This is a genomic window from Streptomyces mayteni (assembly GCF_054783955.1).
Genome location: NZ_BAAGPR010000003.1, coordinates 1 through 57,671, shown reverse-complemented (window position 1 = coordinate 57,671; position 57,671 = coordinate 1). Strand labels below are relative to the sequence as shown.

Genomic DNA, 57,671 nt, shown 5'->3' with positions numbered 1-57,671 from the left:
ACCAGCGCCTCGAACACGTCCGCCGGCTGCTCGCCGCCGGGGAGGAGACACCGGCCGAGCGAGTCGCACGCGAGCTGTCGATCTCTCACCGGCACGCCGAGCGGCTGATCGCCCAGGTCAGCACCGAAGGCTGAGGTCGTCAGGTGGTCGCCGCGGCCGCCGAAGTGGCTTCGCCACAAGCCTGCGCCGGCACCTGCTCGACGGTCGGCGACGAACGCCGAACCTCCTGCTGGACACGTCGGTGCTCGCGTTGCAGGGCGCGAATGTCGCGCGCGTCGAACGTGACGACCTCGGCCAGAGCCTCGACCGACGGGAACATCTCGACGGCGTTCGCCACCGCGGCTGCCACCGCCGCTCTGGCCGTCTCGAATTTCGCCACCGCGCCGTCGATCTCGTTCAGCGCCGTCGTCTGCGCCTGCTGACGCCGCCGCACCTCGACTCGTTCCTTCTCCTGCCGTTCCCGAAGCCGGCGCCGCCTTTCCTGCATTGCCCTGTCACGTTGTGAGGCCATACCCGGCATGCTCTTGGCATTCCCGTTGTTGTCGCAACGCGCCGCGCCCTCGCGGGCGCGGCGGCCCGCCCGAATGGGCGGCCCACAGCAGGTGGAACGCCATCATCGCAGAGAGAATCGACGAGACCAGAAGCAGGCAGAGCCAAGGAGCTCACCACAGCCCAGCGAATAGCACATGCAGTCAGCTGCACAGGCAGCGAAATTCGAAGAGAAACGACGGCACACCGTTTGCACTCCGGCCATGAACTCGAATTTCAGCCTATGCTGCCGCCATGATCCGGCACTTTCCCAGCACCGTGGAAAGTGTTGGATCGGGCGGTGGAACATGATTACCCTGCACCCGATCAGCGCCGGGTCGGGCATCGACTACCTGCTGCGCACCGTCGCCTCCGGCGACGTGACGATCGGTCGGAGCAAGGCCGCCGAGTACTGGGCCTCCGGCGGCGACACCCCGGGTGAATGGTGGGGGAGCCAGGCCGCCGCGCTGGGGCTGCGCGGGCCGGTCGGCCAAGGCGCCGCCGACGCGGTGTTCAAGGACGGCGTCGACCCCACCACAGGTCGCCCCCTGGGACGGGCCTGGCCGAGGTATCCGTCAACGGACGAGCACCTGGAGACGCTGCTCGCCGCCGAACCGAACGCCTCCGCCGCACGGCGCGAGCAGCTTGCCGAGCAGGCCGAGAAGCTGGGGAACCGCGCTGCGCGCTCCGGGTGGGAGATGGTGTTCTCACCGGTCAAGAGCTTCGCCGTGCTCTGGGGATGCGCGAGCGACACCACGCGCAGCCGGCTTGAGGAGGTCGAGAGGACCGCGTTCCGGAAGGTCTTCAACCGTCTGGAGCGGGAGGCGTGCTGGACCAGAAGCGGCCCCGGCGGAGTCGTGCAGCTACGTGGCCAAGGGCTGATCGCCGCCGGGTTCGAGCACCGCTCCAGCCGGGCCGGCGACCCCGACTGGCACCGGCACGTGGCGATCTCGACGAAGGTCCGCACGCCGGACGGCCGCTGGCTGGCGCTGGATGCCAGGCACCTGCACCGGCTCGTCGTCTCGTTCTCCGCCCAGTACACCGCCGAGGTCGAGCGCGGCATGTTCGAGAAGTTCGGGGTGGTCGCCGCCCCGCGAACCGACACCATTCGGCAGGACAAGCGGCCGGTGCGCGAGTTCCTGGGCGTCTCGGACGCGGTGGTCAGAGCGTTCTCCGCGCGGCGCGTGCAGACGGAGCGTGCCTTGACGGCGTTGCTGCGCGAGTTCCGGCAGCTGCACGGAAGGGAGCCGGCCAGGGCCGAGGAGTACGAGCTGGCCCAGCGCGCGGCGCTGACCGCACGCCCGGACAAGCAGGCCCACAGCCGTGAGGAGGAACGTCTTCAATGGCGCGCCCGCGCCCGGAAGCTCGGTGTTCGTCGACCACGTCGCTGGCTCGCCCGAGCTCGCCGGGCGTCCCGTCCGGCCACGGTTCGACGGCACGAGGGCGTGCCGCTGCCCGAAGTCGTGGAGCGGGTCCTGGCGACGCTGGAAAGTGATCGGGAGTCCTGGACACGGGCGAACGTGGAGGCGGAGGCCCACCGGCAGCTGGTCGCCGCCGGTTGGCACCTGCGGCCGGAATGGGACGGGCTGGTCGATCGGGTCGTGGAGCACGTGCTGCACCCCGGCCGGTGCGAGCTGATCTCGCCGCCGGAGCCGGTGCCCGTCCCCGCGTCCTACCGGCATCCGGACGGTACGCCGGTCTTCGTCCAGCACGGCGCCGCCCGCTACACCAGCCACACGCTCAAGGCCAAGGAAGGCGACCTGGTGGACGCCGCCCGGCGCCCCGCGCCGGTGCGGGGCCTGACGCCCGATCAGGTGGACGCGGCGCTCGCGGCCGGCCGCCGGACGCGGGGGTTCATGCCGTCCGCCGAGCAGCAGCGCGTCGTCCGCGCGGTCTTCGTCGGCGATGCCCGCCTGCAGGCCATCACGGGAGGCGCCGGCACGGGCAAGACCAGCATCATGGCCCTGGTCCGCGAGGTCGCCGACGCGCACGGCATCCCCGTCCTCGGGCTGGCCCGCGGCCAGGCGCAGGCCGACAATCTCGCCGAACGAGCGGGCATCCGTGCCGAGAACCTCGCCCGTTGGCGCTTCATGTCCGAGAAGTTCGCCCCGGGCAGCGCGGAGTGGACGCTGCCGGCCGGCGCGGTGGTCATCGTGGACGAGGCCGGCCAGGCCGACACCCATGACCTGCACGCCATGCTGGGCCAGGTCGAGAACGCCGGCGGCAGGTTGTTGCCGATCGGCGACCCGCGCCAGCTCGGCGCCCCGGGCGCCGGCGGCGCGCTGGACATCATCGCCAGCGACGCCGGTGCGTTGCGGCTCACCGAGGTCCGCCGGTTCCGCAACGCCGACGGCACGCTTCGGCAGTGGGAGATCGACGCAGCCGCGGCGCTCTCCGAGGGGGACGGCGACGCCGCGTGGATCGCCTACTCCTCACGCGGGCGCCTCCGCGAAGGCGCCCTGGACGTCTTGCTGGAGGAGGCCCACGCCGCCTGGCGCGCGGACACCGCAGAAGGGTTGAGTAGCGTGCTGCTCGTCCCCATCAACGCGCTCGCCGCCAAGCTCTCCCATGTCGCCCGCACCGCCCGCGTCGCGGACGGAACCGTCGACGACACGGTCACCATCGAGCTCGCCGACGGCAACCGCGCCGGAGCCGGCGACCAGATCGTCACCCGCGCCAACGACCGCCGTCTCACCTGCTGGAACCGAGCCCGCCAGTACGTGCGCAACGGCGACGTCTGGACGGTCGTCGCCGTCACCGAGGACGGCGACCTCGACGTCCGTCACGCCCGCACCGGCGGCCGGCTCACGCTCCCGAGCCACTACTGCGCCGCCGGCGCCGAGCTGGGCTATGCCATCACCCACGACCGCGCCCAGGGCGTCACCGTGCACACCGGCCACGCCCTGATCGTGCAGGGCATGAACCGCAACAGCGTCTACCCCGCGCTCACGCGCGGGGCGTTGGAGAACCACGGCTACCTCGTCTGCCGCGACACGATTGACCTTGAGAGCGGTGAGCCGGCCCCCGACCGCACCGGTCGGCAGCTGTGGGCCGGGGTCGTCGCCGCTGACGGCACCCAGCTCTCCGCCACGGCGTGGCAGCGCGCCGCGCTCGAGGAGTCCGAAGCTCTGCGCACCCATGAGCCCCGTCTTCGGCAGGTGCTGCGCGACATCGCCGAGGCCGAGATCATCGACGCCATCGCCCGCCTCCTCAGCCCGGAAGCGGCGCGCCAGCTTTCCACCGCGCCGGCCTGGCCCGCCCTCCTCGCCCAGCTGCTCCAGCTCGCCGAGGCCGGGATCGACACCGACCGACTATTGAAGCAGACTTACTACTCCCGCGACTTCCTCACCCCCGAGGGCACACCGGTCGATGACGCCGCGGCCATCGTCCATGCACGCAACCGCCGAGCCCTCGAAGACGCCGGCCCTGGCGCCTTCCTCCGCGAGCCGGAGGCGGCCGCGCCTGCCACCGCGGTCAGCTACGAGGCGGACCCGGTCGCCGATCCCACCGACGTGCTCAAGGCCATCGGTCTGCGTCTCCCCGACGACGACCGCCAGGACGACCGTCGGGAGTACGCGCACGCCCTCGCCCGGCAACTGCGCGAACGCGCAACGGCGCTCGCCGACCGGGCCCAGCAAGACGCCGGTGCCGGCCTCGGTTGGGCCGCCGCCTACGGCCCCGAGCCGGAGTCCGTCCCCGACGCCGTCGCATGGCGCGACCGCCTCGCGGCGGCGGCCGCCTACCGCGACCTCGCCGACTACCGAGGGGCCGATCCGACCGGCCCTACTCCGCTCGCCGAGGACGGCCACCAACGGGGCCTCTGGCGCGCCGGCCAACTCCCCACCCCCGAACCGGTGCCCGTCTACGCCGCCCAGTTGGCCGGTCGGGCACCGACGTGGCTCGACGCCCTCGGCCCCCGCCCAGGACCTGGTGATCGGCTGCGCCCCGTGTGGGACGAGGCCGCGCACGCCATCGGCGTCTACCGCGCCCTGTGGGAGCACCAGGCCGAGCACGCCGCGCTCGGCGGGCACCCGACCGACCCCGTCCAGGCCGCCGACTACCGCACCGCCGCCCAGGCCGTCGCTCGCTGGCGCCTCGCCACCCCACCGCCCGCCGCCCTGCGCCCCGACATCATCGCCGCGCGCGGGCAGGCCGGCGACTCTCACGCGACCGCGGCCCAGGAGGCCGCGGACCGCTGGCACGCCGCCGACCAGGCGGCCACCCGCGCCGCGCAACAGGCCGAGGACGCCACCAACCGGGCCGCCGCCGCGGCAGCTTCCGCCGACTCGGCCACCGCCCACGCCCAGGCCGACCAACTGCTCCGGCAGGTGGCCCGAGCACGAAGCGAGGCCGACCTGGCCGTGGCCGAGCGGGACTCCGCCGCACGGCGGCTCGAACAACTCGCTCCCGATCTCCTCAAGGCCCGCGCCGACGCCCGCCGCGCCGCCGATCTCCGCCGCCGCCAGGCCCAACGCACCCTCGCCGACGCTCGCCTCCGTGACGCCTACCGCAACACCAGTCGGCCCACGTCGAGCAGCCCGGGACCCCAACAGCCCGACATCCCCGGGCTCTGATCCGAGGGGAAGATTTCACCCTTATCGGCGACGTGCCGATCACCCCCACCTCGCCATTCACAGACGAAAATGGATGGTCAACATTGCCACCTCACACACCGGGAGACGTTTATGGCGGCGACCACTTCGATGACCGAGTTGCACGAGGCGCTGCGCAGCGACGAGCCGAAGGACGTTCTCGACGCCAGTTGGGAAGCCTTCGACCTCGGCGTGCAAGCCGCTGATGCGGTCGCGTGGACCGACGGGTTCGACGAACTACAGGCCCTGGCCGCCGGACAGGTCTGCCTCGCCGGCCGGGCCATGTTCTTCCCTCCCCAAGCTGGCAGCCCTCCGTCCCTCCCGGGGTCACGAGCAGAGGCGTTGTCCCGGTGCGCGGCCTTGCTGAGGCACGTCCACGAGGCACTTATCGCGCTCACCGACTGCCCTCAGGTGCCCACCGAGTCGGTGCTCACGGCGGCTGACCTGGCCCAGCAGGCCGCGCAATCGCTTGAGTCGATCCGGGAGATCTAGCCGTGCCGGCCACCCTCGGCGCCGCGTTCGACGCCTCCGTCGAGGCGCTGCGCGCGGCCACGCGCGCCCTCCCGGCCATCCCCGCCGCGGGACAGACGCGCAGCCTGCTCTTCCAGACGCAGGAGGTGTTCGCCGCCCTCCGCGCCTACCCCGACACCTTCGCCCGTGACGCCGCCCAAGCCCCCGGCCGCGGCACGGTGATGGGCCAGGCCCTGGCCGACATCCGCGCCCACTTCGCCGTCGCGGACCGGCACCTAGCCCAAGCGCTGCGACGCTCGGTGGTCATCAGCGGGCCGGGCGGCGAGCCCGCCGACCACCTCCAGGCCGCCGCGACCCAACTCGCCATCTCACGCGACCTGATCAGAACCCACCGAGGCCCCGACGGCGATCCCGTCAGCCCCTACCTCTCCCTCCTGGCCGCCGCCGGCGCCCAGCGGTACGTCTTCTACCGCGTCACCGACCTGGCCTGGGAACTCGGCCACTTCGTGGAACGCCTGGGCCGGGTCAGCTTCAGCCCGAGCACGCGAGTCGCCCTCCAACATGCCCGAGCGGCGTTGCACCGGGCCGTCGTGCTGGGCCGGGAGGCCAACGCCGACCGGATGCTGGAGTTCGGCCAACTCACCCCCGCCCCGGCACTCGTCGTCGACCACGCCTTCCGGCCAGACCTCCCCGCCACGCTGGATCGCGTCGGCGAGGAGTGCGACCGGGTGAACCGCGCCGTCTTCGAAGCCAGCCGCGCCGCCGGCAGACCACTGAGCGGTTCGGACCTCCAGGAGATCACCCGAAGCCTCGCCCTCGGACACCTCCTGACCGGCCGCCTCCTGCTCCACCTCGCCGAACACCAACCTCAGGAGATCGCCGACCAGCTTCGCGCCACGGCCGACGGCCTGCGCACGGCAGCGCAGAACTGGCGCTCCGTGGACGGGGCCTTCCGCAGGATCGTCGACCTCACCGACCCCCGCGAGCACCCGACCCTGCCCCGCTACAACTACGTCCAGGTCCAGACCCGCCAGGTCGCCCTGATGCCCCGAACCGGACCACACCCGGCCGTCATCAGCGCCCAAGCCATCAGCGTCCGCATCGGCCAACTCCTCTACGGCGGGCAGTGGACCCCCACCACCCCGCGCCCCCAACCTCGCCACGCGCCCGACATCCTCCGCGACACCGACGGAATCGGCCCGCTGCTCCGCGATCTGCACCGCCTGCCGGCCCTCGGCCAACACCTCTCCCAAGCCGGCCCCCACCTGCTCGACCGCATCAAGCGCAACCTCGTGACCGACTCCGTCGAACACCGCCCCCTCCGCGCCGACCGGAGAACCCGCTGGTTCACAGCGCCCGCCCGGCAACTCGACCGCGTCCTCGGTGCCATCCACACCGCGGCCGAGAGCGCGAAGAAGGCCACCCGGATGATGGTCGCCAGCGCAGCCGTCGCCGGCACCGACACACCACGAGCGCGCCTCGACAGCCACGCCCGCCGGCTCGGCACACCTGGGCCGCCCGCCCCGCCCAAGGTTCCCGGGATCAACGCCCCCGCCGTCGAGCCGGCCCAGGAGCGCTGGCTACCGACCCACCGAATGCCCGCACGACGCCAGGACATCGAGCGCAGCCTCCGGCTCGCCTACGAACGCCCCGGAGAGCCGCTGCCGCGTTCCCCACGCCCGGCTCGTCCTTCAACGCCGTCGATCTGACCCACAGGAGGACCCGCTGCGTCCGACGACACGACCGCCATCCACATTCATCCGGCTCACCGACCGCTCACTCCCCCTCGCTGCGGTAAGGGACGCCCCCGAGCGGCACAGTCGGCTGTTCAGCAGGGCCAAGTCCGAGGTCGGGTACGCCGAATGCCTCTGCCGGCCAGGCCGGCTCAAGCTGGTGATCCGCGTCCGAGCCGGCCGCTACCACCTCGCCGGCTGGCCGGGCGACGGCGAACAGCACGCGTCACACTGCCCGTTCCACAAGATCCCGCCGAGCCTGTCCGGTCGATCTCACTACACCAACGAGGCCATCCACGACGACGAGGCCGGAACCTCCATCCGCCTCGCCCATCCCCTGACGACGCGGATGACACCATCGCGCCGGCACACCACCAGCCGTCCGTCAGGAGGAGAACCAGGTACAGCCCGACGAGCCGTCGGCCTCCTCGGGCTTCTCCACTTCCTGTGGGAACAGACACAGCTCAACCAATGGCACCCGTTCTGGCACCGGAGTTGGTCCACATGCCGTTCCCGCCTCCACCAGGCAGCGGACGACTGCGTGATCAACGGCCAGCGACTGCGCGAAGCGCTCCACGTGATTCCGCCGTACCAGCCCGCGAACGCCAGGGCCAACGCAGCAGAGTTCGCGAACTTCCGGGCCCGCCTCGGCGAGCGACGCGGCATCGAGCAACGCGGGCTACTCCTCGGAGAGCTCAAGGAAGCGACTGAGACCCCACACGGCGTGCGGTACCGACTCCGCCACCTGCCCCGTCCGATGTTCGCCTCCACCACGCTGGCCGAGCGCGCACAACGCTCCTACCGCGCAGCCCTCTCCGCCGCGGCCGCAGACGTGCCCTGCCGGCGCATGGTCCTGCTGCTCGTCCGCACCAGCGCCAAGGGCTACCTCGTCGCCGACGACCTGGCAGCCATGCTCACCACCAACACCTACGTACCGGCGGACTCCTCCCACGAGATCCACATGGCCGACGCCCTGACCGCGGCCGAGCGCAGCTTCGTGAAGCCTCTCCGGTACGACGCGAGTGACGCCGTCTTCCCCGACTTCGTCCTTACCGACGACCCCGCAGGACCGATGCACGTCGAGGTCTACGGCATGTCCAACCTGGATTCGTACCGACAGCGGAAGCGTGTCAAGCAGGCTCACTACAGGGCGCGGAGAATCCCCGTGATCGAGTGGGACGTTGCAAACCCACTGCCGAGCCTGGCCAGGAGGACGCGTCTGACGACGTGACAGGTCGACTACAGCCAGACACACTCAAGCTCCAAGACTCGGCATCGGGGCCCTCCGCATGGCCGGAGTGAAGAACATCGTGGCCGGCCTGCGCCCCAGTACCTGCAGCCCCCGCTTCCCTCCCGCGCTCCTCGGCCTCGGCCTCGGATGAATGCGAACCGGACATCACGCGACGACATTGATGCCCTGGCTGCCAGGCCAGCGACGACAAACACCCGCGGCTGTGGTGTCAGTCTGCTGAAGTATCCTTCCGCGCACACCGACTGGGAGGATCAAGAGAATTGACTGGCATGTCCACTTTCCCGCTGCCCTTTCGCGCTTCCCGCTCCATATCGTTCGCGACACTCCGAACGCTGCGGGAACTTCAGATGATGCAGTGCAGCGCACTCATTCGGGCGAAGCCGGGGTGGTTCGACAAGATGAACGACCCCGGTATCGTCGCCAGATGGACGCAAGAAGCGGCCGCCCAGGGCCTCACCGAAGCACAGATTCGTTACGTGCTTGCCGAACTCGCGCATTACGCCGCGCTGCGAGACGGGCAAACCGGCGTCGAGATGTCCGCCGTTGACGGGGTATGGCAGTCGGACACACTGGTCGACGACAAGCTCAGGTCCCGACTGCGCGAGGCGGTTCGGGTTCTGGAGCAGGTCCCCGCAGCGGAACTGGACTGGCATCCCGGATCCGACGGCCAGGTACTGGATCTGGTTCATCCCTCACTTTTCTGCTTGGTAAGAGGGGCGAGCGGGGCGCCCGAGATGGCTTGGCAGAACCCGACAGACATCTACATGAGGCACGAATTCTCGGAGAAGTTCCAGTGGCTCCCCACGGACGTCGACGTCAGTGACGACGGCGATGTCACCTTCCGTTCTTATGTCAACAACGTCCACCCCGAGGATCATCGCGAACTCGCCTCCGTTCTACCTGACTTGTTCGCGCGCTTGCGCCCACTGCTGGAGAACGTGCTCACCGATCTGCGTCATCCGCGGCCCCTGCGAATCGAGGCCGATCCATTCGGGTGGTACGACTCGGAGCCGGAGTACCCGGATAAAACCTCCTACAGTGATGACGGGGCCTACACAGAAGCCCTCCACGCATGGGAAGAGGCCCAGGACAACTGGTGGGAAAACCGCCACCCGGCCGTCCCGGACGCGCCGGCCTTCACTCCGCCCGAGTTGCCCGATGAATCCGCCCGAGTCGACCTCCGCGGCAGCCGTCTCCAGGTCATCGTCAAGCTCGCCACCATTCATCTCACCCCGGACAAGCCCGAGTACCCCGGCGGTTCTTGGCATGTCGAGGGGATGATGAACGAGCGGATCGTCTCGACCGGCATCTACTACTGGGACAGCGAGAACATCACCGAAAGCCAGTTGAGCTTCCGGGCGGCACTCGACGACCCGTCCTACGAACAGAACGACGACGACGGCCTGCGTGAGGTCTACGGCCTGGAGGACGAAGACGCGCTGAACCAGGTGCTGGGATCGACACTGACCCCAGCGGGCCGCTGCTTGGCGTTCCCGAACATCCTGCAACACCGCGTCGGCTCATTCCGCCTCACGGACCCCACCCGCCCGGGATATCGAAAAATTCTCGCATTCTTCTTGGTCGACCCGTCGAAAAGGATCACCTCGACATCCGATGTGCCACCGCAACAGCCATGGTCCGACACCTCGACCATGACGCTTGAGCAGGCCAAGAACTACCGTGAACAACTCATGCAGGAACGCAAGTTCTTCGTCGACGAACACAACGAGCAGCTCTATGAACGAGAATTCTCCCTCTGCGAGCACTGAACCTCTTCTCTCCTAATACGTGCCCGTCAGGAGAGTGTGGACGGCCTGGACGATGGAGCCGATGCGGCGGGTGGAGCACCTGGCCCGCCAGAGCAGTCGCCAGGTTTCAGCTGTGCGAAGGCACGTTCTCCTGGAGCCCGCAGCCGGGCGTTACCCCCTGAGCTCTGTGGCGGAACGAAGAAAATCCTGGTGCATGGGAGTCCGGTGGCGTTCGTATACTCGTGCGACACTCGCGGCGGAGGAGAGGGGGAGACGATGAAGCTTGCTGAGGCACTGGCGGAGCGTGCGGCGGCGACGCGGCGGGTGGAGCAACTGCGAGCACGCGTGGTCAGCAGTGCGCGGTATCAGGAAGGTGAGACGCCTGCCGAGGACGCGGCCCAGCTGTTGGCCGAGGCCGGTGAGGTGCTGGGTGCCCTTGAGACACTGATTCGGCGGATCAACCGGACCAACGCGGCGGTGGACATGGGGCCGGACGGCACGCTGACCGACGCGCTCGCCCGCCGAGACGTGCTGCGGCTGCGTCACTCGGTGGTTACCGCCGCAGCGGATGCCGCGGCAGGTGCGGGCGAGCGAGGACACGGTCGGCAGCTTCGATCCGAGTTGGTCATGCTCGCCGCCCTTCCGGTCGCGGAACTGCGTGCTCAGGCGGACGCACTCGCGCAAGAGATCCGCGAGATCGATGTGCGCATCCAGCGCACGAACTGGGAGGTCGACCTGCTCGACTGAGCAGGTCGAGCAGCGGCACAAACGATGTGGAGCGGGTAGCCGCTCCGGAGGCGTGCACACACCGCGGCCGGCGGTTTCCGGCCCTGGCGCGTGAAGAGCAACGCAGGGGTTCGATTCCCCACAAAACAGCGCAGCTCAGCACCGCGCACAGGTGACAGTGCACATCGCACAGCACATCACCACGTGCAGATCCAAGGCGGTGAGGGCGGGTTCGGGGTTCCCACATCAGAGGGAGAGGTATTCACCACCTCCTCATGCCGTTCCATGCGGACCACCAGCCTCGCCACCACCAGAGATCCGCCGAACCGGCCATCCTCAGGACGATGACCGAGTGGATGCTCGGTCTGTTCGCACGACACTTTCCTGCGGGGGACCTACTCGACGGGACTGCGTGCCGTCCTCGTGTGAGCTATCTCGGCCGCGAGTTCTTCAGCCGCTCCCCGATGATGAAGTTCGCGGAGATGGCGGCGTAACGCTCGGGCAGTTCGTCGTGTCTCACGCGACCGCAAGGTGAGTTCGGGCCGAGGCTGGTGTCCATGCGGCGGTGGAAGTCGTCGAGGTCGGCGTGCCAACGGGGGATGTAGGCGGCGGTAGAGGCGCTGTAGACCTCGATGCGAGTGAAGGCGATGGCGGCCAGCTCGTGGGCGATGGCGGGGTGGTGGGGCCAGCAGCCGGGGATGACGTGGCCGTCGGTGTGGCCGTAGGTGGTGTTGAGCCAGTGGGCTACGTGGTCGAGCCAGGTCCAGACGGCGGTTTCGAGGTCGCCGGTGAGGGCGCAGAGGTCCCAGGGGTTGGGTGCCGGTTCGTCAGGCGGCGGGTTGTCCGGGTCGGGTCCGAGGATGCGCCGGACGATGCCGGGTGGTGGTGGCCATGCGGGGAGGCGGGTCATGGGGTGCCGAGCTTTCGGGCCTGCCATGTGTCCTGGTGGCGTTGTTGGGCGTGGGTGCGGTCGGCACGGCGTTGGGCGCGGGTCGTGTCGGCGTGGGCGCGGATCTCGTCGATCTCCTGCTCGATGGTGGGCCAGTCAGGGTGCCGGGTGAGGGGTGGGAGTTCGGTGAGGACGGGTGGGAGGTTGCCGGCGAGGAGGAGCGCTTGGCCGGCGGCGACGTCGAGGTACTGGATTTCGTGGGCGCGGAGGACGGGTTCGCGGTCGTGGTTGAGGGAGCGGCTGCTGCCAGTGGGGGTGCCTTTGCGGGAGTCGCGGTTGAGGGTGGCGGAGGTCTTGTGGACCTCGGTGGTGCCGCAGAGCGCTTCGAGGTCTTTGAGGAAGGGGACGTCGTGGGAGCCGCCGAGGACGAGGGTGTTGTTGGTGATGGCGGCGAGTTCCTTGGCGGTGTCGCGGCCGAAGCGGGATTCGGCTGAGGCCCAGCCCTGGACGAGGTAGATGACGCACAGGCCGCGGCCTCGGCCGTCGGCGACGCGTTGGCGGAGGGAGGGGAGCGGGGCGATGTTGGGGGCTTCGTCGAGGGCGACGACCAGGGGCGGGTCGAGGCGGCGGTGCGGCTTGGTGACGGCCAGCTGCTCGGCGCGGTCGAGGACGTCCTCGGTGATGGCGGTGACGAGCGGCGCGATGGTGGAGTGGGCGGAGTCCTTGCCGAGGAGGTAGAGGGTGCCGTCGGCGTCGAGGAGGTTCTCGATGTCGGTGGCGTGTTCGGGGGCGATGTCGACGGCGTCGATGACGGGTTGGTGGGCGAAGGCGGCGAGGGCGTTGGCGAGGGTGGAGCGGGTGTTGCCGACGGCGCGTTCGTCGCCGGTGGTGGCGTCGAGGAGGCTTTCGGCCCAGTCGGGGCCGGCGCCGGGGTGGTGGTGGAGGATCTGGCGGGGTGCGGGGGCGTCGGGGCGTTTGGACCAGCGCAGGACGTCGCGCCAGGAGGCTCCGTCGAGGGCGGCGGCGTGGATGAGGCAGGAGAGCCAGGTGCCGGCGAGGTGGCGGTAGTGGGCGGCGCCTTCGTCCTGGGCGCCGGAGGCGCGGGTGCGGGTGCCGGCGATGAAGGCGCGGCCGCGGAGTTCGGCGGTGAGGGTGTCCTGGGCGCCGTGGATCGGTGACCAGCGCAGGGGTTCCTGCGCGGGGACGAGGTCCTGCGGATCGAGTGTGACGACCGGGCCGCGCCGGAGGCGGGCGCCGAGGGTGAGTTCGAGCAGGTCCGGCTTTGTGGAGGTCGCCAGGGTGGGGCCGGGGACGTCGCGGAGGAGTCGTGCGAGGAAGCGGAAGGTCTTGCCGGATCCCATCGGGCCGATGACGCGCAGTGCCTGGTCGTAGGGCGAGTAGAGCGGCATCCGGTCGCACGCGGGCCGGGTGGCGTGGCCGAGGAAGTAGCCGTACTCGGTCACCGGGGTGGACGTCACTCGGCTGTCCGCTGGGACGGTAGGACAAGGCCGGGGCGGACCTGGCCGCCGGCTCGACGGACGGCGGCCTCGGAGAGGTGAGCGTGGAGTTGTTCGGGGGTGGCGAATCCAGCGTGCGGGGTGGTCGGGCAGACGTCGGCGGTGAGGTGGCGGGCGAGTCGGCCGCGGAGGTAGCCGGTGCCGCAGACGGCAGTCAGGGCCAGGAGGGTGGCGGCGATGAGGACGGGGGTGTTCACGTGGCCTCCGTGGGGTGGGGGCGGCCGGTCATGGCCTGGTCGGTGTCGGTGATCTCGATCTCCAGGGGTGTGCGGAGGTGTTGGACCATGCGGGCGGGCTCGTGTCCGATGCGCAGCACGTGAACACCCTGGGCGAGGGCGCCGAGTTGGGTGCTGAGGCTGGCCGGGAGTCGGAACTGGCGCAGGGCCTGGGCGGCGTCGTCCTCGCGGGACTGGCGGTAGACGTGAACGATTCCGGCCTCGCGGACCAGCGACATCGCGTCGGAACACTCGGGGATGTCGCTGAGGTGGTGGACGACGGTGACGAAGGACAGGCCGATGCCCCTCCCCCGCTTCGCGAGCGAGCGCAGTACGGCGGCGACCTTGTCGAGGCGGGCGGTGTGGTAGCCCTCCTCCAGGATGATCAGGCGTTGGCCGTCGCGGTGTGCCCAGACCGCGGAGAGGAAGGTCGCCACCAGGGCCATCACGAGGGAGAGGGCGGGTGAGTCCTCGGGGAGGGCGGAGGTGTCGAAGACGATGAGGGGCGCGGTGAGGTCGAGGTCGTCGCTGGTGGCCCGGTCGATGAGGCCGGAGAGGTCGCCGGTGATGAAGCGTTCGAGATCCAGGGCGAGGTCCAGGCCCCAGGAGATGACGTCGGGCCGGGTGACCAGGCCCTCGTCCCGCAGATGCGGCCGAGGGACGTCGTCGGATGCCGGGTCGTAGAGGGCGGTGACGACGTCGTGCAGGGTGGCGATCCGGCCGGCGGCGCGGGCGCGGTGGAGTGCGGTGGCGTGGGCGGTGCGGAGAGCGTAGCGCTGGCGTGAGGTGAGTGTGCGCTCGTGGGCGTGCTCGGCGACCATCAGCAGGAGTCGGTCCTGGCCGACGCGTCCGTCGCCGCCGGACTCCGAGGTGGTGGAGATGCGGGGGTCGAGGAGGTTGATGGCGGTGCCGCCGGTCCTGGCGAAGCGGACCGGGGTGACGCCGCATTCGGTCGCTGCTCGTTCGTATTCGCCGTGGCCCTGTTGGTTCTTGCGGTCCAGGACGACAACCTGTTTGCCGCAGGCGACCTGGCGGACGCAGTACTGGGTCTTGACCAGCGAGGACTTCCCCGAGGAGATGTCGCCCAGGACCAGGACGTTGGGGCTGGTGATCCGCCCCTGGTCGTAGAGAGCGTGGGGGTCGGTGCTGATCGGCTGGCCGGTGGCGAGGTCGATGCCGGTGATGGGACCGGCGAGCGCGGGGTGGGTGGCGACCACGGCGGGGTTCAGCGCGGCGGCCTGCCGGGTGGAGGTGAAGATGGTCTCCTGCTCCAGCTCGGCGTGGCCGAGGAGCTGCCGCAGCCGGCCCCGAGAGCGCGGTGGTGTTGGCGTGGTCGCCGTCATACGGTGATGCCTCTCGTCAGCGGCAGCGTGGTCAGGAGCGCCTGGTGGTGTCGGTAGGTGTGCCAGCGCAGCCGGGTCACCCCGCCGTTCTCGGCGGCGGCCGTCACCCGGAGGCGTGCGGCGGCGAGTTCTTCGGGGCTGGGTGCGGAGACATGGACGCGGACGGCCGGGTGGACGCCGCCGACCACCGGGGTGAGGAGGTCGTCGAGGACGCGGCGGGAGGAGGACATGGACGCCTCGCTCACGCCGGTCGAGACCTGGCCACGGCGGCGCTCACCGTGTCGGTCGGCGGTGTCGTAGGTCAGGGCCAGCCGGGCCTTCTCGCGGGCGGACACCTTCGGCACCAGCCGCCACTGCGCCTGGACGGTCCGGATCGTGGCGGGGTGGACGCCGGTGACCAGGTGCTCCATCCATCGGGCGTTGACCGGCTGGAGCGGCCAGGCGTCGCGCGGCACGGAGGCGACCGCGTGGTACCAGGGGCGGGACACGCCGCCGGTGCGCGCCCAGTCGCGGCCGGGGGCGCGGGTGTGGGACCAGCCGTCGGCGACGGAGTCGATGCCGTCCAGGTCGTCGATGTCCTGGTCGGGGTCGTGCAGGTGTCGGATCAGCGCCCCGAGCCGGCGGGGACCGAGGACGCTGCGCAGCGGGTGGCCGGCGCGCCCCACCCGGCTGACGACATCGCCCAGCACGGTGAACGCCTCGGCGCACAACATCTCGAGGTCGGCCGGCTTCGGCAGCCGGCCGGCGAGCTGGTCCAGCGGCATGCGGATGGTGGCGAAGCTGCGATAGGCCTCCGTGCTGCCGGCGGCGTAGCCGGCGAGCTGGCGCATGGACTTCCGCAGACGCGGTGGAACGTCGCCGGTGAGGAGGCCGTCCAGGTGCGCACGGTAGGTATCCGGGTGCACGGGCAACACCCGGGTACAGAGGTCGAGCTGGTCGACAGGGACGTTCGCCCCCGACAGCCCGCCCAGCAGCCGTTCGAAGAGATAGCCCGTGTTGTTGACGGAGCGGGTGGGCAGCAGGCCGTCCCCGCCACCGGCGATCTCGAAGGTCGCGGTCAAGTGGCCGCCGGCCCACGTCCGGTGCCGCCTGTCCTGGTGGTGGACGAGCGCCATCGGAGACTCCGGGGCACCGGGCGGAGCGTAGGCCATCACCCGCACCTCGCCCACCTCAGCAGGTAGCGAGAGCCCAGGCACGAAGTCCGGACGCTCCTGCCGGCCGCCGGCCCATCGCCATGCCAGCCGGTCCAGCAGGCTCGCGGCCCACGAGTCGCCCTCCGTGGTCCGGCGGCGGACCGTCAGCCAGCCCGCGGCGCCGCCGGCCAGGCCGAGGACCAGTACGGCAGGGGATCGGGTGGCGACGAGTGACAGCAGCCAGACCAGGAGGTAGAGCGCGAGGACCGTGAGCTGGAGCGGGGTGACGGCGCCGAAGAGCGACCGGCGCCGCGTCTCGCCGCCCAGGATGTAGGTGCGCTCAGCGCTGCTCACGAATCTTCCTTCTCTCGTTCTTGAGGTTCCGGGCCGTCGTCAGCCTCGGGCTGGCGAGCCGGTGGTGCTTCGGGGCCGGTGCTGCCCGACGTGCCGGGGTCGCCGCCGCTCGGGCCGGGCTTGTCCGGGGTGTCGTCGTCGCCGTCCTGCTCGGTCGCTGAGTGCGCTGCGGCGGCGGTGGCGGTCGCTCCGCCGCTCGCTCCTGCGGCCGCCGCAGTTTGCGCGGAGTCGGCGACCCCACGACCCGCCTGCGAGGAGGCATCGTCCGCGTCAGCCTGGTCGTCGTCGGGCGAGCCACCGTCCGGCGGGGAACCACCGCTCCCGCTCGACTTCGAGGATCCGAGCTTGCTCATGCGCGCCTCGAACCGGTCCGTGACGCCGGCCATCATTTCCCCGCCGGAGGGGTGGTCGACGGCTCCGCGCACCTGCGGGTCCATGCCCGTGGTGGCAGAGGCGCCCATCGACATCAGCCACATGGCGACGGCCGGGAAGCTGTCGATCATGAACAGCCCCACGAGCAGGAACAAGAGGATGGCCAGGCCGTCGTCCTCGGGGCGATCGCGCATCAGCCCGTCGAAGGCTGTCCACAGGGTGTTGAAGAAGAAGTAGATGAAGGCGGGCAGCAGCATCAGGCCGCCGAGGAGCCCCGCCAGGCGCCGTAGCGCGCTCGACCATGGCGGGTAGACCCAGGCGACCAGCACGAGCGGGACCAGCAGCGCGCCCAGGTGCAGGCCCCACTGGGCGATGGCCATCTCGATCAGCGTCACGACCCCCAGGCACAAGATGGCGAGGAACAGTAGGAGGGCGAGCACGCTGCCGCCGAAGACACCCCAGTCACCGGCGGTGTCAATGAGCAGCTGCATCAGTTGCTCGACCGCGCTCCCCGCGTGCGCCGTGCCCTCGTCGGCGAAGACACGCGCCAACTCGTTGGCCATCAGTTGCAGTTCCAGCAGGACAACGGGCCCTGCGGAGATGAGCGGCACGACGAAGACCAGACGCCAGCCCGACTGCCGGAGCAGGTCGACGCCGGTGGCCGAGGCGCCGGCCGCGGCGCACTGGGCGGTGAGCCAGACGAGCAGGAGCGTGAGGAGCATCAGCGAGAGGCCGAAGCTGCTGGCGTACTGGGAAGCCCACCAGTCCTGGTCGAAGGCCGGACTGGTCACCCGTTCGCCAAGTTCCTGGATGTAGGTGAGCAGGGTGACCGTGGACTCTGCCATGCCCGTGACCCATTCCTCGATGAAGTCGTCGGGCACGATGTCGTCGAGGCTGCCCGTGACCTGCTCGACCTTGTCCCGGTGCACGTCGCCGAGGTACTCGTAGACGCTGTTCACGCCGGGGATGTCGTTCAGCGTCGAGCAGGCCCACTCCCCCAGGAGCGCGTCCTCGCACTCGTTGTCCTCGGCGGCGGCCGTCCCGGCGAGGCACAGGGATAGCAGCAGCGACAGCAGGAGACCGATGGCCATCCGCAGCCGCAGACGCCCGGCCGGCGGGTCGCTCACTGACCGGCTTCCGGCTGGGCTCCGTCTGGGCGGTTCTCGCGGGCGTCGGCGAAGGCCAGCCAGTCAGCGCCCAGGAGCGCGGCCCGTTGGGACAGGGAGGTGACGAACTCGCCTTCGTCGGGGGGCGTGACGAGTTCGTCGAACGGCCCTCGTGTCAGCGCGTCGACGCGCCAGTCGCCGTCGTCCCAGCGAAGGGCCATGCGGCCCATCTGCCATCTGGCTCGCAGCTCGATGGCTCGCCCGTCTTGATCTACCGTGCCGAGCAGGCACGGCAGCCAGAAGTCCACCTCGACCCGGTCCTCGACGGAGTCCGCCACGCGGTAGGCACCGAGCGCGGGGTGGCACTCGGAGACGAACCTCGTCCCTTGGACGATGCCGCCGTCCCCGTTCACGACGTGCCCCGACTCCGACAGCCCGTGGTTGGCACGGAACGCGACGGCCTCCGTGTCCAGCAGTTGCTTCGACGGCGGATCCGTCATGGTGTCCTGGGCATACGCCCAGCGGTCGCCGGACGACATGCGGTGCAGCACGAAGACCGAGGAGGCGAAGGAGGCTCCGGCCTCCACGGCGCCTTCCTCGCTGTGCGGGAAGCCGCGCGGCAGTCCCGAGACGCTGCGGGTGGCCAGTGCGGCGGCGGCCGTCGCGCCGCCACGCGCCATCTCGGGCGCGGCGGCCGGCCGCTCTGCCTCAGCAGCTGGAGAGTTCGAGGTCGGTGTAGAGCCGCACTTCAGGACGCCGAACATCACCGCGGCGCTACAACCAGCTGCCAGAGCCAGGGCCCGGCGACGTTGTCTTGGCCGCTTCCTCCTTCGGCCGCGTCCTTCGTTGGGTTGGTAGTCGATGCGCACGTTCACGGATGTCGCTCCCGGTGCTCAGGCGCTGGTGAGGATGGCGTAGAGGACGGGGAGGCTGGCCATGCCGATCGTCGCGGCGCCCACGCGGACGAGTTCGCCCCTGGTCTCGTCCAGGTCGCCGCCGATGCCCTGCCGCTTGGCCTTCGCGGCCCGGGCGATGGCCTCGACGAGGAAGTAGGCGCAGACGAAGAAGCCGATCAGCCAGGCGAGCCCCAGGAACATGCCGAACTTGGACTCCAGCAACGGAGCAAACGGGCCGAAGCTCGGGCTCACGCCGTCGAACGGGTTGAACTCCTCTGCCAGAGGCAACACAGCTCAGCCCTCCCGCGCCGCGGACAGGGTGGTCGCCATCGCGGCGCAGGCATACAGCCAAGCCGTGTGCGTCGCGGGGGACAGGCGTGAGTAGTCGATCTGCCCGCCGTCGACGAGGGCCGGCTCGGACGGGATCGGCATCGCGATGCCGCACCGCTCCGAGAAGGTCTCCATGAGGAACCGCTGCAGGCCGACGTCGACGGTCGGCGCGGGCGAGCAGACCAGAGCCACGCTCCGCTTCTTCAGCTCGCCGGGCTCCAGGACATGTCGCTCCAAGGCATCGGCCATCCAGAGGGCGGAGGAGGCGGTGTCCTCCCGCACGGTGGTGGTGATCACCAGGAGGTCCGCCTGCCGCGCGGCCGCCAGCCAGTTCGGCGCCCGCAGGTTGTTCCCGGAGTCGACCAGGACCAGGCTGTAGTAGTGGCTGAACAGCTCGTGAAGCTGGTCGAAGGACCCGGCGTCGAGTTGGCCGGTGACCTCGGGACGCTCGTCGCTCGCCAGCACGTCGAAGCGGGCCGGGCCTTGGCCGCGCAGGAAGAGACCGAGGTCACCGGGCCCGGTCACCGGCGCGTCGAACGCGTCGAGTTGGTCCAGGAGGTCGCGCGCCGTGTTGGCGTGGGCTGCGGGAAGCGACCGCTGCCCCAGCGTTCCCCGACCCTCGTTGATGTCGATCGCCGCCACGCCACCAGCCCGGTGGACGCCGAATGTCCTGGCCGCCAACAACGTGGCCGTCGTCTTGCCCGACCCGCCCTTCGGGTTGACGAACACGATCGTGCGCGGCCCGCCGAAGGTCATCTGCACCGCCCGCAACGCCGCGTGCCACCCCTGCTCGGCGGCACTCACCGCCGGCGAGATACGACCCCCGCTCCAGCGATGGACCCGCCCGCGCCATCCCCAGCTCGGCGCTGCCGGCCTGGCGTGCTGGCGCAGTGAGGCCGTGAAGCCGGCGTACGTGAGCGGCAACTCGCCGCGCTCGTCGGCCGACGGCGGCGGCACCGGTGCCGCCGGCTCGACGGCGGGTTCGGAGATGGGAGCGGACTTCGATGCCGGCTGGCGGGCGGAGGGCCCCACCCGGTTCGCCGCAGAGGGTCGGAACGAATCCGCCGTCAACGGCTCCTCGGTGCTGTCGCTCATGCGCTCGCCCCCGGTGCCCCCGTGACCGCGCCCTTCGACGCCGAACTGTCCCAACTCACGAAGGGAGGCACGCGGAACATCCGGTCGGCCATGCCCAGTTCCTCGTCTGTGCTGGGGATGGTGCCGCGGTTCTCCAGCGCCGTCGGGCCGTTCACCGAGCTGACCCCGGCGAGCTTCCAGTCATCGGACTGCCACCGCAGCGCGACCGTGTACGTGGTCCACGTGGCGGCCACCGAAGACCCTTCACCCGCGTCCGGCGCCCCGACGAGTCCCGTCATCCACAGCTGGACCTTCGCCACCTCATCCGTGTAACCCACCGTCCTGGTGCCCAAGACGGCGGCGCGCGCCACCAGCGAGTCCGCCGTGTCCTGCGTGAGGTCGTGAGATTCGAGCAGCCGACGGATCGCCAGCTCCTCCTTCAGGAAGAACGTCTCGACCACCTCGGAAGCCACGATCACGTCCAACACCCCAAGGCGCGCCCGGGTGTCGGTGAGGTAGGACTTCGATGAGCGAGCCAGCTGATAGGTGACCGCGGCGCGAACCGCGCCGGCCTCCGACCGGGGAAATCCGATCGGAACGCCGTTGACCGACTGGACGACGTCCAGTGCACGCTCCTCCGTCTCGGGCCCCCGTGCCGCCTCCTCCCGAAGACCAGGAAACGGGCTGAACGCCACGATCAACCCCAGCACCGTGGCCAAGCCGGCACCGCAGGCCACGACGCGGAACCGCGGTCGCCGTCCCTTGAGTCGAGCCATCTCAGATCGCCTTCCTCTGCGAAGGCGCAGCCGTCCCGAGCTCGGCGACCTGGCCCCGGCCGGAGGCCAGCACCACGAGTTGGCATGACACCAACATTCCACTCCCTTTCTCTCAAGCGTGGAGCTGGCCGAACGCCGGCTCGAGCAGCCCGCAACCTACAGAGAACGATCACTGACAACAACTGTTTACGACATTGGCGCGTCGCCGAACAGGCAGCCTCCACTTGCCGAGAACGGGCACAGGGCAGGCAACTATGCAGTTCAGAGGCAGCACGATGCGGATCGCCGCACTGCTGACTCAGCTTGCGAGTTCAGCCGATCGGCCCAACGGCGCCTGACGTCATCACGTCGGGAGTGATGTTCTACTACCTCCGACTATTCACATCCGTTTGCATCTCTGGAGACGGGAGACAACTTGATCAGAGCCGTCATGGCACCCGCCGGCATGCTCTTGACGCTCCTGGCCCTCTGCCTGCTCCTGATCGCCGGAAGCCCCGGCGCATCCAGTTCGGCGACGTCGTGCGCGCCTGGCCCGCAGTCGACGGCCAGGGATGCCTCGGCACGATGGAGCCAGGCGCAGACGCGCAACGCCGCGACGATCGTGGAGACCGCTCAATCGCGTTCCCTGCCACCGCGAGCCGCCGTGATCGCCGTGGCCACGGCCATGCAGGAGTCCAGCCTCGCCAACCTCAGAGGCGGCGACCGCGACTCCGTCGGCCTGTTCCAGCAACGTCCCAGTCAGGGCTGGGGAACCAGAGAACAGTTGATGGATCCGGTCTACGCCGCCAACGCCTTCTACGACGCGCTGCTCGGCGTCGCGGACTGGGAGGTCCGGCCGCTCGCCGAGGTCGCGCAGAACGTTCAACGCAGCGCATACCCCGACGCCTACGCGCGCTGGGAGGAGCCGGCCAGCGCGCTGGTGGCAAGCTTGTGGGAGGGCGATCCCACGATCGCCCTCGCGACGGGATGCGTCGGCTCCGGCACGGAAGGCACCGCCGCCTTCGGCGTCAACAACCCCCGTACCCCCGCCCAGGCAATCGCAGCGGCTCGACGTGCCGTCGGCCAGACGGGCTGGTATCGCATGTGCGATGCCTTCGTGGCCTACGTGTACGGATACCTCAACAGCGGCTCACACACAGCCAACGAGCACTGGACCAGGTTGCTCAGCGTCGGACTCGCCCATCCCGACGACCACTCCCCGCCGCCCGGCGCTCTCCTGTTCTACGACACCGGCCAGGACGCCGGCCACGTCGCGCTCTACCTCGGCAACGACCAGGTAGCCAGCAACGACATCCTCGACAGCTTCCGTGGTGAGGGCCGCATCGCCATCGTCGACCGCGATGACCTCACCGCCGGCCACTGGCGCCTGCGTTACCGCGGCTGGGCGGCCCCGAGTTTCCCCGGTGCCACCGGTCGAAGCACCATCTGACGCGCCACAGCCCCGATCACCGCCCCGGCGACACACGGTCGATGAGGAAGACGGCCAGCCTTTCGGGCACGGCGGGTCCCGATAGGCTGCGCTCCGTACCGGACCCCGAGCACGGCGAGAGGGGAGGGTTCGACAATGCGGAGCAAGGAGCGCGGCACAACGCGCAGCACCTCACGCACACTGGCGGAGAAGCTGCGGTGGCTCCGGGACATGAGGATGCCCCGGGGGGAACAGCCGCCGTCCTACGACGCGACGGCACGGCAGATCAGCGAACTTACGGGGGTCTCGATCTCGGGCCCCTATTTCTGGGAGCTCGTCACCGGCCGGACGACCAACCCGAAGCTCCATCACCTCCAGGCGCTCGCGCAGTATTTCCATGTCCCTGTCGGGTATCTCGCCGACCCGAAAGCCGATTTCGATCGGTTCGAGTCTGAACTGGAACTTCTCCACACCTTGAAAAGCGGGGGCGTCCGCGACATCAGGCTACCGGGCGCCGTCGAAACCAGCGCGGATATCTCCACGATTCAGGGACTACTCGGCAGACTCCACCTGTTGGAGACTTTCGGCGGCGAAGAGGTCCGCGAGACAGCGCTACGGCTGCATGGTCTGGATTCCGAGCAGCGAAAAGCCCTCAACGAGGCGGCCACCGACAGCGGATTCCTCAAGGCTCTACAGACTGATTGGGTACGCGAGATCGCTGTTCTCGCTTCCCAGTTGTCTGACGGCAGCCAGCAGGCAGTCCTCGACCTCATCAAGCACCTGCACAGCGTGGAGCATCCTGATGCAGGACAGCCTTAACTCACCCCGGCTCCGATGACTCTGAGCCGAGCCCCAGCACTTCTGCAACGAGTTCAGGTGAGAGGCTCGGCATCAACCAGCGGGCGGCCTCCCACGTGGCGCGACGCATCTCTGCTTCGCTGGATCCGCACGGCACGGAGTCGTTGTCGCTGAGCACCGCCACCACTCCACGGTCCGAGTGGAGGGGAATGACCAGAACCACGCCTCCGTGCGTCCTCAAACGAATAAACGCGTTCCCTTCAGGCTTGACGCTCGCCTGGGCCGCGCTTTCCGCCATGCCCTCCCGTTCGACCACTCGATTCCCGGATGCCGACGCTACTCCCTGCGCCACGAAAGACATTTCACCGCCCTGTATTCACCCGGAACCTCGCTGACCCGGAGCCGCCGGCCCGCCTCAACACGAACCTCTTGACTCAGTTATTACCGACTCGATAGCCGCATGTCAACGCGCGTTCGCTGGAGTCCGCCCCTAGAATCCCCGTCTCTCACCTGGCGAGAAACAACACCCCACCTACCAGTCGGCTTTCTCGCGTGACGAGAAAGCGCGTCAACCTCACGAAGAGCGTGGCGACATATCCCGCAGGGGTGCCTAACCTGTTGGTGCGGAACCAATCCATCCACACCCCAGGGAGAAGCATGCGCGCGATCGTCATGAAGGAGTTCGGCGGCCCCGAGGTGCTGCAGTGCACCGACGTGCCGGACCTGGAGCCGCGTGGCGCCCACCATCTGCTCACCGTGACCCGGGCGGGGGTGAACTTCGCGGACGTCCACGTGCGGAACAACACGTACCTCGCGCCGGTGACGTTGCCCTACACCCCAGGCAACGAGGTCGTCGGCGCCACCGCGGACGGGAAGCGGTTCCTGAGCCTCACGCGTGGCGGCGGGTATGCCGAGCAGGCCCTCGTGCACCGCCGCGTCGCCTGGCCGGTGCCCGACGACATCACCGACGACCAGGCCGTCTGCCTCGGTCTCCAGGGGCAGTCCGCCTGGCACCTGCTCTTCACCACCGCCCAGCTCGCCGTCGGCGAGACCGTCGTCATCCCGGCCGCCGGTGGCGGACTGGGCACGCTCGCCGTCCAGTTGGCGAAGCGAGCGGGCGCCAAGGTCGTCGCCCTGGCCAGCACGGCGGGGAAGCGTCAACTCGCCCTCGACCTCGGTGCCGACGCCGTCGTGGACTCGACTGCGGACGATCTCACCGAGCGGATCGTCGAGGCGGCCGGCGGCCCGGTCCAGGTCGCCCTGGAGATGACCGGTGGCCCCGTCCTGCACGCGATCCTCGCGGCCCTCGCGCCGCGCGGCCGTCTCGCCCTCTACGGCTACGCGTCGGGCGACATGACCGACCTCCCAGGGCGCCTGCTGATGGAGAAGTCCCTGACCGTCTCGGGATTCTGGCTCCCCAATCTCTACAGCGACCGCAACGCCCTGCCGTCGAGCATGGAGTCGCTGTTCGAGGCCGTGCGCGCCGGCGAGTTGAAGCCAGTCCTGGGCGCCACGTTCCCGCTGGCCGACGCCGCAGCGGCCCACGAGGCTTTGGCCGCCCGGACCCACACGGGCAAGCTCTGCCTGGACACCACACGGTGACGTGAGGTTACATAGTGATGACGCTATGAGGTTGCGGGGTCGTGTCGACGTGCCCGGCACGACCCCCGCCCCGGAGGGAGGGCCAGCGTGCGAAGCCCCAGCGGACCAGCGGCATCACCCACCACCCGTTCCGGCGGCAGCGAACACGCCGAGCGTGTCTTCCGCGTGCAGCAGGCGTTCACCAGCCTCGGCGGCGACATCCACGGCCCCGGCGAACTCGCCAGGGAGTCCGGCCTCGACGACTCCGCCGTCTTCCGGATCCTGCAGTCCGGGATCTACCAGGGCGTCTTCGAACGGGTGGGCCGCGGCCGCTACCGACTGGGACGCGGCACCGCACACCTCGCCATCCACGCGCTCGCCCACGTCCCCGACAACGCCTCCCACGAGATCCTCGAAGAACTGCACGACGCCACTCGGGGCGGTCTGGTCATGCTCTACATGCTCGCCCCGTTCAGCGGCGCGAAACGACAGTGCGTCGACATGGCCGTCGGCGACTCCGACCTCTCCGAGTACGGCCTCACACCCCGGGAAGTCCTCTGCGTCACCCGCTCCCTGCGTACTGGCGCGAGCGGCCGAACCATCCTCGCCTATCTCCAAGAACCCATCCAGCAACGCGTCCTGGCCGAGCCGGTCCCGGAGGGAGCGGGCCCTGGAGCCATCCACGACAACGCCGCCCTGCTCGCCTCCCTCGCCGACATCCGCGACCAGGGATACGCCATCGGCCTCCAGGAGTGCATGGCAGGCTGGAACAGCTGCGCCGCCCCCATCGTGTGGGACGACTCGATCATGGGCGCCCTGCTGATGCTGAAACCCGCGGCCGTCATGCCCGAGCCCCCGAGCGCGGCCATCGAAGCGACCAAGGCCGCAGCCGCACGTCTCAGCCGGATCTCCGCGGCGCCGTGGGCAGCGATGCGATGAGCCTCTGAACGCCTACGTATTGGTAGCGCGAGCACCGCCGTTGCGGCCCATGCTTGATGCGCCTTGGTCAGCTCTGGCCAAGCGATAACGACGACCTGCGCAGCATGCGGGCTACGGCCAGCATGGCCAGATTCGGCGTGCAGTGCCCCGGCAGCCGGGTCACCTCATCTCCTCCGACTCTGTCGCGGCGGCCGAGAGGGAACGGCAAGGTCAATCGGCCATGAGCGCGGCCGTAACGAAGCTCTGGGCCTTGTCGTCAGTCCACTCCTCGCTGTTGCCCTGGGTCAGGGAGTGGCGCAGACACTCCGCCGCGGCGCGCAAAGGCACTCCTTCGCCGGTAACCACACTCGGTGTGGAAACGTTCCGCAGGGCGTGGCCTGCGAGAAAAACGGAGGTCTGCGGGTTCACCTCGTAGACGCTCTTGAGCGCCTGGATGATGTCCACGTAGAGGTCACACGAAGGTAGATCATCCTTGTAGTGCTCGTGGTAGAAGAGGATGTTGAACTCCAGGGCAATGCGGATGGCGCCGGTCACACCGGCTGGGAGAGCGCTCACGTACCCCTCCTCGGGGGCTGTTCGTCTTGTCGCCGATCTCATCAGTCCTTCCCATCCACCGACGGTCATTCAGCTGGACAGGGGGGCGCGCGGATGCTTGAAAGCGCATCACCGATCGCGGCCACGTACCGTTCTGTCGAACATCGGGCAGTTACAACGTAGGGGACGCAGAACTTTCCACCCCTCAAGGGGTGATGTGCCTCACACTGCCGCCTCTTGTTACGCGACCGTCACCCGTGTATTTGCACTGACCAGACACCCTGCGGGAGCTCAATCTCGTACGGTGCGCTACGCATCTTTCACTCTGCGTTGGATCGATTTTGATCTTGCAAGCGTGCAAGATGGTGGGCGCGGGAAATAGCGAGAGCCCCATCCCCGTCGCCTGCCAGGACATTGAGGATGAGGCTCTCTGACACTGCCTGCGACGGCTGCCCCGACCTCGTGGTCGGGGCCTTGTCGTTACAGCCCGCTGAGGTCCCGGATGAACCGGTAGACCGCATACAGCGGGCCGACCCAGCGTGCCCGGTTGTACCACCGGTTTTGCTGGTCGCGGCGGTGCCCCTCCGGCTGGCTTGCCATCGGGGTCAACACCCCCTTCCTGGGCCTACGATCGCTCGTGGACTCCATGGACACCCGCGAGCGCGTGACCTCGGGGAGGACGTGTTGGCGCACCACACTAGCCGGTTCGCGTCGAGCGGCCATTCCACCGCAACTGCCCCACACGATTAGTCAAATCGGACATACTCATCCCGCCTGAGGGCGCGTCACCCCCTGTGACCAGCGAAATTTCACGCGTGAAAGGAGGTTAGGCCTTACTCGCAAGGCGGCCGCCTAGTGTCCTACGTCACATTCCAGGGCAGGTGTCCCACTGTGTGGCTAGCGGCAGATGGTCCTCTCCAACCACGTGAGAGCCCGCTTGAGCCCGCTTCTCACCACTGCCGCCTCCTGGCCGTCGTCGGAGCTCAAGACAGCGCAGCTCGAGTCGTTCACCCGAAGGTTCTGCCGCCTGAAAGCTCGATACGCACGTCCCGCACCAACACCATCACGCCGCAAACTGACTGCGCCTCAGCTGGCGGGACAACGAAGCGCGCCGGCCGATGGCCGGCGCGCAACATCACGCTGGAAACAGGGAGAGAACCCCGTCTCTACGACAACGTCTTGAGGTAGTCGCCGAGGGTCTGTGCGAGGAAGCGCGCGTTGGTCTCGACGTCGCGGGTGAGGATGAGCCCCTGGTGGAGGAGAGCGCGGATCTCGGCGGTGGCGAGGTCGCGGGCGAGGTCGGTGCCGCCGAGGGGGACGCCGGCGAGTTCGAGGTGGTCGGGGTAGCGGTCCTCGGACGCACCGGCGAGCCAGTCGGCCTCTTCGACGGCCCTGACGGCGGCGGGGTTCGAGCGCGGCGGTCCCTCGTGGGCGAGGGTGGGGAAGAGCAGTGCGGCGACGTCGCCGCGCCTGGACAGGTCCACGCCGAACCAGTCGACCAGCTGGTGGGGCCAGATCTGTGCCTTCAGCTCCCGGTGGCCGTCCCAGAGCGGTTCGTCGCTGCCGGAGAGGAGAGCCTGCGTGATCCGGGGGTCCTGGGTGGGGTGCAGTTGGTCGCCGGCGTCGAGACGACCGCGCACGATGTCCGTCCAACCGAGCGCGTCGAGCAGGCCGAGGCCCACGGCGACCGCGGCGGGCCAGGGCAGCACCTGGAGAGCGCCAATGTGCCGGTCGGGGCGGAGGAACACCCGGTCGTTGGCCAGCAGTTGCCAGTCCGGCTGGCGGACGAGGGTCATCGCGGTGGTGGTCTTGCCCGCGCCCTTGCCGCCGAGGGTGAGGACGGCACGACCGTCGCGGGTGACGGCGGAGGCGTGCAGGAGGCACCATCCGGCGCGCAGCAGCGCACCGCGGACGGTTTCGCGGGTGAGGCGGGCCGTGGCAGTCGCCACCGGCTCGGTTTCGCAGCCGATGATGTCCAGTGTCCGCCCCTGGTCGGACAAGCGGTACGCGCGGTAGGCAAGGCGCTGGCTGGGTGAGACGGCGAGGATCGTGCCGTCCGAGCGGTGGGTGACGAGCATGGGCTCTCGCGCGTACGAGGTGGTCTGGTGGGGTTCGAGGCCGACGCGATCGGCGAGCTCCTGGTACTGGGCGGAGTCGATGGTGGCGGTGACGAGCAGTTCGCTCTCGTTGTGGCTGTCGACCGGGACCTGGGTGGTGGGCCACCAGGGGCCGAAGTACCGGGCCGTCCACGAGGTGACGGGCTGGGGGCCGAGGACGGTCACGGTGGCCTCGGCGACCTGAGTGCGAATCGCGGCGGGCTGGGTGGGAAGGGTCGTCACAGGGGTTCTCCGATCTGGTGGTGCCGGGTGAGTGGCTGGTAGGCGGCGGCGAGCTTGGCCGCCGCGGCGTCGAGTTGGAGTGCCTCGGCGGCGGACAGCCGGGGCATGCGAACGGTGGGCTCGTTCTTGGTGAAGCTGATGGGGAGGCCGAGCCAGACGCCGTCGGCCCAGGGGCGGGAGAGCTCGATCACGCCGCCGTCGGCCTGGCCGAGGACGTGCAGGAGAGCGGCGAGTACGGCGCCTGCGGGGCCGGTGCGAGTTCGACCGATGCCGGCGCGGATCCGGCCGGGGCGGCGTACCAGCGCGGCGCGGATGTCGGCGAGCGGCAGCCTGGTCGGCAACGGTGCGCCCGTGACCATGGTCGTGGTCGCGCACATCACCGCGGCGTCTCCGTGCTCGCCGATGACGTGACCGACGATCTGGTCGGCTGCCACGCCGAGGCGTTCGGCCAGCAGCAGTCGGTAGCGGGCGGTGTCCAGGCTGGAGCCGATCCCGTAGACGCGGGGGTGGCCGGAGGACTCCGCCAGCAGCCGGGCCATCAGGTCGACCGGGTTGGTGACGACGAGCACCGAGCCGGCGAAGCCGGCCACGAAGTTCTCGCCGAGGGCCCGGATGAGAGGGCCGTTGGCCACGGCCCCGCCCAGCCGGACATCGGTCCGGTGATGGTTGGTGAAGCGGGCGCGCACGGCTACGACGAGGGCGTGGCAGATGGCCAGGTCGTCGGGCCGGCAGGCCCGTGGGCGAGCCGGTGAACCGAGCGCCGTCCGCATGTCGTCGAGGTCCATGGCCAGTGCGGCGGCTTGGTCCATGGTGCGGGAGGCGATCAGCAGTTCTCCGCAGGACCGCGAGGCGACCAGGGCGCCGGCGACCGCTCGGCCGACGGCGCCCGCGCCGAGCACGCCGATGGCGGGTAGATCCGTCATGGCCGGGCCATCTCCGCCACCCGGTCCAGCGCTCGTTCCCAGACTCCGAGCGGCGGACTGCCAGTGGCCAGGTCGCCAGCAACGCGTTGTACGAGGGCGGCGAGTTGCACACCGCGGCCGATCGCGGCGACGGCCGGCTCGGGCAGCGGTAGGGCGGCGGCGGCGGTCAGGTAGGTGGAGGTGATGTTGAGGGTGTCCATCAGCCACAGCGCCACCAGGTCCCGCAGCCACTGGTCGACTTCCGGCCGGCCCATGGGCCGCATCCGATGTGCGACCAGGGTGTCGACACCGTCAACGACGCGGCGGGCCGCGAACGGATCGAGCTCAGTCCCGGCCAGCAGCAGGGTCCGGCTGATCAGCCGCGCGAAGTCCTCCAGCTCGCTGGCACGCCGCAGGGCCGGATCCACCAGGACCGGGTTGCCCGAGGTGTTCGGCCAGAGGGCGTGTTCGGGCTTGAGATCGCCGTAGACCAACACGGACAGTGCCCGGTAGCGCCACGAGTGCCCGAGCAGATCCCGTACCGCGAGTGCGAGCAGCTTGCCGATGACGCGGTGCTGGGCCGGGGAACACCGTGCTTCCCCGATCGCCTGGACATAGGCATCGCGGCCCGGCCCGCCGAACTTCCTCGCGAACGTGCCGGTGATGCCCCGCTCCGGCGTGACAACGTCGCCCAGAGAGGCCGGATCCTGACGCCTCAGCGGCTCGAGCTCCTCCATCACCGCCGCCAGCAGGCCAACCGTCTGCGCCGGTTGCCTGGCCAACAGCTCGGCCAGGGACGGGCCGTGGACCGGCTCGGTAAAAAGGACTGCCCCATGCGCGCCGGCCAACCGGCACACCCTGGGCCGGCCCAGGGAGGTCAGCCAGCGGAGCTGCGCCGCCTCCCGATGCGTCAGCCCGTCGTTACGGGCCGCGTGGACGCGTTGGGCCTGGCGGATCCAACTCAGGTCGCCGAGCCCGCCACGCAGGACGGACACCAGCGAGGCGCCCAGCACGGAGGTCTTGGCGTACATGCGCTGCCCGCCGACCTCCACCACACGGACGTAGCCGGTGACCGAGGGACGGCATTCCAGCAGCTTCAGCTGCCGGCCGGGCCAGAGTTCGAGGGCGGCGTCGAGGATCTGCTCGGCCGCGTCGTCGAGCAGGTCGTCGACCATCGGGCCGCCGAGGGCTGGTGGGGGGTGGTGGGACATGACACCTCCGGTTCGGAAGTCGGGACATAGGCCGCCTCGAGTCGGCGGACGAAGTGGAAGACGAAGCACAGGGAGACGGCCGGAACAACGACCGCGGCCAACAGGACGGCCAGGAGCGGGGCGGCGATCACTGCGGCGCCTCCACGGTGGTCTGGCCGAACGCCGCCCGATACAGCTGCTCCAGCACCCGTGCACAGCCGGCGCAGCAGAACAGTGGAACCGGGCCGAGCTGGCCGACGACCTCGCCGCTGTTGGCCAGGGGCTGCTCTCGCTCGCCGCAGCGCCAGCACTGGAGACTGGCCCGTAGGCCGACGCCGACCCGGCGCACGGTGTCGGGGCTGTCATCGGCCGTCGTCACCGTGCGCCCCCGTACGGAGTTCGGCCAGCAGGCACTTCAGCAGCCCTCCGGCATGCGTCGTCGGGGTGCGGTGGGGTTCGACGCGGGTGAGCCAGCGGCGACCGCAGCGAGCCCGCCGTCCATCGGCCAGCGTGAGAGCGGGTGCTGGGAACCGGCTGGTTCCGCCGAGGCCGACGCAGATGGCGTCGCGTAGCACCGGCCGGGACGGCCAGGTCGCGGCTGTGCCCGGCGGGACCAGGAACTCCACCGCGTCCCGCGCCGGCACCTCCAACACGGGGCCGATCGCCCCTACGTGCCACGGAAGTCGCGCGAGAACCGCCAGGCCGACCGAGCGCGAGACGCGCAGGACGTCCCACGCTCGCCCCACCGGCACTGACACCGCCTGGTGCCACCGCCACCCCGTGAGCACGTCCGCCTCGACCGCTCCGGCCGCCATCATCCAGGCGACGCCCGAGGCCATGTCGCTGCCGATCGGAGCCGCGGGCGGGCACGTGTGACAGACCCGTACCGCCCAGCCGAGACATCCACCCTGGATACGGGTGTAGGCATAGCCGCCGGGCCGCAGGCCCGTCGTCGAACCACAGCGGGCACAGGTGAGGCCGTCGAGCCGCCACTTCATCGCGTCCGTGGCGTCCCCGAGGTCGAGGAAGAACGACAGCAGGTCGGGCGCGTCCGCAGTGTCTCGCCAGGCGCGGGCCTGCGCAGTGAGAGGTGGCGAGCGGTCAAGCACGGCGGGCTCCCTTCCGTCCCAACGCCGCCGAGCGGCTCACGAGACCGAACTGCCGGAGGGAGCGACCTGCCCCTCGTCCATGCCGGTCGCCGCCCCCTATGGCACGGGAGGTTCGTTCGACAGCGGACGTCCAGGACGGAAGTGGGGCGGGTGTCATCCCTGACCTCCTCGCTCGTGGTGTCATCTGCGACACAGAGCGTGGCCGTCAATCGCCGAACACGGCCATGCCACGAGAGGTCTCACCTCGTCCGTCCTTCGGTGATACGGCCTCTCACCGGGGCATCACCTTGATGTCGCCTCGGTCGGTTGCCCGGCGCCCGACCGGACCGCGACCGCACACTGACGATTGGCAGAGACGCGCACCCCGGCTCGTCACGCACTCGCTCACAGGGGGCAGGAACTTGGAAGCGAAGACGCTCCTCCAACTGCTTGTTCGCCAACTCCGGTGGTCCTACGACCGGTTCCGGCGGGCGTACGAGAAGGGTGCTCACGAGGTCGCTGAGTTGCAGGGCGACCGTCGCATCGCCAACGCGACGGTCTCCGAGCCGACCTTCCGACGGTGGACGTCCGGCTCGATCCGGACGCTGCCCAACGAGCCGGCTCCGACGATCCTGGAGCACATCTTCCGAAGGCCGGCGAACGAGCTGCTGGCCGCGCCGAAGGAGGGCGCCGTGTCGCTGCCGAGTGCACCCGCCATCGATGAGAGTGAGATCAGGATGACCGCACGGGATGCAGCCGACCACGCCGGTGAGGCCGCTGCCTGGGCCCTGCCGGACCTGACCATCGACCAGGTCGAGGACGACGTCCGGAAGCTGGCCAGGAGCTACCTCGAGACCGCCCCGGTCGAGTCCTACCGACGCGGGGCGGAACTGCTCCAGCTGACCAGGACCATGCTCGACCGCACCCAGCGCCCGCGACAGCGCCACCGGCTCTACCTCCAGGCCGGCTCCACCGCGGCCGTGTTGGCCAGCGCCTCGTTCGACCTGGGCAGCCTGCCGGCGGCGGTTCAACTCGCGCGCACGGCGGCCCTCTACGGCGAGGTCATCGACCACGGCCCACTTCAGGCGTACGCGCACGGCGCCCTGGCCTACCTCGCCTACTGGGACAGTCGACCGGCCGACGCTCTCCGGCTGGTCACGACCGGCCAGAACTTCGGCGGAGTCGGCGACACCGCGGCCACCCGGCTGGCCACCATCCGCGCCCGCGCGCACGCCCACCTCGGCGACCAGGAGTCCGCCGAGCGTGTCATCCGGTCACTCGACGACCTGGCGACCGGCCGCCGGGACGAGCTGCACGACGATGTCGGCGGCGAGTTCGGCATGCCGCCCGCCCGCGCGGCCATGTCCAACGCCACGACGATGCTCCTGCTGCGCGACGCCAGCGGCGCGGAAGCCGCCGCCGAACGGGCGCTGGACTTCATCAATGAGCGGCCGCCGGCGGAACAGCCCGCACTCCGCGGGAAGGCCGCGGTCGACCTCGCCCGCGCCCGGATGCTCCGGCGCGACCTGGACGGCGCCGCCGAAGCCGTCGAGCCGGTCTTCGCGCTGGAGACGGGTTGGCGCACGTTGGGCGTTCTGGAACGGATGACCGGGCTACGACACGACCTGATCCGCAGTCCCATGGCCACCGCCACGGCAGCGCGGGCCCTCGGCGAGCGCGTCGAGGAGTTCACCGCGAACGGCGCGGCCACCCATCTCCTCGGGCCGGCCGGCCCGCTGGCCCTCGAAGCCTGACCGCCTCACCCGCCGAGCGAGGCGAGGATCGCGGCTTCCCGCTCCGGGGCGATGCCGTGTTCACCCCACCGAGGGTGCTCCACCGGCAGGCCGCCGTCCTGAAGCCAGGCCCAGGTGTCGGCCACGGTCTCGGCCAGTGGCCGACACACCAGCCCCGCCGCGGCCGCGCGGCTGGCGTCCACCCGCCACGAACCGGGCGCGGCGCGCCACAGCGGCAGTTCGGTCCACTGCCGCACCCCGGCGGCGAGCAGCACCTCGTCCGGCACCCAGCGCAACTCGCCGCCGCTGCCGGTGGCGTCAACGCAGGCAGCGAGGAAATCCTCCATCGTCTCCCGCCCGATCGGCGCCGCGATGTTGAAGGCACCAGCCGCACCGGCGGCCGCCTGGTCCAGGGCGAACGCCGCGACGTCGCGCACGTCGGCCGGCTGGATCGTCTGGCCAGGCTCCCCCGGGGAGAGGATCGGCCCGCCGCGTTCCGCGCGGCGCAGCCACCACGGCAGCCGGCCGACGTACTCCCCCGGGCCGAGAATGACGCCCGGCCGCAGGATCAGCGCGCGCTCCTCGCCGAACGCCTCGACGACGGCCCGCTCCGAACCGGCCTTCTGGATCCCGTAGTACGCCGCCGACGACGCCCCGTCCCGCCCGAACTCCTCCCCGGCGTCCGGCGGCGCCTCGAGCAACGGCGAGTCCTCGCTCAGCGGCTCGTACGGCCATCCCTGGTACGCGTTGACCGTCGACACGTACACGTAGCGCCCGACCGCCGGCGCCAGCGCACGGGCGCCCGCCAGGATCCGCCGCGGGGCGAAGTCCGCCGACGACGTGTCGATGACGGCGTCCCACGGACCCGCGTCGGCCAGCCGCTTCAGGTCCTCGTCCCTCGTACGGTCGCCGCGAATCGGCCGCACACCCGGAACGTCCTGGCCCGACAGACCCCGGCTGAACGTGCTGACGTCCCAACCTCGGTCAAGAGCCTGCTGAGAGATGAAGCGGCCGAGGAACCACCCGCCGCCGAGTACGAGAATCCGCATGCACCGATCCTGCCCCACGCGGGCCCCGGTACCGCCACGGCTTGGCACGGTGGAGTGCCGGTCTCACTTCGCACCTCGCTTACGGCGACTGGTCACCGTCGGTTCTTTCAGGGGAGGCACGCCGGCCTTGCGGGCGATCCTGGCCACGTAGTTGCGATCCCACGGCACGTGAGCGTCGACCTGGGTGGGCCGCAGGGTGCGGGCGCGCAGGTGGCGAACCACCCCTTCGCTCAGGCGGTCACGGGCGGTTTCGAGGCGTTCGAGCGCTGCGGCGTAATCCGCCGAGAGCTGGTCCAGCTCGTCCATCGCGGCCCGCTGCTCTGGGGTCGGCTCATCGGTCACCCCGACATCGTGCCAGCGGCTCCGCCGACTGAGGACCGAGTACCCCGTAGGTGTGATCTCCACGAGAAGCACTTGGCGAGATGCGATCTCTGTTTGCATCCTTGATATGCAATCTGAGATTGCATATCAAGGGTCGTCTGCCCCGTGAAACGGAGCAGCCCCTCGGCCAGCGTCGCGACCGCCGGCCAAGGAGCACGGCCCGCTACCTCACCCAATGCTGAGGAGACGTGCCATGCGCGAGACTAGCGCCGCTAATCACCTACCACCCGACAACCGCCCGCCGGGCGAAGAGGAGTCGGCTGCCGCGCCGACCGAGCAACCGCCGACCGGGACGAAGAGCACGGCGACGACAGCGATGTCCCGTCGCTCCAAGAAGGCCGTGCGCACGGTCCCCACGAGCGATCACGGAAGGGCCGCCTGCTCGGAGCACAGGGAGCTCTTCGAACTCGTGGAAGACGCCCACAGCAGCGTCGTCACGTACGAGGACCGCCTGGACGCCGCCGCGGTCTGCGACGGCTGTCCGCTGCGTTCGCGCTGCGGGTTCCGCATCTGGCCTTCTGGCAGTCGCCCCAAGGGGGACGAGTGACATCGCGGCACGGACACCGCTCGGGAGGCGCTGTCCCGCCCGCCCAGGCGGCGACGGCTCTGCCCGTGGAGGAACGCGTTCGAGCGCAGATCGCCGGCATCGCTGCCTACGCGTTCACGATCTTCCTGCCACTCATCCTCGTCGCCCTGACCCTCACTTCGGCCTGGACGGGCTGGGTGAACGTCATGGCGATGCACACCTACCTCGAGCGTCCCCACGCGTTGCCCGGAGCGACATGGGCCGTGCCCATTGCCGTCCAGACCTTCGTCATCGTGGGCGAGGCGACCATGGTGCTGAACTCGGTTCTGCGCCGGCGGTGGATCGTCCTCAGCGGCGCCGCCGCCACGGTCTCCGGTTACGGCGTCGAGATCGCGGCCCACATCTACTACGGCGAAGGCACCGACACCATCGTCGTCATGATCGTCGCCGCCGTCGCGTGCGGAGGCGGCTGGGCACTGATGGCCGGTTTGATGGACCGAGGAGTCGAGATCGCCAACGGCGAGACCTTGGACCACGAGCTGCCGGCCAAAGCCGGACCGCCCGCCACCCCGACGGACGACGATGGCGTCGGGCACCCAAATCAGGCCCGACCTGCCACCAACCGTGGCACCCCGACGGGCGGTCCTCCCAGAGGCAGGCGGGTAGCTCCTCTCGACCACGCCACCGAGTCGCCCCCGACCTTGGAAGCCGGTGGCGCTGATTCCGCATCCGCGTCTCTAGTCCCCGCTCCCCAGCCCGAAAGGATCACGAAGGGACGGCGTTCTCGCACGGTGCTACTCAGAGAAGTCCGTGAACTGGCACCCGACCACACCAAGCTGAGCCCCAACTTCGTGGCCGAGCGAATCGGCGTCTCCTGGTCCACCGCCAAGGCCTTGCTCAACGAGACTGGCCGCCTTCTCAACGGGGAGCCCACGTCGACCGTGTCCGAGTCATCGGGTGACCTGAGGCCGCCGCCGTCTCCGTCAGTCTGATCAGCTCGAAGATCATCGCGGACGAGGTGCCACCCTCAACACATCGTGGGCGGCACCCTGAAAAAAGGCCGTCTGAACAGGGCGGCGGTTACCGTCACGATCCGGCACCAGAACCACCCGTCCGGCGACCTCGTACGTGGAACGCCCGAGAGCTTCTTCCACCGCACGAAATCCGGTGGAGGTCAGTTGCCGGCCCCCTCCCTCCGTATCACCGAGACTGCCCTGCCTCAAGCGCCTGCAGTCGAGCGAGAGAAGAGGCCACGGCCCAGGCAGGTGCTCCCGCCTGCCTCAGATGGCGCGGAACATGGCGAATAGGACCGTCAGCACCATGACGTGCAGCGGCGAGTCGCCGTCGGGAAGCCAGTCCTGCCGTTCGACGACCCACAAGGAGGACAGCAGGAAACAGGGCCAAGAGGTACAGCGTCGGGGAACATCCGGCTCGCTCGAATGGGCGGAGTTGGGCATGTACATTCCTTGTCGGTCGGGCCCATCATGGGCTGGATCTCTTCTCCCGACACTCCAACGTCGCGGTTTGTCCAGCCAGCCGCAGCGGCGATTCCGCAGGTGAAGCCCGGACAACAGCTCACTTGTCCAGGACAATGGGGCCGTGGTGAAGCGGAAATCTCCCGGCCGCCCCTGGGCCCCGGTGCGCGCCGAAACAGCAGAGGCGAAGCGCCTTGCACTGTTCCTACGCGAGCTGATAGAGGACTCGGGCCAAGCGCTGGATGAGCTGGCAGGGCCGATGAAGTACTCGAAGTCCACGCTGGCCTTGAATGTGTCCGGCCGCGTGCCTGAACGGCGTTTCGTCGAGGCGCTGGTGGAGCATACGGTTCCACCGAGCCTGCGGGGTCGTCGGCTGGCCGAGGCCCAAGGCCTTTGGCATGCCGCCCGAACGCCGGGGCCACAGCCTCCGACGCAGCCTCCGGCGACAGCGCCGATGGAGGACGAACTGGTCACCGTGCCACGGCGGTTGCTCTTGCTCCAGGATCGGCTGAACGAAGAGGCACGCCGTGCCAGCGCGCTGCAGGAGGCTCGCGACCAGGCCCAGCTTCAGGCCATCTTCCTGCTCACCATGGTTGGAGAGTTGGAACGGCGCAACGCTGAACTGGAGACGGAGCGTGACCAACTGGCCGACGCATCGCCACCACAACCCGATGAACTTGCGCAGGCGCAGTCGCGGCTGGCCCGCAGTGAGGAGCAACGCCACTCCGCCGAGGTGCAGTTGGAACAGGCGCGAGCCGGTCAACGAGCGGCCGCACGGCTGGCCGCCCGGGCCATGGCTCGAGTCCGTTCCCTCGCCGATGCACTTCGTGCGAAGGATGCGATGTTGTCGCGGATGCGCGCTGCGGACGCTAGTTCCGAGACTTGGCGAACCGAACACGCTGCCGATGCTCTTAAGAGGGACATCGACTCTGCACTACGCACGTCCAGTGATGCGCTTGCCGACCGCGCCGCGTTCCTGACGCAGGAGGCCGAGGAACTGAGTGCTGCTCCGCCTCTTCCCGCACTCATGGCAGCAACTGTGGCTAGCGGAGATCACATCACCATCTGCTTCGCCCCTGCCGACCGGTCCTGGGCCAACTGGATCCGGGACCGTCTGGAGAGCCATGGCTGGCCGGTCACGATGCTGAGCTGGGCCCTGCCAACCGGCGTCCCACTCGGCGCAGCCCTCGGTGACGTGTTGGTGGCCGATGGCCGCCTCCTCTTCGTGCTCAGCGAGCACTACCTCCGATTGGGCGGGCACTCGGCAGTGGCCTGGAATGCCGCGCTGCGTTCCGTCGCCAAGGCCCGGGCCGAAGACCTTGTTGCAGTGTCGATCGCTCAGGACCCGCTGCCTGATACCACCGGGTTCAGGAACGTCGTTAAGCTGGGGCACGCACGGAACCTGAAGGCGGAACGCCGACTCCTTGACCTGCTGGGAACACCACCGAGCCGGCCACAATCGGCCGAAGTCAAAGTCTCACACATGCCAAAGCGGAACGTCGGGATTATTGATGTGACCGTTCCGCACTCGGCTCGGATCTGGAACTTCTGGCTGGGGGGCACGGACAACTACAAGGCGGACCGCGTCGTTGGCGATGCGTATGAGCAAGCCTATCCGCAGATCAGTGCGATCGCGCAGGCTTCCCGAGAGGTACTGGTCCGTGCCGTCCGCCACGGCGCCGGACTCGGAGTACGACAATTTCTGGACATCGGTGTCGGGCTACCGACGCAGGTCAACACCCACGACATCGCCCAGCGGATCCTTCCCGAAGCTCGGGTCATCTACGTAGACAACGATCCGCTGGTGCTAGCGCATTCCAGGGCGTTGCTGGTCTCCGCCCCTGAGGGCCACGTCGCATGCCTGGACGCTGACCTCACCGAGCCCCGGCCACTGCTGGATCAAGCAGCCGAGCACCTGGACCTAGACTGGCCGGTAATGCTGCTGCTGAGCGAGATAGTCGGGCATCTGCCCGACCATGAGGAGGCTCGAGCAACGGTGCGTACCCTGACGTCCAGGTTGGCTCCGGGCAGCCTGATGCTGATCAGCCACCGTACATCGGAAGACACCCCAGTGGCGGCGCTGAAAGCTCAGGAGGACTACAACACCTCGGGGGCCATGCCCTACGTCTTGCGCTCTCGCGAAGAGATTTCCGGTTTCTTCGATGGGATGGCGCTTTTGGATCCAGGGCTGGTGCGAGCCGATCGCTGGCGACCCGACGGCTCGACGCAAAGCATCGCCGGAGCTGCTCTGACCGGACTGGCCAAGGTCCCCTGACACCCGGCAGTAATTTCTATCGGCCGTAGCACCGAAGCATCATGCGCTTGGAGCCCTTGCGTACCTGGAGGCAGGACGATACCGCATCACCGTGCAATGCCCGACGGCGTAGATCAAGGCAGATAGTTACCTCGGCCACACCAAATCTGTCGCGGCCCAATGATTACCTCACTTGCTTCTGGAGAGCTCCACGCTGGATTCAACGCAGGTGCGATGGGTCGAGCCCGTTGACGCGTCTGGCCCCTGCGAACTGTGCAGCGTCCGTGCCACTGGGGCGGGCGTCCTCGACGCGCAGGGAAGGGTGTGTGCGATGGCCACGTAGTTGGCGTCACGTGCCGCGGTGACCTCGTCGACGGCCCGCTGGGCCAGTGCGAGAGAGGCGAAGGCGATGTCTGGCTCGGCCAGTCGTCGAGGCTGGTCGGCTGCATGTACTACGCCGCCAAACGCCCCGCCGAACTCCTGAAACTCCGCCCCGGCCAGTGCTGCCCCGTCGAGGGTTCGGCTCCTTGCGACTCCAGAAGACTCGTCCGCGCTCTGGGAAGAGCTAGACGGACTGTGGTGAGGCACACGACCAGCGGGGCCAGAGCGCTCCCTCGCTGCCACCCCGACCACGACCCGGGACGGCAGGCACTCCAATCGGCGCCGACCAGGCACCGACCAAGGCGCCCCGTATGGCTACCCGTTGCCAAACGAGAGGCGCCCCACCCTCGACTCCGTACCCGAGTCGGCCCCGACCACGTCGGCCCCGACGTCAGAACCCGACGCCACCGACCAGGGAACTTCCTCCACGGAGGAGGCCCCCGACCCGGTTGAGCACAACGCCAGGGGACGCCGCTCTCGCGCGGAACTACTCGCAGAAGTCCGTGTTCTGGACCCGAACCGCACCACGCTCAGCCCCAACTACGTCGCCGAACGAATCGGTGTCTCCTGGACCAGCGCCAAGTCGCTGCTCAACGAGGTGGGACGCCTCGCCGCCGGGAAACGAACTGCGAGGGATTTCTAGCCGGCTGGTGGGCAGAAGCCGTCTCCAACCGCCTCGACGTGGTCGTCCTCCCGAGCTTCGTGGCCTGTGGGCCAACGTCATCGCTAGCTGGGAGGAACACTCCGGAGCGCCGTCCGCATCAACGCGATGCGGACGGCGCCACGGCCTGGGCAGCCCGGGGCGTGGAGACCTGAGCGATCTCGTCGTCGTCTTCGCGTTGGCGAATCACGGCTGCATCGGGCCCCTCGACCGCCCGCGCTTCTCCTGCACGCCGCGCTGGATACGGCGGAGATGCGACGGGTCGAGGCCGGTGATCGACCGCACCTCGGCGAACCGGGTAGCGTCCGGTCCGCTGGGGCGAGCACCTTCTACATGAGGTGGGAGAGCGTCGGCGATGGCGTCGTAGTAGGCGTCGCGGGCGGCTATGACCTCGTCGACCCCCTGTTGCGCCTCGGGCAGCAGCGCGAAGGCGGTGTCCGGGTCCGCGAGCCGGCGGGGCCGGTCGGCGGCCTCTCGGTAGGCCAGCTCCGCCTCGTGGAGGTTGCGGACGTTCTGTTCCGTCTGGCCGATGAGCCGGGCGATCGCGGCCCGACGACCACGGCCGGGCACCGGCGGGTTCTTCCCCCCGCGAGCCTTGCGCGCCGCGCGCTCTCGCTTCTCTTCCTCAGTCAGCGGGTCGGCATGGGAGTCGGCCAACAGGTTGTTGCGGCGAGCCTCGCGCCTGGGAAGCTCCGGCTGGAGGCGGTCGACCCGGCGCTTGGCCGCCTTGAGGACGGCGATGGGGTCGGCGGCGTTCACCCGGACATGCTGACGAAGCAGACCGGCTTCCCGCAACTGCTGCTCCGGTACGGCGAGCGTGGTGTCGGCCATCAGGAGATCTGAGCGTCGACGCCCAGGGCCGTCCGCACGGCCTGCTGCTCGCGGTCCTCCTCGCCGCACGTCCGACACAGGCCGGCGTCCTCGGGATCGCCGCGGCGACGTTGGCAGCCTGAGCACGGCGGCCAGCCCAGGCACTCCGCGCAGCGATCACGGCCGGGCACGGGAGGTCGGCCGCAGTCCTCGCACTCAGGCAGGGCCGGGGTTCGAACGTGTTCTCCGAAGCGCGGCGGGGTGTACGTCGCCCGGCGCTCCGGTCCGGCGTCCTGCGTGGGCAGCCTCACCGGCGCGGGCGGGATGTGGGCGATGCGGCGGGCGAGGAAGCCCGCTGGGTGAGTGACCCGGGCTGGCAGCCCGCCAGTCAGCGCGGCACGCAGGGCGTCGATGTCCCAGCCAGCGGCCAGGAGAACGTCGAGCCGCTGCCCCTCGCGGATGAGGGCCTGTCCGCCGACGCGGAGGCGCGGTTCGTGCGCGCCGACGTCCAGCAGGAGGGACACGCCAGCGCTCGGGACCTCCGGGCCGGAAGGAGGGGAGGGGGCGGTCTTCTGGCGGTTGGTCTTCTTGATCTTGGTCTTCTTAGGGTGCGGTTCATCCGATGTCGGGTCATCCGTCGTCGGGTTTTCCGACATCGGCGCCGACCTGGGCCGTTTCCCGTCATTGACCTCCGGAAGCACGGAACGCTGAGGCGAGTCGGTGATGCGATAGACCGCGGCGCCGAGCCGGCCACGTTCATCGCGCTCTTGGTGGCGCTCCAAGTAGCCGAACCTCTCCAGTTCCTGGAGCCCGGTCATGATGGCCCCACGCCCTTCCGGGCCGGAGCGAACGAGTGCTTCCACCGTCAGCCCGTAGCCGTCACGGTGCGAGGCGATCTCCAGGAACAACCCCCGCGCCTTGCGAGTCAACCGCCGGTCACGGGCCAGCGCATTCGAGACCTGGGTGAAACGGTCGCTCGCCATGTGGCCGCGCTCGATCCGGCCGTAACGGTTCATGCGCTCAGCGGTTTCGACGACCTGTCGCACAACGGCGAGCGGAAAGTGGGGGCCGCAGGCACGCCGCTCGGAAGTAGCGCATGGTCCAGCCTCCTTGGGTAGACCGGTCGGAGCCGGCGCCCCCCACGTTAGTGGACTTGATTTTAGAAAAACAAGTCCACATAATGGGTGAGGTCGCCCGGTTTCCACGACGGGAGGCCGGGCGTCCGACCGCGAGCCACACCCGGACAAATGACCAACCGTCACCGACTCGCGCACGCTCCATAAACATGAGTTAACGCGCCATCACCAGATTCCCCACGACAGACACGCACACCAGTCAGCAATACCGACTACCACCAGCCTTGCGGCCTTACCCTCTGTAAACGAACGTGAATCACCAGATCGCGGGTTGGAACGAGGAAAAGCGCCGTTGGCTGGAACAGATCTGCTCAAGCTCTCCGAAGTCCTCAACACCGTCGGCATGAGCCGAGCGGCCTTCTACCGAATGCGCACGCGAGGGCAGGCACCCCGCATTCATCGCCTGCCGAACGGCCACATCCGGGTCCGCCGCAGCGACCTTGACGCCTGGCTCGAGGACCTCGTCATCAACTCCGACTGACAAAGCACTTCAATCGGCGCCGCCCAGCTGGTTCGGGCGCCGCCGCCCCCGAGAGGAGCACGAAATCTTGGGGCACACGTTCACCATCAAGATCTGGGGCATCCGTCAGCGGACGGACCGCGGACAGACATCAGCCGAGCTGCGCTGGAAGGTTGGCAACGAGCCCCATTCGCTGACTTTCCGCAACGTCACGCTCGCCGACAACCGGCGAGCTCAGCTGCTCGTCGCAGCGCAACGCGGGGAAGCTTTCGACGAGGCCACCGGACTCCCCGTCTCCGAACTGCGCCAGCAGCAGGACGTCAGCTGGTACCAGCACGCGCGCAACTACATCCAGATGAAGTGGCAGGACGCTCCCGCGTCCACCCGGAGAACCCTGGCCGACGCGATGGCGACCGTGACGCCAGCCCTCGTGACGGACAACCGCGGCACGGCTGATCGGCACACCGTGCGGCGGGCACTCTACAGCTGGGCGTTCAACGTGCACCGCTGGGAGGAGGAGCACCCGGAGGAAGTCCTGAAGGTGCTGAACTGGTTCGAGCGGAAATCCCTGCCGACGTCGGCCCTCAACGACCGCATGGTCGTCCGTCGGGCACTCGACGGACTCAAAAGGAACCTGGACGGCAGCACAGCCGCGGCCTCGTGCATCACCCGCAAACGGGCCATCTTCCACAACGCGGTCGTCTACGCCCTGGACGCCGACCTGATCACCGAAAACCTGATCCCCCGCATCAGCTGGTCACTCCCCGAACCCGTCGAAGAGGAAGTCGACCCCGCGAGCGTCCCCAACCCCGAGCTGGCCACCGCCCTCTTGAAAGCGGTCGGCGAACAGGGCAAGCGCGGACGCATGCTGGTCGCGTTCTTCGGCTGCATGTACTACGCCGCCGCCCGCCCCGCCGAACTCCTGGAACTCCGCCCCAGCCAGTGCCACCTGCCCCACCGAGGGTTCGGCTCCCTGCGCCTCCAGAAGACCCGGCCACGGTCCGGGAAGAGCTGGACGGACAACGGCGAGGCACACGACCAGCGGGGCCTCAAGAAGCGGTCGCGCAAGGCCGTGCGCATCGTGCCCATCCCTCCCGTGCTCGTGGCCATGCTGCGCTGGCACATCGAGGCGTACGGCACCACACCGGACGGCCGGATCTTCCGCACTCTGCGCGGCGGCCTGCTCCACGAGAGCGGCTACGGCGAGGTGTGGGCCCGGGCTCGCCAAGAGGTACTGCCGCCGCACGAGTTCGACTCCGACCTGGCCAAGCGGGCCTACGACCTCCGCAAGGCAGCCCTGTCCCTGTGGCTCAGCGGCGGCATGGCCCCCCAGACCGCCGCCAAGCGAGCCGGCCACAGCGTCGCCGTCCTGCTCCGCGTCTACGCGAGGTTCGTCAAGGACACCGACGACGCCGAGAACGCCAAGATCACGGCCCGACTCGCGGCCGGAAACGGCACCCTGAGACCCGTGGCCACGCCCCACTCTGCCCCACACATGCCCCACACGCGCTGGTCAGCACGCGAAATCGAGTGAGACAAACCGGGGCAAGTGACACAATCCTCCGAGCGGAGTGCCAGCGAAAGAGGAACGACCCCTGACCGCGTAGCCGCAGGTCAGAGGCCGTATCGCTAGGGTGGCGGCGCCAGGGTTCGAACCTGGGTAGGCTGAGCCGGCAGATTTACAGTCTGCTCCCTTTGGCCACTCGGGCACACCGCCTTGCGACGCGGTAAACGATACCCGATGCGCGGGGGTGGTCCGCCACTCGGTTGTGGCGGTGGATCCCGGAGTGGGGGTGGCTAGGCTGTGCGGCGACCACGCCCGATGTGACAGTCTCGAGGAGCCTTACGACCATGGCCGACTCCAGTTTCGACATCGTCTCGAAGGTCGACCGGCAGGAGGTCGACAACGCGCTCAACCAGGCGGCCAAGGAGATCTCGCAGCGGTATGACTTCCGCGGCGTGGGGGCCTCCATCGCCTGGTCGGGGGAGCGGATCGAGATCCGGGCCAACGCCGAGGAGCGGGCCAACGCCGTCCTGGACATCTTCCAGACCAAGCTGATCAAGCGCGGGATCTCGCTGAAGGCGCTGGACTCCGGGGAGCCTCAGGCGTCGGGGAAGGAGTACCGGCTGTACTCCACCATCAAGGAGGGAATCTCCACCGACGACGCCAAGAAGGTGGCCAAGCTGATCAGGGACGAGGGTCCCAAGGGCGTCAAGGCGCAGGTGCAGGGGGACGAGCTGCGGGTCAGCTCCAAGAGCCGGGACGCGCTGCAGGAAGTGCAGCGGCTGGTGCGGGAGAAGGACTTCGACTTCGCGGTGCAGTTCGTCAACTACCGATGATCAGGAATCTGGGGGAGGTCTTCCGGCGGGCTCGTCGCGGGCCGGTGGGTGACGGCGCGCGGGTGGACCTGAGCCATCGGGCGAGGGAGCCGCTGGGCAGCGCCGTGGTGAACTGCGCGGTGTACCGGCACGGGGTGCGCCGGGAGGGCCGGTACAGCGCGCGGGACGCGATCTCGCGGGTTCGGGGGCGGCGGGGCGGGTTCGTGTGGATCGGCCTGCACGAGCCGTCGGAGGCCGAGTTCGCGGAGGTGGCGGAGCTCTTCGGGTTGCATCCGCTGGCCGTCGAGGACGCGGTGCACGCGCACCAGCGGCCCAAGCTGGAGCGGTACGACGACACGCTCTTCGCGGTGCTCAAGACCGTGCGGTACGTCGAGCACACCGAACTGACGGACAGCAGCGAGGTGGTGGACACCGGCGAGATCATGGTGTTCGTCGGGCCGGACTTCGTGATCACCGTCCGGCACGGCGGGCACGGCTCGCTCGGGCCGCTGCGGGAGGCGCTCGAGGCGTCGCCCGAGCAGCTGGCGAAGGGGCCGTCCGCCGTGCTGCACGCCGTCGCCGACCATGTGGTGGACCACTACCTGGACGTGGCGGCCGCGGTGCGGGACGACGTCGACGCGATCGAGTCCGCGGTGTTCTCCGACTCGCGGGGACGGGGCGCCGACCCGGGGCAGATCTACCAGCTGAAGCGGGAGCTGCTGGAGCTGCGGCGGGCGGTGGCGCCGCTCGACCGGCCGCTGCGGATGCTGGCGGAGACCGAGTTGCCGATGGTCGACGCGGAGATCCGACGCTACTTCCGCAACGTGGCCGACCACCTGTCGCGGGTGACGGAGCAGATCAACGGGTACGACACGTTGATCGACTCGATCCTGCAGGCCAACCTCGCCCAGGTGACCGTGGCCCAGAACGAGGACATGCGGAAGATCACGGCGTGGGCGGCCATCCTGGCGGTGCCGACCATGGTCTGCGGGGTCTACGGCATGAACTTCGACCACATGCCGGAACTGCACTGGCGGTTCGGCTACCCCCTGGTGCTCGGGGTGATCCTCACCGCCTGCTACCTGATCCACCGGGGGTTCCGACGGAACGGCTGGCTCTGAGCCGCGACCTGACGAAAGTCAGGTCGCCACTTGCCGAAGGGCAGATCCTGGTCGCAAGTTCGATTGCCTAGGCTGGGCACGTGGATAATGCGATCCTCGACGCCATCGAAGGGTTTGTCGCCACCCCCTGGGTGTATGTGGCGCTCTTCGCCGTCGCGAAGCTCGACGGCTTCTTTCCCGTGGTGCCAAGCGAGACCCTGGTGGTGACCCTGGGGGTCTTCGCGGCGGCCGACGGCAACCCGAATCTGCTCCTCGTCATCCTCATCGCGGCCCTCGGCGCGTTCACCGGGGATCACATCTCCTACTTCATAGGCCGGAAGTCCGGCCAGCGCGTCTTCGCCAGGCTCAAGCCGGGCAGCCGGACCCACAAGGCGTATCTGAGCGTCGGCGAGATGCTGGAGAAGCGCGGCGGGCTCGTCCTCATCATCGCCCGCTACATCCCCGGCGGCCGCACCGCGGCCACCCTGACGACCGGTGCCACCCGCTACCCGCTGGCCCGCTTCTCCCGCTACGACGCCATCGCGGCGCTCAGCTGGGCGGTCTACTCCGCGGGCATCGGCTACATCGGCGGCGCCGCCTTCGAGGACAACCCGCTGCGCGGGGTGGCGCTCGGCCTCGGCCTGGCGCTGGCGATCACCGTGCTGCACGAGGGCATCAGGTACCTGCGCAACCGACGAACGTCCTCTGCCGCCGAGTAGCTCGCGGCCGCCGGCTCAGCCGACCTGGAAGACCACCTCCGGGTTGGCCGCCGTGGGCCCGTCGAGCAGGGGCTGGGGCAGCCCCCGCAGCTGGGCGTCGAAGAAGGCGGCGAGATAGCCCCGGGTGATCTCGCCCGACCGCTCGCCGGAGAGCGGCGCCTCGGGGTCCGTCAGCCCCAACTGGCCGCCCAGCACCGGCAGGTCGATGAAGGTGAAGTGCCCCGAGCCGGTGACGGTGAGCCAGCGGCGCCAGCCGTCGAGCCGGGCCCAGTCCCGATCCCAGGACTCGTCGCCGCCGCCCGGGCGGTGCAGGGACTCCGTGCCCAGCATCAGGAACGGCCGGCCGCCCAGGCCCTCGGCCGACACGGGGGCGAAGAAGGTGCCGTCCAGGTTGGCCCCGGCGCACACCCGGGGGTCGCCGGCCATGGTGACGGCGGTGGCGTTGCCGCCGATGGAGTGGCCGGCCATGCCGATCCGGGCGGCGTCTATCAGCCCCGCGTGGCGCCAGGCGGGGCGGGGCCCGGTGAGCCGGTCGAGCACGAACGACAGGTCGGCCGCGCGCCCCTCGGCCACCGCCGCCATGCCGCCGGTGGTCTCGCAGGCCACGCAGGTGAGCATCCGGCCGCCGGGGAAGAGAGTGCCGACGGACTCGTACGCGTGGTCGACGGCGGCCACCACATAGCCCCGGCTGGCCAGTTCCTCGGCGAGCAGGGTGAGCGTGGTGCGCGGCAGCGAGAAGCCGGGCGAGAGCACCACCAACGGATAGCGGCCGGCGGCGGGCCGCGCGCCGGACCTGGCGGATATCCGGGTGGCGGCCACCTCCCCGGGAGTGACGACGCCCTCCAGCCGCTGGCTCTCCAGCAGCAGCCGGGCCTCTTCGGCCGCCAGGTAGGGGGCGGGCCGGCCGGTGCCGGCCCTGGCCGGGTAGAACATCGACACCAGCAGCTCGCGGGCACCGGCCTCCGGGACCCATGGGTCGGCGCGGCCGGTGTCCACCAGGTGCAGCGTGTCGCGGCCGACGGCGAACGGGCCGGTGGGCTCGGGAAGCCGGAGGTCGACGGACGCCCGGTCCGCGGACGCCCGATCGACGAGTGGGCCGGAGGCCGGCGCGGGAGCGGCGGCCCCGGCCGCGGCGGCGGTGGACGCCAGGGGGACCGCGAGGGCCAGGGCGAGGCCGGCCGCCACGGTGGCGGTGCCTCGGGAGATCATGAACTTCATGTACGGAGCGTAACCATCGCGATCGAGGCGCCGCGTCCGTCCGCGGGATGATCGTCCCCCTGACTTTCGACAGGTTCTCCCTTACCGATCGTCACTACCACCGGGGTAGCGCCAGCTCTACGGTCGGTTCCAGCGGTAGCTGGGAAGCTCCTGCGAGGTGGGCACGATCTCCCGACCCAGTGGCATCAGGGAGATCGGCACCATCTTGAAGTGCGCGATACCGAAGGGGATGCCGATGATCGTCACGCAGAAGGAGATGCCCGCCAGGATGTGGCCGATGGCCAGCCAGATCCCGGCGATCACCAGCCAGATGATGTTGCCCACGCCAGAAGCGACGCCGGCGTCATGACGCTCGGTGACGCGGTAGCCGAACGGCCACAGCGCGTAGACGGCGATCCGGAAGCAGGCGATGCCGAACGGGATCGTCACGATGAAGATGAAGCACAGGACGCCGGCGATCGCGTAGCCGAGCGCTATCCAGAGTCCGGAGAAGATCAGCCAGATGATGTTGAGTATGGTTCGCACACCATCAGGATGACCTCAGCGGCGCCCGCCCGCCATGCGTTCCAGCCGCTCGATGCGGTCGGCCATCGGCGGATGGGTCGCGAACATCCTGGCCAGGCCCTCGCCCCGGCGGAACGGGTTGGCGATCATCAGGTGGCTCGCCGTCTCCAGCTGGGGCTCTGGGCGCAGCGGAAGGGCCTGGGTGCCGGCCTCCAGCTTGCGCAGCGCGCTGGCCAGCGCCAGCGGATCGCCGGTGAGGTTGGCCCCCGAGGCGTCCGCCTCGAATTCGCGCGACCTGCTCACCGCCAGTTGGATGAGGGAGGCCGCGATCGGGCCGAGGATCATCACCAGCAGCATGCCGAAGATGCCCGGGCCGCCCTCGTCGTCGTCCCGCCCGATCGGGATGAACCACGCGAAGTTCACCAGGAACATGATCACGGAGGCCATGGCACCGGCCACCGACGAGATCAGGATGTCCCGGTTGTAGACATGGCTCAGCTCGTGGCCGATCACGCCGCGCAGCTCGCGCTCGTCGAGCAGGCGCAGGATCCCCTCCGTGCAGCAGACGGCGGCGTTGCGCGGGTTCCGGCCGGTGGCGAAGGCGTTGGGCGCCTCGGTCGGCGAGATGTACAGCCGGGGCATGGGCTGCCTGGCCTGCCCGGCCAGCTCGCGGACGATGTGGTAGAGCCCGGGCGCCTCGAACTCGCTGACGGGCCTGGCGCGCATGGCGCGGAGCGCCAGCCTGTCGCTGTTCCAGTAGGCGTAGCCGTTGGTGGCCAGCGCGATCACCAGCGCGATCACCAGGCCGCCACGGCCGAAGAAGCTGCCGATGACCAGGATCAACGCGGACATGCCGCCCAGGAGGGCGGCGGTCTTCAGGCCGTTGTGCCGGCGGTGCACGGTGTGCCCTCCTGGAAGCGCGCGTGGGGGGCCGGATGTACCGGATGCCGGAGTTTCTCCACTAACAGTGGACACTCCCGAAGTGCACAACGGCATACGGGGGAATTACGTTCCCTCCACGACCGCGTTGTTACCGTGCGCGAACGTCCTGGAAACGCCGTGCGGCGCCGTCCCGCGCTAGATCAGGCTGGTGGAGACGAACGTGAGGATCAACTGCGGGGCACCGGAGAAGGCGAGCGCCGCGGCGGCGGCCAGGCCGATCGCCCCGGTCAGCGGGGCGGCCACCGCGACCGGGGTGGCCGCGGTGGCGGGGGCCGGCCCCGCGGGGGCGGGCTCGGGCGCCGTGCGGAACAGCAGCGCGGTCCAGCGCAGGTAGTAGAAGAGCGCGATCGCGACGTTGATCGCCATCACGACCGCGAGCACCCCGAGCCCCGCGTCCACCGCCGCCTCGAAGACCGCGACCTTGGCGAACAGGCCCACCACCCCGGGCGGCAGCCCGGCCAGGCAGAGCAGGAAGAACGCCAGGGCCAGGGCGCTGAGCGGTCGCCTGGCGTAGAGGCCCCGGAAGTCGGAGAGCCGGCGCTCGCCGTGGCGGCGTACCACCTGGGCCGTCACGGCGAAGGCGCCGAGGTTGACCGCCGCGTACATCAGCGCGTAGGCGACGGTGGCGCCCAGCGCCTCGCCGTGGTCGGTGTAGGCGGCGGCCGCCAGCGGCACCAGCAGGTAGCCGGCCTGCCCCACCGAGGACCAGGCGAGCAGCCGGATCGCGCTGTGCGGCGCGTCCGGGTCGGTGCGCAGCGCGGCCGCGTTGCCGACGGTCATGGTGAGGCCGGCGAGCAGCCCGAGGGCCGGGCCCCACAGGTCGCCGTAGCCGGGGAAGGCCAGGGTGGTCACCAGGGCCAGGCCGGCGAGGCCGGCGGCCTTGCCGACCACCGACAGGTAGCCGGCCACCGGCAGTGGTGCGCCCAGATAGGTCTCGGGCACCCAGAAGTGGAACGGCACGGCGGCGGCCTTGAAGGCGAAGCCGACCAGGGTCAGCGCGACGCCGGCCTCGGCGAGGGTGGCCAGCTGGGGGTCGCCGCCTGGCAGCGCGGTGGCGAGCTCGGCGAAGAAGAGGCTGCCGCCCGCCGCGTAGACGAAGCTGACGCCCAGCAGGGCGACGGCGGTGGCGGTCACGGAGGTGAGGAAGAACTTTAGCGCGGCCTCCGGCCCGGTGCGGCTGCCGCGCCGCAGGCCGACCAGGGCATAGGCGGGCAGCGTGGTGACCTCGAGCGCGATGATCAGGGTGGCCAGGTCGCGGGCGGCGGGCAGCAGCGCCGCGCCGGAGGCGGAGGAGAGCAGCAGGAACCAGAACTCGCCGCCGGGGATGTCGTCGTCCGCGGTCTCCGGGATGGAGAGCAGGGCGGCGAGGAAGGCGCCGCCGAGCACCAGGAGTTGCACGATGACGGCGAAGCGGTCGGCGGTGTAGGCGCAGAGGGCCGGGTCGTCGGCGAGGCAGAAGGTGGTCCGGTCGCCGTCGCGCAGCGGCAGCAGGGCGAGGGCAGCCAGCGCGAGGCCGCCGGCGGCGAGCCAGCCGAGCAGCGGGCGCCTGGCGGCGGGCAGGAAGAGGTCGGCGATCAGCACCACGACGGCCGTCACCGCGGCGATCAGCGGGGGCGCGACGACCGCCCAGTCGACGTTCTGGGTGAGGTTCATCTGGCGACTCCGGGCAGGAGGGCCGCGACCGCGGGGTTGGTGAGGTCGAGGAGGACGGCCGGCCACAGGCCGGCGAGCAGGGTCAGCACGGCGAGCGGGGCGAACGCGGCGTACTCGGGGGCGCGCAGGTCGGGGAGCGGCTCGTCGCGGGCGTCGCCCATGCAGACGCGGCGGACCACGAGGAGGAGGTAGGCGGCGGTCAGCAGGGTGCCGAGGCCGGCCAGCACGAGGTAGGTGAGGAACGCCGGCCTGCTGAGCCCGTCGGCCGGGTGGAACGCGCCGAGCATGGCCAGCAGTTCGCCCCAGAAGCCGGCGAGCCCCGGCAGGCCGAGCGAGGCGACGGCGGTGAACGCGAGCAGCCCGCCGAAGCGCGGGGAGCGGGCGTAGAGCGTCACGTTGGTAAGCCGGTCGAGGTCGGTGGTGCCGACGCGTTCCTTGAGGGCGCCGACCAGGAAGAACAGCAGCCCGGTGATCAGGCCGTGGGCGACGTTGGCGAAGAGCGCGCCGTTGACGCCGCCGCGGGTGAGGGTCGCGATGCCGAGCAGGACGAAGCCCATGTGGCCGACGGAGGAGTAGGCGATGAGCCGTTTGAGGTCGCCCCCGGCGCCCTGCCGCACCAGGGCGAGGCAGGCCAGGGAGCCGTAGACGATGCCGGCCGCGGCGAAGGCGCCGAGGTAGGGCGCGAAGGTGTGCATGCCGTCGGGGGCGATCGGCAGGGCGATCCTGACCAGGCCGTAGGTGCCCATCTTCAGCAGCACGCCGGCGAGCAGCACCGAGCCGGTGGTGGGTGCCGCCGTGTGGGCGTCGGGCAGCCAGCTGTGCAGCGGCCACATGGGGGTCTTGACGGCGAGTCCCAGGCCGATGGCGAGGACGGCGAGGAGCTGGGTGGTGTGGCTAAGGCCGGCGCCGTTGGCCTCGGCGAGGGCGACCATGTCGAAGGTGCCGCCGCGGACGCCGATCAGCAGCAGTCCGAGCAGCATCACCACCGAGCCGACCACCGTGTAGAGGATGAACTTCCAGGCCGCGGCCGCGCGTTCGGCGCCGCCCCAGCGGGCGATCAGGAAGTACATCGGGATCAGGACCGTCTCGAAGGCGAGGAAGAACAGCACCAGGTCGAGGACGGCGAAGGTGGCCAGCGTGCCGGCCTCCAGCAGGAGCAGCAGCGCGACGAAGGGGATCGGCCCCGGGGTGTCCGGCCCCTCGGGCGGGCGGAAGTAGGTGTAGAGCGCGCAGAGGAACGTCAGCAGCGCGGTGAGGACGAGCAGCGGCAGTGAGATGCCGTCGACGCCCAGATGCAGCCGGATGTCGAGGGCCGGGATCCAGCTGAGGTCGCTCTCGGCCTGGACGTCGGCCGGCCGGTCGTGGTCGAAGCCGGCGGCCAGCAGCAGGGTGAGGACGAGCACGGCGCCGGTGACGGTGACGCCGTGCCGCAGCACGTCGCGGTCCCGGCCGCCCGGCCCGCGCAGCCCGGGCGGGGCCGGCAGCAGGGCGGCGCCCGCGCCGAGCAGCGGGAGCACGACGACGGCGGCCAGCAGCAGCCGCATGGTGGTGTCGTTGAGGCTGATCACGGCACTCACTCCCCCGCCACGACGAGGACGGCGACGACGGCCAGGACAAGGGTGCCGGCGACGATCGCGCCGAGATAGGTCTGCACGTTTCCGGTCTGGGCGCGGCGGGCGGCGGTGCCCAGCAGCCCGGGCGCGGCGGCCGCGGCGCGCACATAGGTGTCGACGACGGTCCTGTCGAGGAAGCGGACCAGGCGGGCCGCGGCCTCGGTGGGGCGGACGACGGCCGCCGCGTAGGCGGCGTCGGCGTGGAAGCCGGCGGCGGCGTGCGGGTGCAGGCCGCGCAGCAGGGCGGGTGCCGGGTCGACGCCGGTGGCCTCGGCGTCGCCCTCGTAGGCGCGGCGCCAGGCCGCGTAGGCGGCGAGGCCGCCGACCAGCGCGGCGCCGGTGGCCAGCAGGGCGGTGAGCAGGGTCGGCGCGAGGTCACCGCCGTCGAACCAGTCCGGCAGCACCGGGTAGGCGACGCCGAGCGCGACGGTGGGGAGCGCGAGCAGCCAGAGCACGGCGGCCATCACCGGGCTCGCGCCCTCGGAGACCGGCACCGGTTCGGTGCGCGATCCCCCAGACTTCGTCTGGGAGGTGCCCCCACAAGCGGGATCGTGGAAGGCGAGCAGCCAGAGCCGGGCGGCGTAGGCGGCGGTGAGCAGGGCGGTCAGCAGCCCGGCGACCAGCACGATCCAGCCGGCGGCGGCCGGGACGCCGTGGTCCGCGTCGAGGGCGGCGTGCTCGGCGCCCGCTATCACCGCTTCCTTGGAGAAGAAGCCGGCGAACGGCGGGATGGCGGCCAGGGCCAGCAGCCCTATCGTCATCGTCCAGTAGGCGTCGGGGGCACGGCGCTTGAGGCCGCGCATCCGGGACATGGCGGTCAGCGAGCCGGTGCCCGCGGTGTGGATCAGCACCCCGGCGGCGAGGAAGAGCAGCGCCTTGAACGCGCCGTGGGTGAGTAGGTGGAACACCGCCGCGTCCCGGTCCGCCACCGCCAACGCGCCCGTCATGTAGGCGAGTTGGCCGATGGTGGAGTAGGCGAGCACCCGTTTGACGTCGTCCTGGGCGAGGGCGGCGAGCGCCGAGCCGAGCATGGTCACGGCCGCGACGAGGGCGAGCACCAGCAGGGCGGCCGTCGAGGCGGCGAAGACGGGGAGCAGCCGGGCGACGAAGTAGACGCCGGCGGCGACCATGGTGGCGGCGTGGATCAGCGCGGAGACCGGGGTCGGGCCGGCCATCGCGTCCGGCAGCCAGGCGTGCAGCGGCGCCTGACCGGACTTGCCGGCCACCCCGGCGAGCAGCAGCAGGGCGATCAGGGTGGGGTGGGAGAGCTCGAACGCCGGGCCCTCGGCGAGCGGGGAGGTGAGTTTCCCGACGATGACGCTGATGCGGAAGGTGTCGGCCTCGTTGGCCAGGGCCAGGATGCCGATCAGGAACGGCACGTCGCCGAGCTTGGTGACGAGGAACGCCTTGAGGGAGGCGGCGCGGGCCGCCGAGGTCTCCCAGTAGTGGCCGACGAGGAAGTAGGAGCAGACGCCCATCACCTCCCAGCCGACGAGCAGCACGATCAGGTCGTCCGCGTAGACGACCAGCAGCATCGCGGCCGTGAACAGCGAGACCAGCGCGGCGTACGAGGGGTAGCGGGGGTCGCCGCTCAGGTAGCCGGTGGAGTACAGCTGCACGCAGCCGGCCACGACCGCGACGAGCACCGCCACCAGCACCGCGAACCCGTCGAGGTTCAGGGCGAGTTGGATGTCCAGCCGGTCGTTTCCCGTGGCGGTGAGGCGGGTCGCGGCGGTGATCGGCTCGTCGCCGCCCTGCCGCACGGCCACGTAGATCGCGAGCCCGGCCGAGGTGAGCGTCGGCAGCACGGCGAGCGGCCGGACGAAGCCGGGCGCGCGCCGGCCGGTCAGCAGGATCACCGCGGCGGCGACGAACGGCAGCAGCGGTACGAGGACGGCGGCGGTCGTGGTGTTCACGTGGGGGTGGTCTCCGTGGTCCGCTCCGCCGCCGGTTCGTCGGGCGCCGGGTGCGCCGACTCGCCCAGCTCGCGGAGTTGGTCGATGGCGGAGGTGCCGCGGGTGCGGTACACGAGCAGCACGATGGCGAGCCCGATGCCGATCTCGGCGGCGGCGAGGGCGATGAGGAAGAGCGTGAGGACCTGGCCCGAGTGCATGGCGTCGCGCAGCCAGACGTCGAAGGCGACCAGGTTGAGGCTGACGGCGGCCAGCATCAGTTCCACCGACATCAGCACCAGGATGGCGTTGCGGCGGGCCAACACCCCGTACAGGCCGGTGGAGAAGAGCAGCACGGCCAGCACGGCCGGGTAGAGGAGGTGCATCAGCCGACACCGCCGTTCCGCTGGCCGTTCGGCTGCTCGTTCCGTTGGTCGTGCCGCTGGTCGCCGCCCCGGGTGCGGGAGACGACGATGGCGCCGACCAGCGCGGCGAGCAGCAGTACCGAGAGCGCCTCGAAGGGCAGCACCCAGTTCTGGAAGAGGCTCTCGCCGATCGGCCCCGACTCGCCGTGCGGCCGGTCGAGTTCGATCCGGGTGGTGCGGAACGCGTCGACGACGAGCGCCACCAGGGCGGCGGCCGAGGCCAGGGCGACGGCGAGGGCGACCGGCCGGTTGCCCGAATCCGCGTCGGGCGACGGGCCGATGGGCGCCCTGGTGAGCATCAGGCCGAAGAGCAGCAGCACGACCACCGAGCCGAGGTAGATCAGCACCTGCACCCAGGCGACGAACTCGGCGGTGAGCAGCAGGTACTGGACGGCGAGACCACCGAGCGCGACGACCAGCCAGAGCGCGGCGTGCACCAACTCCCGGGTGGTGACGCAGCGGACGGCGGCGCCGAGGACGACGACGCCGACGATGACGAAGACGACCTCCTGCCCGGTCACGTCCGCTCCCGCCCTTCGCTGCCGGACTCCGCGCGTTCGGCGGCCTTCTCCGCAGCCTTGCGGGCCGTCGCTATCTCCTTGGGCTCCTCGGTGGCCGGGTCGAGCGGGGGCGGCTCGGGCACCGTCCACATCCACTCGCGCAACGTCTCGCGTTCGTGGGTGAGTTCGCGGATGTCGGTGGTGGCGTACTCGAACTCGGGCGACCAGAAGAGGGCGTCGAACGGGCAGACCTCCACGCAGATCCCGCAGTACATGCAGAGCGCGAAGTCGATGGCGAAGCGGTCGAGGACGTTCCGGCTGCGTTCGCGCCCGCCGGGCGCGGCGGGCGGCAGGGTCTCCTTGTGCGAGTCGATGTAGATGCACCAGTCGGGGCACTCGCGGGCACAGAGCATGCAGACGGTGCAGTTCTCCTCGAAGAGCGCGATGACACCCCGCGTGCGGGGCGGCAGTTCCGGCATCCGCTCCGGGTACTGCTGGGTCACGGCACGCCGGGTCATGGTCCGCAGCGTGATCGCGAGCCCCCTGGCCAGGCCGGATCCGAGGCTCATCCCGACACCACCACCTTGATCACGCCCGTCAACGCGATCTGGGCCAGGGCGAGGGGCACCAGCGCGGTCCAGGCGAACTTCTGGATCTGGTCGGCGCGCAGCCGGGGCCAGGCGACGCGGGCCCAGATGACGAGGAAACTCAGCGCGCCGGTCTTCAACAGCATCCACAGCCAACCGAGTTGGTCGGACATCGGCCCGTGCCAACCGCCGAGGAACAGCACGGCGGTGAGCGCCGAGACGACGACGATGCCGGCGTACTCGGCGAGGAGGAAGAGCGCGAAGCGGAGGCCGGAGTACTCGGTGTAGGCACCGAAGATGATCTCCTCGGGCGCGATCGGGGCGTCGAACGGCGGGCGTTGCAGCTCGGCCAGGCCGGCGGTGAAGAACACGACGCCGCCGACGAGTTGCCAGGGCATCCACCACCACTCGAACTCGCCGAGGATCCCGGTGAGCGAGAGCGTGCCGGCGGCCATCGCGACCGAGGCGGCGGAGAGCAGCAACGGCAGCTCGTAGGCCATGAGTTGGGCGGCGGTACGGAGGGCGCCGAGCAGCGAGTACTTGTTGGCCGACGCCCAGCCGGCCATCAACGAGCCGAGCACGCCGACGCCGAGTACGGCGAGGACGAAGAAGATGCCGGCGTCGAGCACCTGCCCGACCATCCCGTCCGGGCCGAGCGGGATGGCGACGAGCACGACGAGGTACGGGATCAGCGCGACGGCGGGCGCCAGTTGGAACACGCGGCGGTCGGCGCCGGCCGGGACGGTGTCCTCCTTCTGCGCGAACTTCACGCCGTCGGCGACGAGTTGTGCCCACCCGTGGAACCCGCCGGCGTGCATGGGGCCGAGGCGGCCCTGCATGTGCGCCATCACCTTGTGCTCGGTCTGGCCGACGAGCAGCGGCAGCACGAGGAACGCGACCATGACGGCCGCGACGCGGACGGCGACGTCCAGCACGTCCACTACGCACCCCCCTCCGACCGGTCCGTGCCCGTGTCCTGGTCCGTGTCCTGGTCCGGGGACGGGTCCGGCGCCGGATCCGGGGCCGGGTCGGCGGGCGCCTCCGGCGGCGGCGCGGCGGCGTCGTCGTCAGCCGGCCGGTCCGGCTCCGCGTCCGCCTCCGGCGAGGCACCGGCGGCGCGCCAAGGCGCCGAGGGCCCGGAGGGCCCCGAGGGGCCCGGCGGCGTGTCGGCCGCCCGCTGGCTCGCCGAACCCTCCGACGCCGACCGGCTGCGCCGCGGCGGACGGGCTCCGCCCGGACCGGCCGCCTCCGGCCGCACACCGCCATCACGGCCAGCCGCCGGCACGGCACCGGCATCATCGCCAGCCGCCGACGGAGCGCCACCCGGCCGGTCCGCATCCGACGTCGGCGCGGCGCCGGCAGGGCGCTGGCTCGCCGACCCCTCCGATGCCGACCGGCTACGCCGCGGCGGACGGGCTCCGCCCGGACCGGCCGCCTCCGGCGGCGCGGCGGCGGCAGCGCCAGCACCGTCAGCCGGCCGGTCCGGCTCCGGCGGCGGC

The 57,671-nt window shown here is 70.2% G+C and carries 52 protein-coding genes, 1 tRNA gene and 1 pseudogene (1 of these 54 running past the window's edge); 20 read left to right on the top strand and 34 right to left on the bottom strand.

Annotated elements, in window-relative coordinates:
* Positions 1-134 carry the end of a hypothetical protein gene (locus tag ACYVPE_RS02275; RefSeq protein WP_461031635.1) on the top strand. 520 nt of this gene lie to the left of the window's left edge, so only the last 134 of its 654 coding nucleotides appear in the window; its start codon lies beyond the left edge, outside the window; the stop codon is at positions 132-134.
* A 5-nt stretch (positions 135-139) separates the two neighbouring features.
* Here the strand turns inward: ACYVPE_RS02275 and ACYVPE_RS02270 are convergent, their stop codons facing one another.
* Complete coding sequence (locus tag ACYVPE_RS02270) at positions 140-511, bottom strand: hypothetical protein (RefSeq protein ID WP_461031634.1); 372 nt, start codon at positions 509-511, stop codon at positions 140-142.
* A 325-nt stretch (positions 512-836) separates the two neighbouring features.
* Between ACYVPE_RS02270 and mobF the strand changes: the two genes are divergently transcribed.
* The 5 genes from mobF (at position 837) to ACYVPE_RS02245 (ending at position 10,345) form a co-directional block, all read left to right on the top strand.
* Complete coding sequence (gene mobF / locus ACYVPE_RS02265; protein ID WP_461031633.1) at positions 837-5,102, top strand: MobF family relaxase; 4,266 nt, start codon at positions 837-839, stop codon at positions 5,100-5,102.
* A 111-nt stretch (positions 5,103-5,213) separates the two neighbouring features.
* Positions 5,214-5,612 carry a hypothetical protein gene (locus ACYVPE_RS02260; protein WP_461031632.1) on the top strand — a complete coding sequence of 133 codons (399 nt, stop codon included), beginning with the start codon at positions 5,214-5,216 and terminating at the stop codon, positions 5,610-5,612.
* A 2-nt stretch (positions 5,613-5,614) separates the two neighbouring features.
* The gene (locus tag ACYVPE_RS02255) at positions 5,615-7,300 is read left to right on the top strand and encodes a hypothetical protein (RefSeq protein ID WP_461031631.1); all 1,686 of its coding nucleotides are present in this window, start codon (positions 5,615-5,617) and stop codon (positions 7,298-7,300) included.
* Between the two features lie 16 nt (positions 7,301-7,316).
* Entirely contained in the window at positions 7,317-8,555 is a 1,239-nt protein-coding gene (locus ACYVPE_RS02250) for a DUF1173 family protein (RefSeq protein WP_461031732.1), read from the top strand.
* 281 nt (positions 8,556-8,836) lie between these two features.
* Positions 8,837-10,345, top strand: a complete 1,509-nt coding sequence (locus ACYVPE_RS02245; protein ID WP_461031630.1) for a DUF4246 domain-containing protein — start codon at positions 8,837-8,839, stop codon at positions 10,343-10,345.
* A 12-nt stretch (positions 10,346-10,357) separates the two neighbouring features.
* On the opposite strand, the pseudogene ACYVPE_RS02240 reads toward ACYVPE_RS02245, so the two are convergent.
* Positions 10,358-10,497, bottom strand: a pseudogene (locus ACYVPE_RS02240) (IS5/IS1182 family transposase); the annotation flags it as partial.
* Positions 10,498-10,600: 103 nt separating this feature from the next.
* Here ACYVPE_RS02240 and ACYVPE_RS02235 point away from each other — a divergent pair.
* The gene (locus tag ACYVPE_RS02235) at positions 10,601-11,071 is read left to right on the top strand and encodes a DIP1984 family protein (protein ID WP_461031629.1); all 471 of its coding nucleotides are present in this window, start codon (positions 10,601-10,603) and stop codon (positions 11,069-11,071) included.
* A 409-nt stretch (positions 11,072-11,480) separates the two neighbouring features.
* On the opposite strand, the gene ACYVPE_RS02230 is transcribed toward ACYVPE_RS02235, so the two are convergent.
* The 10 genes from ACYVPE_RS02230 to ACYVPE_RS02185 form a co-directional block, all read right to left on the bottom strand.
* The gene (locus ACYVPE_RS02230) at positions 11,481-11,960 is read right to left on the bottom strand and encodes a hypothetical protein (RefSeq protein WP_461031628.1); all 480 of its coding nucleotides are present in this window, start codon (positions 11,958-11,960) and stop codon (positions 11,481-11,483) included.
* Positions 11,957-13,417, bottom strand: coding sequence for a type IV secretory system conjugative DNA transfer family protein (locus tag ACYVPE_RS02225; RefSeq protein WP_461031627.1), 1,461 nt, complete (start codon positions 13,415-13,417; stop codon positions 11,957-11,959). Before ACYVPE_RS02225 ends, ACYVPE_RS02230 begins: the two co-directional genes overlap by 4 nt.
* On the bottom strand, positions 13,414-13,653 hold the full coding sequence (locus tag ACYVPE_RS02220; protein WP_461031626.1) for a hypothetical protein: 240 nt from the start codon (positions 13,651-13,653) through the stop codon (positions 13,414-13,416). Before ACYVPE_RS02220 ends, ACYVPE_RS02225 begins: the two co-directional genes overlap by 4 nt.
* Positions 13,650-15,014: a hypothetical protein gene (locus tag ACYVPE_RS02215; protein ID WP_461031625.1), complete on the bottom strand. Its 1,365-nt coding sequence runs from the start codon at positions 15,012-15,014 to the stop codon at positions 13,650-13,652. Before ACYVPE_RS02215 ends, ACYVPE_RS02220 begins: the two co-directional genes overlap by 4 nt.
* On the bottom strand, positions 15,011-16,501 hold the full coding sequence (locus ACYVPE_RS02210) for an SCO6880 family protein (protein WP_461031624.1): 1,491 nt from the start codon (positions 16,499-16,501) through the stop codon (positions 15,011-15,013). Before ACYVPE_RS02210 ends, ACYVPE_RS02215 begins: the two co-directional genes overlap by 4 nt.
* The gene (locus ACYVPE_RS02205) at positions 16,498-18,000 is read right to left on the bottom strand and encodes a hypothetical protein (RefSeq protein WP_461031623.1); all 1,503 of its coding nucleotides are present in this window, start codon (positions 17,998-18,000) and stop codon (positions 16,498-16,500) included. The genes ACYVPE_RS02210 and ACYVPE_RS02205 overlap by 4 nt, the downstream gene beginning before the upstream one ends.
* Entirely contained in the window at positions 17,997-18,659 is a 663-nt protein-coding gene (locus ACYVPE_RS02200; RefSeq protein WP_461031622.1) for a hypothetical protein, read from the bottom strand. The genes ACYVPE_RS02205 and ACYVPE_RS02200 overlap by 4 nt, the downstream gene beginning before the upstream one ends.
* A gap of 213 nt (positions 18,660-18,872) precedes the next feature.
* On the bottom strand, positions 18,873-19,166 hold the full coding sequence (locus ACYVPE_RS02195; RefSeq protein ID WP_461031621.1) for a hypothetical protein: 294 nt from the start codon (positions 19,164-19,166) through the stop codon (positions 18,873-18,875).
* 3 nt (positions 19,167-19,169) lie between these two features.
* Complete coding sequence (locus tag ACYVPE_RS02190; RefSeq protein WP_461031620.1) at positions 19,170-20,300, bottom strand: MinD/ParA family ATP-binding protein; 1,131 nt, start codon at positions 20,298-20,300, stop codon at positions 19,170-19,172.
* Positions 20,297-20,998, bottom strand: coding sequence for a hypothetical protein (locus ACYVPE_RS02185; protein ID WP_461031619.1), 702 nt, complete (start codon positions 20,996-20,998; stop codon positions 20,297-20,299). The genes ACYVPE_RS02190 and ACYVPE_RS02185 overlap by 4 nt, the downstream gene beginning before the upstream one ends.
* 472 nt (positions 20,999-21,470) lie before the next feature.
* On the opposite strand from ACYVPE_RS02185, the gene ACYVPE_RS02180 reads away from it, so the two are divergent.
* The 4 genes from ACYVPE_RS02180 (at position 21,471) to ACYVPE_RS02165 (ending at position 25,781) form a co-directional block, all read left to right on the top strand.
* On the top strand, positions 21,471-22,484 hold the full coding sequence (locus ACYVPE_RS02180; protein ID WP_461031618.1) for a hypothetical protein: 1,014 nt from the start codon (positions 21,471-21,473) through the stop codon (positions 22,482-22,484).
* 135 nt (positions 22,485-22,619) lie between these two features.
* Complete coding sequence (locus tag ACYVPE_RS02175; RefSeq protein ID WP_461031617.1) at positions 22,620-23,282, top strand: hypothetical protein; 663 nt, start codon at positions 22,620-22,622, stop codon at positions 23,280-23,282.
* 636 nt (positions 23,283-23,918) lie between these two features.
* Complete coding sequence (locus tag ACYVPE_RS02170; protein WP_461031616.1) at positions 23,919-24,863, top strand: quinone oxidoreductase family protein; 945 nt, start codon at positions 23,919-23,921, stop codon at positions 24,861-24,863.
* 87 nt (positions 24,864-24,950) lie between these two features.
* A complete protein-coding gene (locus tag ACYVPE_RS02165) occupies positions 24,951-25,781 on the top strand; it encodes an IclR family transcriptional regulator domain-containing protein (RefSeq protein ID WP_461031615.1) in 831 nt (276 codons plus the stop codon).
* Between the two features lie 210 nt (positions 25,782-25,991).
* On the opposite strand, the gene ACYVPE_RS02160 is transcribed toward ACYVPE_RS02165, so the two are convergent.
* The 6 genes from ACYVPE_RS02160 to ACYVPE_RS02135 all read right to left on the bottom strand — a co-directional run bounded on the left by ACYVPE_RS02160 (position 25,992) and on the right by ACYVPE_RS02135 (position 31,855).
* Complete coding sequence (locus ACYVPE_RS02160) at positions 25,992-26,336, bottom strand: hypothetical protein (protein ID WP_461031614.1); 345 nt, start codon at positions 26,334-26,336, stop codon at positions 25,992-25,994.
* Between the two features lie 1,145 nt (positions 26,337-27,481).
* Complete coding sequence (locus ACYVPE_RS02155) at positions 27,482-28,654, bottom strand: phosphoenolpyruvate carboxykinase (ATP) (protein WP_461031613.1); 1,173 nt, start codon at positions 28,652-28,654, stop codon at positions 27,482-27,484.
* Positions 28,651-29,577, bottom strand: coding sequence for a lactate/malate family dehydrogenase (locus ACYVPE_RS02150; RefSeq protein WP_461031612.1), 927 nt, complete (start codon positions 29,575-29,577; stop codon positions 28,651-28,653). Before ACYVPE_RS02150 ends, ACYVPE_RS02155 begins: the two co-directional genes overlap by 4 nt.
* The gene (locus ACYVPE_RS02145) at positions 29,574-30,767 is read right to left on the bottom strand and encodes a phosphotransferase (RefSeq protein WP_461031611.1); all 1,194 of its coding nucleotides are present in this window, start codon (positions 30,765-30,767) and stop codon (positions 29,574-29,576) included. Before ACYVPE_RS02145 ends, ACYVPE_RS02150 begins: the two co-directional genes overlap by 4 nt.
* Positions 30,768-30,894: 127 nt before the next feature.
* Positions 30,895-31,125, bottom strand: a complete 231-nt coding sequence (locus ACYVPE_RS02140) for a hypothetical protein (RefSeq protein ID WP_461031610.1) — start codon at positions 31,123-31,125, stop codon at positions 30,895-30,897.
* Entirely contained in the window at positions 31,109-31,855 is a 747-nt protein-coding gene (locus ACYVPE_RS02135; protein ID WP_461031609.1) for a hypothetical protein, read from the bottom strand. The genes ACYVPE_RS02140 and ACYVPE_RS02135 overlap by 17 nt, the downstream gene beginning before the upstream one ends.
* Before the next feature lie 401 nt (positions 31,856-32,256).
* Between ACYVPE_RS02135 and ACYVPE_RS02130 the strand changes: the two genes are divergently transcribed.
* Positions 32,257-33,588: a hypothetical protein gene (locus ACYVPE_RS02130; protein ID WP_461031608.1), complete on the top strand. Its 1,332-nt coding sequence runs from the start codon at positions 32,257-32,259 to the stop codon at positions 33,586-33,588.
* Positions 33,589-33,593: 5 nt separating this feature from the next.
* On the opposite strand, the gene ACYVPE_RS02125 is transcribed toward ACYVPE_RS02130, so the two are convergent.
* Positions 33,594-34,616, bottom strand: a complete 1,023-nt coding sequence (locus tag ACYVPE_RS02125) for an NAD-dependent epimerase/dehydratase family protein (protein WP_461031607.1) — start codon at positions 34,614-34,616, stop codon at positions 33,594-33,596.
* A 63-nt stretch (positions 34,617-34,679) separates the two neighbouring features.
* Positions 34,680-34,958 carry a hypothetical protein gene (locus ACYVPE_RS02120; protein WP_461031606.1) on the bottom strand — a complete coding sequence of 93 codons (279 nt, stop codon included), beginning with the start codon at positions 34,956-34,958 and terminating at the stop codon, positions 34,680-34,682.
* Positions 34,959-35,190: 232 nt separating this feature from the next.
* Here ACYVPE_RS02120 and ACYVPE_RS02115 point away from each other — a divergent pair, with 232 nt between their 5' ends.
* Positions 35,191-35,544 carry a hypothetical protein gene (locus ACYVPE_RS02115; protein ID WP_461031605.1) on the top strand — a complete coding sequence of 118 codons (354 nt, stop codon included), beginning with the start codon at positions 35,191-35,193 and terminating at the stop codon, positions 35,542-35,544.
* Between the two features lie 65 nt (positions 35,545-35,609).
* The gene (locus ACYVPE_RS02110) at positions 35,610-36,515 is read left to right on the top strand and encodes a hypothetical protein (protein ID WP_461031604.1); all 906 of its coding nucleotides are present in this window, start codon (positions 35,610-35,612) and stop codon (positions 36,513-36,515) included.
* Between the two features lie 288 nt (positions 36,516-36,803).
* Here the strand turns inward: ACYVPE_RS02110 and ACYVPE_RS02105 are convergent, their stop codons facing one another.
* Entirely contained in the window at positions 36,804-36,980 is a 177-nt protein-coding gene (locus tag ACYVPE_RS02105) for a hypothetical protein (RefSeq protein WP_461031603.1), read from the bottom strand.
* A 142-nt stretch (positions 36,981-37,122) separates the two neighbouring features.
* Here ACYVPE_RS02105 and ACYVPE_RS02100 point away from each other — a divergent pair, with 142 nt between their 5' ends.
* Positions 37,123-39,273, top strand: a complete 2,151-nt coding sequence (locus ACYVPE_RS02100; protein WP_461031602.1) for an SAM-dependent methyltransferase — start codon at positions 37,123-37,125, stop codon at positions 39,271-39,273.
* Between the two features lie 1,207 nt (positions 39,274-40,480).
* Here ACYVPE_RS02100 and ACYVPE_RS02095 read toward each other — a convergent pair.
* The gene (locus tag ACYVPE_RS02095; RefSeq protein ID WP_461031601.1) at positions 40,481-41,125 is read right to left on the bottom strand and encodes a hypothetical protein; all 645 of its coding nucleotides are present in this window, start codon (positions 41,123-41,125) and stop codon (positions 40,481-40,483) included.
* Positions 41,125-42,150 carry a hypothetical protein gene (locus tag ACYVPE_RS02090; RefSeq protein WP_461031600.1) on the bottom strand — a complete coding sequence of 342 codons (1,026 nt, stop codon included), beginning with the start codon at positions 42,148-42,150 and terminating at the stop codon, positions 41,125-41,127. The genes ACYVPE_RS02095 and ACYVPE_RS02090 overlap by 1 nt, the downstream gene beginning before the upstream one ends.
* 382 nt (positions 42,151-42,532) lie before the next feature.
* Here ACYVPE_RS02090 and ACYVPE_RS02085 point away from each other — a divergent pair, with 382 nt between their 5' ends.
* Positions 42,533-42,721 carry a helix-turn-helix transcriptional regulator gene (locus tag ACYVPE_RS02085; RefSeq protein WP_461031599.1) on the top strand — a complete coding sequence of 63 codons (189 nt, stop codon included), beginning with the start codon at positions 42,533-42,535 and terminating at the stop codon, positions 42,719-42,721.
* 67 nt (positions 42,722-42,788) lie between these two features.
* Complete coding sequence (locus ACYVPE_RS02080; RefSeq protein ID WP_461031598.1) at positions 42,789-44,234, top strand: tyrosine-type recombinase/integrase; 1,446 nt, start codon at positions 42,789-42,791, stop codon at positions 44,232-44,234.
* A 101-nt stretch (positions 44,235-44,335) separates the two neighbouring features.
* Here the strand turns inward: ACYVPE_RS02080 and ACYVPE_RS02075 are convergent.
* Positions 44,336-44,417: transfer RNA gene (locus ACYVPE_RS02075), tRNA-Tyr, on the bottom strand.
* Between the two features lie 134 nt (positions 44,418-44,551).
* Between ACYVPE_RS02075 and ACYVPE_RS02070 the strand changes: the two genes are divergently transcribed.
* The 3 genes from ACYVPE_RS02070 (at position 44,552) to ACYVPE_RS02060 (ending at position 46,838) form a co-directional block, all read left to right on the top strand.
* Positions 44,552-45,040: a YajQ family cyclic di-GMP-binding protein gene (locus tag ACYVPE_RS02070; protein WP_461031597.1), complete on the top strand. Its 489-nt coding sequence runs from the start codon at positions 44,552-44,554 to the stop codon at positions 45,038-45,040.
* On the top strand, positions 45,037-46,140 hold the full coding sequence (gene corA, locus ACYVPE_RS02065) for a magnesium/cobalt transporter CorA (protein WP_461031596.1): 1,104 nt from the start codon (positions 45,037-45,039) through the stop codon (positions 46,138-46,140). Before ACYVPE_RS02070 ends, corA begins: the two co-directional genes overlap by 4 nt.
* Positions 46,141-46,220: 80 nt before the next feature.
* The gene (locus tag ACYVPE_RS02060; RefSeq protein ID WP_461031595.1) at positions 46,221-46,838 is read left to right on the top strand and encodes a DedA family protein; all 618 of its coding nucleotides are present in this window, start codon (positions 46,221-46,223) and stop codon (positions 46,836-46,838) included.
* Positions 46,839-46,853: 15 nt separating this feature from the next.
* On the opposite strand, the gene ACYVPE_RS02055 is transcribed toward ACYVPE_RS02060, so the two are convergent.
* The 10 genes from ACYVPE_RS02055 to ACYVPE_RS02010 form a co-directional block, all read right to left on the bottom strand.
* Positions 46,854-48,056, bottom strand: coding sequence for an alpha/beta hydrolase family protein (locus ACYVPE_RS02055; protein ID WP_461031594.1), 1,203 nt, complete (start codon positions 48,054-48,056; stop codon positions 46,854-46,856).
* 117 nt (positions 48,057-48,173) lie between these two features.
* Positions 48,174-48,581 carry a YccF domain-containing protein gene (locus ACYVPE_RS02050; RefSeq protein ID WP_461031593.1) on the bottom strand — a complete coding sequence of 136 codons (408 nt, stop codon included), beginning with the start codon at positions 48,579-48,581 and terminating at the stop codon, positions 48,174-48,176.
* Between the two features lie 15 nt (positions 48,582-48,596).
* Complete coding sequence (gene htpX / locus ACYVPE_RS02045; protein WP_461031592.1) at positions 48,597-49,460, bottom strand: zinc metalloprotease HtpX; 864 nt, start codon at positions 49,458-49,460, stop codon at positions 48,597-48,599.
* 177 nt (positions 49,461-49,637) lie between these two features.
* On the bottom strand, positions 49,638-51,155 hold the full coding sequence (locus ACYVPE_RS02040; RefSeq protein WP_461031591.1) for an NADH-quinone oxidoreductase subunit N: 1,518 nt from the start codon (positions 51,153-51,155) through the stop codon (positions 49,638-49,640).
* Positions 51,152-52,699 carry a complex I subunit 4 family protein gene (locus ACYVPE_RS02035; RefSeq protein ID WP_461031731.1) on the bottom strand — a complete coding sequence of 516 codons (1,548 nt, stop codon included), beginning with the start codon at positions 52,697-52,699 and terminating at the stop codon, positions 51,152-51,154. Before ACYVPE_RS02035 ends, ACYVPE_RS02040 begins: the two co-directional genes overlap by 4 nt.
* A 29-nt stretch (positions 52,700-52,728) precedes the next feature.
* Positions 52,729-54,684 (bottom strand): NADH-quinone oxidoreductase subunit 5 family protein, encoded by a 1,956-nt coding sequence (locus ACYVPE_RS02030; RefSeq protein WP_461031590.1) that lies wholly within the window; start codon positions 54,682-54,684, stop codon positions 52,729-52,731.
* Complete coding sequence (nuoK, locus tag ACYVPE_RS02025) at positions 54,681-55,046, bottom strand: NADH-quinone oxidoreductase subunit NuoK (RefSeq protein ID WP_461031589.1); 366 nt, start codon at positions 55,044-55,046, stop codon at positions 54,681-54,683. Before nuoK ends, ACYVPE_RS02030 begins: the two co-directional genes overlap by 4 nt.
* Positions 55,046-55,606, bottom strand: coding sequence for an NADH-quinone oxidoreductase subunit J family protein (locus ACYVPE_RS02020; protein ID WP_461031588.1), 561 nt, complete (start codon positions 55,604-55,606; stop codon positions 55,046-55,048). Before ACYVPE_RS02020 ends, nuoK begins: the two co-directional genes overlap by 1 nt.
* Positions 55,603-56,154, bottom strand: a complete 552-nt coding sequence (locus tag ACYVPE_RS02015; protein WP_461031587.1) for a NuoI/complex I 23 kDa subunit family protein — start codon at positions 56,152-56,154, stop codon at positions 55,603-55,605. The genes ACYVPE_RS02020 and ACYVPE_RS02015 overlap by 4 nt, the downstream gene beginning before the upstream one ends.
* A complete protein-coding gene (locus tag ACYVPE_RS02010) occupies positions 56,151-57,074 on the bottom strand; it encodes a complex I subunit 1/NuoH family protein (protein WP_461031730.1) in 924 nt (307 codons plus the stop codon). Before ACYVPE_RS02010 ends, ACYVPE_RS02015 begins: the two co-directional genes overlap by 4 nt.
* Positions 57,075-57,671 lie beyond the last annotated feature (597 nt).

Bases quoted from the DNA above. Each gene is read 5' to 3' on its own strand.
- ACYVPE_RS02270 (WP_461031634.1), bottom strand. From the start codon at position 511: ATGGCCTCACAACGTGACAGGGCAATGCAGGAAAGGCGGCGCCGGCTT.
- mobF (WP_461031633.1), top strand. From the start codon at position 837: ATGATTACCCTGCACCCGATCAGCGCCGGGTCGGGCATCGACTACCTG.
- ACYVPE_RS02260 (WP_461031632.1), top strand. From the start codon at position 5,214: ATGGCGGCGACCACTTCGATGACCGAGTTGCACGAGGCGCTGCGCAGC.
- ACYVPE_RS02235 (WP_461031629.1), top strand. From the start codon at position 10,601: ATGAAGCTTGCTGAGGCACTGGCGGAGCGTGCGGCGGCGACGCGGCGG.
- ACYVPE_RS02230 (WP_461031628.1), bottom strand. From the start codon at position 11,960: ATGACCCGCCTCCCCGCATGGCCACCACCACCCGGCATCGTCCGGCGC.
- ACYVPE_RS02215 (WP_461031625.1), bottom strand. From the start codon at position 15,014: ATGACGGCGACCACGCCAACACCACCGCGCTCTCGGGGCCGGCTGCGG.
- ACYVPE_RS02200 (WP_461031622.1), bottom strand. From the start codon at position 18,659: ATGGCGCGTGGCGGCGCGACGGCCGCCGCCGCACTGGCCACCCGCAGC.
- ACYVPE_RS02190 (WP_461031620.1), bottom strand. From the start codon at position 20,300: ATGAGCGACAGCACCGAGGAGCCGTTGACGGCGGATTCGTTCCGACCC.
- ACYVPE_RS02175 (WP_461031617.1), top strand. From the start codon at position 22,620: ATGCGGAGCAAGGAGCGCGGCACAACGCGCAGCACCTCACGCACACTG.
- ACYVPE_RS02170 (WP_461031616.1), top strand. From the start codon at position 23,919: ATGCGCGCGATCGTCATGAAGGAGTTCGGCGGCCCCGAGGTGCTGCAG.
- ACYVPE_RS02150 (WP_461031612.1), bottom strand. From the start codon at position 29,577: ATGACGGATCTACCCGCCATCGGCGTGCTCGGCGCGGGCGCCGTCGGC.
- ACYVPE_RS02145 (WP_461031611.1), bottom strand. From the start codon at position 30,767: ATGTCCCACCACCCCCCACCAGCCCTCGGCGGCCCGATGGTCGACGAC.
- ACYVPE_RS02125 (WP_461031607.1), bottom strand. From the start codon at position 34,616: ATGCGGATTCTCGTACTCGGCGGCGGGTGGTTCCTCGGCCGCTTCATC.
- ACYVPE_RS02115 (WP_461031605.1), top strand. From the start codon at position 35,191: ATGCGCGAGACTAGCGCCGCTAATCACCTACCACCCGACAACCGCCCG.
- ACYVPE_RS02105 (WP_461031603.1), bottom strand. From the start codon at position 36,980: ATGCCCAACTCCGCCCATTCGAGCGAGCCGGATGTTCCCCGACGCTGT.
- ACYVPE_RS02095 (WP_461031601.1), bottom strand. From the start codon at position 41,125: ATGGCCGACACCACGCTCGCCGTACCGGAGCAGCAGTTGCGGGAAGCC.
- ACYVPE_RS02070 (WP_461031597.1), top strand. From the start codon at position 44,552: ATGGCCGACTCCAGTTTCGACATCGTCTCGAAGGTCGACCGGCAGGAG.
- corA (WP_461031596.1), top strand. From the start codon at position 45,037: ATGATCAGGAATCTGGGGGAGGTCTTCCGGCGGGCTCGTCGCGGGCCG.
- ACYVPE_RS02055 (WP_461031594.1), bottom strand. From the start codon at position 48,056: ATGAAGTTCATGATCTCCCGAGGCACCGCCACCGTGGCGGCCGGCCTC.
- ACYVPE_RS02040 (WP_461031591.1), bottom strand. From the start codon at position 51,155: ATGAACCTCACCCAGAACGTCGACTGGGCGGTCGTCGCGCCCCCGCTG.
- ACYVPE_RS02035 (WP_461031731.1), bottom strand. From the start codon at position 52,699: ATGCGGCTGCTGCTGGCCGCCGTCGTCGTGCTCCCGCTGCTCGGCGCG.
- nuoK (WP_461031589.1), bottom strand. From the start codon at position 55,046: ATGCACCTCCTCTACCCGGCCGTGCTGGCCGTGCTGCTCTTCTCCACC.
- ACYVPE_RS02015 (WP_461031587.1), bottom strand. From the start codon at position 56,154: ATGAGCCTCGGATCCGGCCTGGCCAGGGGGCTCGCGATCACGCTGCGG.
- ACYVPE_RS02010 (WP_461031730.1), bottom strand. From the start codon at position 57,074: ATGGTCGCGTTCCTCGTGCTGCCGCTGCTCGTCGGCCAGACCGAGCAC.